Annotated in this window: 46 protein-coding genes and 1 pseudogene (2 of these 47 cut by a window edge); 18 read left to right on the forward strand and 29 right to left on the reverse strand. The window is 46.5% G+C overall.

Annotated features, from left to right (window positions below; genetic code table 11):
* Positions 1-740, reverse strand: the 5' portion of a protein-coding gene (locus tag B2P60_RS09570) for a polysaccharide biosynthesis/export family protein (protein ID WP_286741035.1). The gene continues 361 nt to the left of window position 1, outside the view; the window shows 740 of its 1,101 coding nt (coding positions 1-740); the start codon lies at positions 738-740; its stop codon lies off the left edge, out of view.
* A gap of 400 nt (positions 741-1,140) precedes the next feature.
* Here B2P60_RS09570 and rluB point away from each other — a divergent pair, with 400 nt between their 5' ends.
* The gene (gene rluB, locus B2P60_RS09575; protein ID WP_193006577.1) at positions 1,141-2,067 is read left to right on the forward strand and encodes a 23S rRNA pseudouridine(2605) synthase RluB; all 927 of its coding nucleotides are present in this window, start codon (positions 1,141-1,143) and stop codon (positions 2,065-2,067) included.
* A 222-nt stretch (positions 2,068-2,289) separates the two neighbouring features.
* Here rluB and B2P60_RS09580 read toward each other — a convergent pair whose 3' ends face one another.
* The 3 genes from B2P60_RS09580 to B2P60_RS09590 form a co-directional block, all read right to left on the reverse strand.
* Complete coding sequence (locus tag B2P60_RS09580) at positions 2,290-2,847, reverse strand: hypothetical protein (RefSeq protein WP_286741039.1); 558 nt, start codon at positions 2,845-2,847, stop codon at positions 2,290-2,292.
* A gap of 61 nt (positions 2,848-2,908) precedes the next feature.
* On the reverse strand, positions 2,909-3,553 hold the full coding sequence (locus B2P60_RS09585) for a hypothetical protein (RefSeq protein ID WP_286741042.1): 645 nt from the start codon (positions 3,551-3,553) through the stop codon (positions 2,909-2,911).
* A gap of 108 nt (positions 3,554-3,661) precedes the next feature.
* Positions 3,662-4,414, reverse strand: coding sequence for a hypothetical protein (locus B2P60_RS09590; RefSeq protein WP_286741044.1), 753 nt, complete (start codon positions 4,412-4,414; stop codon positions 3,662-3,664).
* Between the two features lie 153 nt (positions 4,415-4,567).
* Here B2P60_RS09590 and B2P60_RS09595 point away from each other — a divergent pair, with 153 nt between their 5' ends.
* Positions 4,568-5,170, forward strand: coding sequence for a LysE/ArgO family amino acid transporter (locus B2P60_RS09595; RefSeq protein WP_286741045.1), 603 nt, complete (start codon positions 4,568-4,570; stop codon positions 5,168-5,170).
* A gap of 112 nt (positions 5,171-5,282) precedes the next feature.
* Here the strand turns inward: B2P60_RS09595 and B2P60_RS09600 are convergent, their stop codons facing one another.
* The 4 genes from B2P60_RS09600 to B2P60_RS09615 all read right to left on the reverse strand — a co-directional run bounded on the left by B2P60_RS09600 (position 5,283) and on the right by B2P60_RS09615 (position 10,036).
* A complete protein-coding gene (locus B2P60_RS09600) occupies positions 5,283-6,665 on the reverse strand; it encodes an NAD(P)-binding domain-containing protein (protein ID WP_286741048.1) in 1,383 nt (460 codons plus the stop codon).
* 317 nt (positions 6,666-6,982) lie between these two features.
* On the reverse strand, positions 6,983-7,624 hold the full coding sequence (locus B2P60_RS09605) for a MarC family protein (RefSeq protein WP_198334982.1): 642 nt from the start codon (positions 7,622-7,624) through the stop codon (positions 6,983-6,985).
* Positions 7,625-7,896: 272 nt separating this feature from the next.
* Positions 7,897-8,757, reverse strand: a complete 861-nt coding sequence (gene nadC, locus B2P60_RS09610; protein ID WP_286741050.1) for a carboxylating nicotinate-nucleotide diphosphorylase — start codon at positions 8,755-8,757, stop codon at positions 7,897-7,899.
* 235 nt (positions 8,758-8,992) lie between these two features.
* Complete coding sequence (locus B2P60_RS09615) at positions 8,993-10,036, reverse strand: NUDIX hydrolase (RefSeq protein WP_286741051.1); 1,044 nt, start codon at positions 10,034-10,036, stop codon at positions 8,993-8,995.
* A gap of 350 nt (positions 10,037-10,386) precedes the next feature.
* Between B2P60_RS09615 and nadA the strand changes: the two genes are divergently transcribed.
* The 3 genes from nadA to B2P60_RS09630 all read left to right on the forward strand — a co-directional run bounded on the left by nadA (position 10,387) and on the right by B2P60_RS09630 (position 14,454).
* Positions 10,387-11,526: a quinolinate synthase NadA gene (gene nadA / locus B2P60_RS09620; RefSeq protein ID WP_286741052.1), complete on the forward strand. Its 1,140-nt coding sequence runs from the start codon at positions 10,387-10,389 to the stop codon at positions 11,524-11,526.
* 1 nt (position 11,527) lies between these two features.
* Positions 11,528-13,444 carry an L-aspartate oxidase gene (gene nadB / locus B2P60_RS09625; protein ID WP_286741053.1) on the forward strand — a complete coding sequence of 639 codons (1,917 nt, stop codon included), beginning with the start codon at positions 11,528-11,530 and terminating at the stop codon, positions 13,442-13,444.
* A 98-nt stretch (positions 13,445-13,542) separates the two neighbouring features.
* Positions 13,543-14,454 (forward strand): lysine exporter LysO family protein, encoded by a 912-nt coding sequence (locus B2P60_RS09630; RefSeq protein ID WP_286741056.1) that lies wholly within the window; start codon positions 13,543-13,545, stop codon positions 14,452-14,454.
* Between the two features lie 4 nt (positions 14,455-14,458).
* Here B2P60_RS09630 and B2P60_RS09635 read toward each other — a convergent pair whose 3' ends face one another.
* Positions 14,459-15,718: an FAD-dependent monooxygenase gene (locus tag B2P60_RS09635; protein ID WP_286741057.1), complete on the reverse strand. Its 1,260-nt coding sequence runs from the start codon at positions 15,716-15,718 to the stop codon at positions 14,459-14,461.
* Positions 15,719-15,939: 221 nt separating this feature from the next.
* A complete protein-coding gene (locus B2P60_RS09640) occupies positions 15,940-17,238 on the reverse strand; it encodes an FAD-dependent monooxygenase (protein WP_286741059.1) in 1,299 nt (432 codons plus the stop codon).
* Positions 17,239-17,861: 623 nt separating this feature from the next.
* Between B2P60_RS09640 and B2P60_RS09645 the strand changes: the two genes are divergently transcribed.
* A complete protein-coding gene (locus tag B2P60_RS09645; RefSeq protein WP_230710651.1) occupies positions 17,862-18,953 on the forward strand; it encodes a PhoH family protein in 1,092 nt (363 codons plus the stop codon).
* A gap of 373 nt (positions 18,954-19,326) precedes the next feature.
* Here the strand turns inward: B2P60_RS09645 and B2P60_RS09650 are convergent, their stop codons facing one another.
* Together B2P60_RS09650 and B2P60_RS09655 are read right to left on the reverse strand one after the other, a co-directional pair.
* Positions 19,327-20,481 carry an RNA-guided endonuclease InsQ/TnpB family protein gene (locus B2P60_RS09650; protein ID WP_286741060.1) on the reverse strand — a complete coding sequence of 385 codons (1,155 nt, stop codon included), beginning with the start codon at positions 20,479-20,481 and terminating at the stop codon, positions 19,327-19,329.
* A gap of 55 nt (positions 20,482-20,536) precedes the next feature.
* Positions 20,537-21,463: pseudogene (locus B2P60_RS09655) on the reverse strand (IS30 family transposase).
* Between the two features lie 201 nt (positions 21,464-21,664).
* On the opposite strand from B2P60_RS09655, the gene ybeY reads away from it, so the two are divergent.
* Positions 21,665-22,303 carry an rRNA maturation RNase YbeY gene (gene ybeY / locus B2P60_RS09670; RefSeq protein WP_286741061.1) on the forward strand — a complete coding sequence of 213 codons (639 nt, stop codon included), beginning with the start codon at positions 21,665-21,667 and terminating at the stop codon, positions 22,301-22,303.
* Between the two features lie 42 nt (positions 22,304-22,345).
* Here the strand turns inward: ybeY and B2P60_RS09675 are convergent, their stop codons facing one another.
* Both B2P60_RS09675 and B2P60_RS09680 read right to left on the reverse strand, forming a co-directional pair.
* Complete coding sequence (locus B2P60_RS09675) at positions 22,346-23,221, reverse strand: mechanosensitive ion channel family protein (protein WP_286741063.1); 876 nt, start codon at positions 23,219-23,221, stop codon at positions 22,346-22,348.
* 84 nt (positions 23,222-23,305) lie between these two features.
* On the reverse strand, positions 23,306-24,193 hold the full coding sequence (locus B2P60_RS09680; RefSeq protein ID WP_193005630.1) for an energy transducer TonB: 888 nt from the start codon (positions 24,191-24,193) through the stop codon (positions 23,306-23,308).
* Between the two features lie 366 nt (positions 24,194-24,559).
* Here B2P60_RS09680 and B2P60_RS09685 point away from each other — a divergent pair, with 366 nt between their 5' ends.
* Positions 24,560-25,369 (forward strand): hypothetical protein, encoded by an 810-nt coding sequence (locus B2P60_RS09685; protein WP_286741064.1) that lies wholly within the window; start codon positions 24,560-24,562, stop codon positions 25,367-25,369.
* Positions 25,370-25,471: 102 nt separating this feature from the next.
* Here the strand turns inward: B2P60_RS09685 and B2P60_RS09690 are convergent, their stop codons facing one another.
* The 14 genes from B2P60_RS09690 to ndhC all read right to left on the reverse strand — a co-directional run bounded on the left by B2P60_RS09690 (position 25,472) and on the right by ndhC (position 42,841).
* Entirely contained in the window at positions 25,472-26,311 is an 840-nt protein-coding gene (locus B2P60_RS09690; protein ID WP_286741065.1) for a ferredoxin--NADP reductase, read from the reverse strand.
* Positions 26,312-26,505: 194 nt separating this feature from the next.
* Positions 26,506-27,984: an NADH-quinone oxidoreductase subunit NuoN gene (gene nuoN / locus B2P60_RS09695; RefSeq protein ID WP_193005627.1), complete on the reverse strand. Its 1,479-nt coding sequence runs from the start codon at positions 27,982-27,984 to the stop codon at positions 26,506-26,508.
* Between the two features lie 3 nt (positions 27,985-27,987).
* The gene (gene nuoM, locus B2P60_RS09700) at positions 27,988-29,613 is read right to left on the reverse strand and encodes an NADH-quinone oxidoreductase subunit M (RefSeq protein WP_193005626.1); all 1,626 of its coding nucleotides are present in this window, start codon (positions 29,611-29,613) and stop codon (positions 27,988-27,990) included.
* 1 nt (position 29,614) lies between these two features.
* Complete coding sequence (nuoL, locus tag B2P60_RS09705) at positions 29,615-31,489, reverse strand: NADH-quinone oxidoreductase subunit L (RefSeq protein WP_198335137.1); 1,875 nt, start codon at positions 31,487-31,489, stop codon at positions 29,615-29,617.
* 4 nt (positions 31,490-31,493) lie between these two features.
* On the reverse strand, positions 31,494-31,802 hold the full coding sequence (gene nuoK, locus B2P60_RS09710; RefSeq protein WP_040641932.1) for an NADH-quinone oxidoreductase subunit NuoK: 309 nt from the start codon (positions 31,800-31,802) through the stop codon (positions 31,494-31,496).
* Between the two features lie 98 nt (positions 31,803-31,900).
* The gene (nuoJ, locus tag B2P60_RS09715) at positions 31,901-32,620 is read right to left on the reverse strand and encodes an NADH-quinone oxidoreductase subunit J (RefSeq protein ID WP_193005624.1); all 720 of its coding nucleotides are present in this window, start codon (positions 32,618-32,620) and stop codon (positions 31,901-31,903) included.
* Positions 32,617-33,165, reverse strand: a complete 549-nt coding sequence (gene nuoI / locus B2P60_RS09720) for an NADH-quinone oxidoreductase subunit NuoI (RefSeq protein ID WP_193005623.1) — start codon at positions 33,163-33,165, stop codon at positions 32,617-32,619. Before nuoI ends, nuoJ begins: the two co-directional genes overlap by 4 nt.
* A gap of 55 nt (positions 33,166-33,220) precedes the next feature.
* The gene (nuoH, locus tag B2P60_RS09725) at positions 33,221-34,213 is read right to left on the reverse strand and encodes an NADH-quinone oxidoreductase subunit NuoH (RefSeq protein WP_286741127.1); all 993 of its coding nucleotides are present in this window, start codon (positions 34,211-34,213) and stop codon (positions 33,221-33,223) included.
* A 52-nt stretch (positions 34,214-34,265) separates the two neighbouring features.
* Positions 34,266-37,361: an NADH-quinone oxidoreductase subunit NuoG gene (gene nuoG, locus B2P60_RS09730; protein WP_286741068.1), complete on the reverse strand. Its 3,096-nt coding sequence runs from the start codon at positions 37,359-37,361 to the stop codon at positions 34,266-34,268.
* 10 nt (positions 37,362-37,371) lie between these two features.
* Entirely contained in the window at positions 37,372-38,796 is a 1,425-nt protein-coding gene (gene nuoF / locus B2P60_RS09735) for an NADH-quinone oxidoreductase subunit NuoF (protein WP_286741070.1), read from the reverse strand.
* Complete coding sequence (nuoE, locus tag B2P60_RS09740) at positions 38,793-39,302, reverse strand: NADH-quinone oxidoreductase subunit NuoE (RefSeq protein ID WP_193005620.1); 510 nt, start codon at positions 39,300-39,302, stop codon at positions 38,793-38,795. Before nuoE ends, nuoF begins: the two co-directional genes overlap by 4 nt.
* A gap of 144 nt (positions 39,303-39,446) precedes the next feature.
* Positions 39,447-41,222, reverse strand: coding sequence for an NADH-quinone oxidoreductase subunit C/D (nuoC, locus tag B2P60_RS09745; protein WP_286741072.1), 1,776 nt, complete (start codon positions 41,220-41,222; stop codon positions 39,447-39,449).
* A 148-nt stretch (positions 41,223-41,370) separates the two neighbouring features.
* A complete protein-coding gene (locus B2P60_RS09750) occupies positions 41,371-42,039 on the reverse strand; it encodes a NuoB/complex I 20 kDa subunit family protein (protein ID WP_193005618.1) in 669 nt (222 codons plus the stop codon).
* Between the two features lie 178 nt (positions 42,040-42,217).
* Positions 42,218-42,841, reverse strand: a complete 624-nt coding sequence (ndhC, locus tag B2P60_RS09755; protein WP_193005617.1) for an NADH-quinone oxidoreductase subunit A — start codon at positions 42,839-42,841, stop codon at positions 42,218-42,220.
* A gap of 812 nt (positions 42,842-43,653) precedes the next feature.
* Between ndhC and B2P60_RS09760 the strand changes: the two genes are divergently transcribed.
* The 6 genes from B2P60_RS09760 to B2P60_RS09785 all read left to right on the forward strand — a co-directional run bounded on the left by B2P60_RS09760 (position 43,654) and on the right by B2P60_RS09785 (position 51,121).
* Positions 43,654-45,687 (forward strand): UvrD-helicase domain-containing protein, encoded by a 2,034-nt coding sequence (locus B2P60_RS09760; RefSeq protein WP_286741076.1) that lies wholly within the window; start codon positions 43,654-43,656, stop codon positions 45,685-45,687.
* A 129-nt stretch (positions 45,688-45,816) separates the two neighbouring features.
* On the forward strand, positions 45,817-47,220 hold the full coding sequence (gene mgtE / locus B2P60_RS09765; protein WP_198335148.1) for a magnesium transporter: 1,404 nt from the start codon (positions 45,817-45,819) through the stop codon (positions 47,218-47,220).
* Between the two features lie 135 nt (positions 47,221-47,355).
* Positions 47,356-47,820: a dUTP diphosphatase gene (gene dut, locus B2P60_RS09770; RefSeq protein WP_230710624.1), complete on the forward strand. Its 465-nt coding sequence runs from the start codon at positions 47,356-47,358 to the stop codon at positions 47,818-47,820.
* A 146-nt stretch (positions 47,821-47,966) separates the two neighbouring features.
* Positions 47,967-49,769: a phosphomannomutase gene (locus tag B2P60_RS09775; RefSeq protein WP_286741081.1), complete on the forward strand. Its 1,803-nt coding sequence runs from the start codon at positions 47,967-47,969 to the stop codon at positions 49,767-49,769.
* A gap of 197 nt (positions 49,770-49,966) precedes the next feature.
* Positions 49,967-50,878 carry an acetylglutamate kinase gene (gene argB, locus B2P60_RS09780; protein WP_193005612.1) on the forward strand — a complete coding sequence of 304 codons (912 nt, stop codon included), beginning with the start codon at positions 49,967-49,969 and terminating at the stop codon, positions 50,876-50,878.
* A 9-nt stretch (positions 50,879-50,887) separates the two neighbouring features.
* Positions 50,888-51,121 carry a hypothetical protein gene (locus B2P60_RS09785; RefSeq protein WP_286741083.1) on the forward strand — a complete coding sequence of 78 codons (234 nt, stop codon included), beginning with the start codon at positions 50,888-50,890 and terminating at the stop codon, positions 51,119-51,121.
* Between the two features lie 42 nt (positions 51,122-51,163).
* On the opposite strand, the gene B2P60_RS09790 is transcribed toward B2P60_RS09785, so the two are convergent.
* On the reverse strand, positions 51,164-51,541 hold the full coding sequence (locus tag B2P60_RS09790; RefSeq protein ID WP_286741086.1) for a Spx/MgsR family RNA polymerase-binding regulatory protein: 378 nt from the start codon (positions 51,539-51,541) through the stop codon (positions 51,164-51,166).
* 207 nt (positions 51,542-51,748) lie between these two features.
* On the opposite strand from B2P60_RS09790, the gene leuS reads away from it, so the two are divergent.
* The 4 genes from leuS to B2P60_RS09810 all read left to right on the forward strand — a co-directional run.
* Positions 51,749-54,490 (forward strand): leucine--tRNA ligase, encoded by a 2,742-nt coding sequence (leuS, locus tag B2P60_RS09795; protein WP_286741090.1) that lies wholly within the window; start codon positions 51,749-51,751, stop codon positions 54,488-54,490.
* Between the two features lie 63 nt (positions 54,491-54,553).
* Positions 54,554-55,270 carry a hypothetical protein gene (locus tag B2P60_RS09800; protein WP_286741093.1) on the forward strand — a complete coding sequence of 239 codons (717 nt, stop codon included), beginning with the start codon at positions 54,554-54,556 and terminating at the stop codon, positions 55,268-55,270.
* Between the two features lie 161 nt (positions 55,271-55,431).
* Positions 55,432-56,508: a DNA polymerase III subunit delta gene (gene holA, locus B2P60_RS09805; RefSeq protein WP_286741096.1), complete on the forward strand. Its 1,077-nt coding sequence runs from the start codon at positions 55,432-55,434 to the stop codon at positions 56,506-56,508.
* 217 nt (positions 56,509-56,725) lie between these two features.
* A protein-coding gene (locus tag B2P60_RS09810) for an efflux RND transporter periplasmic adaptor subunit (protein ID WP_286741097.1) crosses the window boundary here: on the forward strand, positions 56,726-57,671 show its 5' portion. Its footprint extends 386 nt past the window's final position; the window shows 946 of its 1,332 coding nt (coding positions 1-946); the start codon lies at positions 56,726-56,728; its stop codon lies beyond the right edge, outside the window.

Consider the following 57,671-nt stretch of genomic DNA (forward strand, 5'->3'; position numbering starts at 1 on the left):
TGAATAGAATCACCATTTTGCAAATAGATTTGATTAGCAGAAGTACCCATTGCTCGTAGTGACTGTAATCCGATATTGTAACTTGTGCCATTACGGTTCAGCACGACATTATTTGAATCACCCGTAGGTGTGGCACCACCCGCCATAGAAATCGCACCATATAGCGAAACTGGCACATCAGCGATAGGGAATTCACCAGGCTGTTTAACTTCACCATCTATAAAGAACTTATTACCACGATAATTAACAATTTTAACTTGCGGGTCTGAATACTTAAGATAGCGTTGAAGTTGACTCTGCAAGTTCGCAGTAAACTGTGGCACACTCATACCACTTGCCTTAATACGTCCAATAAGTGGAAACTGTACAAAACCTTGTTGATCAACGGGAAAACCTGAAGCATAAGGATTGGAATTACCACTAGATACTACAGGAGCAATGTCAGGATAGCCTGTAAGTACAATACTCAGAATATCCCCTTTAGTAATACGATACTCTTCCCGGCCTGAGGTTTTTATCAAGCGTACTAAGTCACTACTAGGCGCAACAACTTGTTTCGGTGGTAACGTTGCTAGGCTTAAGGGCTGAACATTAAACTGTATGCCATTTGAGGCGACAAATGTTCCACTAGGCGGCAATTCACCAGATTGTAGACCTGAGTTAATACTACTACAGCCAGAAACTAGACTAATTATCAGCAGACACGCTGCACTTAATAACTTTGATGAATTGAAAAACATATAAAGACCTTTATAAATCATAGATATAAGTAGCGCATGCCAATAACTTCAACTAAGTCAATTGTACTAAACAGTTACATTAACCACAAAAAAACAAAGCCATAATAACATAGGCGGTTAAATATTAAATACTAATGGCCTATTTATGGTAAAAATTACGTAAGTGTAACAATCAATTTATATTTACTATTTACTATTTACTGTTTACGCAATATAGAGGTCTGAAGGTAGAGTAGAACATCTTAGTAAAAGAAGTTTGTTTATAGTAAGACTAACCTTAACAAATTTATCTAATACACAGTCTTTATGATAAGCAGAGTCTTGATAAATAGCGTAGAATGGTTACCTTAATTTCCTACATTGAGAAATGTAAAAACCAACCCGATTCAAGGATATCGTAATGAAAGACGAAAAACTCCAAAAAGCACTCGCCCGCATGGGCCTTGGTTCACGCCGCCAAATGGAAGAAGTCATTAAAGCAGGCCGCGTAACGGTTAATAATGGTCCAGCAACCATTGGTGATCGCGTTGAGCAAGGTGATGAAATTCGCGTTGATGGTCGTCAGATTAAATACACCGCTGAAAACGAGAAGCGTCGCCGTGTGATCGCTTACTATAAACCGGAAGGTGAAGTTTGCTCTGCCAAGGATCCAGAAGGCCGTCCAACGGTCTTTGAACGCTTACCAAAACTGACTCATGATCGCTGGGTCATGGTCGGACGTCTAGATATTAACTCAACTGGCCTGTTACTGTTTACCAATGACGGTGAAATGGCGCATCGTTTGATGCATCCATCAAGCGAAGTGACCCGCGAATATGCCGTACGCGTATTGGGTGAAGTCACTCCCGATATCGCTCGTGCGCTGACTGCTGGTGTGATGTTAGAAGACGGCATGGCACAGTTTGAAGACATCAAAGAAGGCGGCGGTGAAGGCGTCAACAAATGGTATCACGTCAAACTAAAAGAAGGGCGTAATCGTGAAGTACGCCGTTTATTTGAGTCGCAAGGACTAAAAGTCAGCCGTCTACTACGTACGCGCTATGGGACGATTGCCCTACCAAAAGAGTTACGTACTGGCCGCTTCTTAGAGCTGGATAAAAAAGACATCAATACGTTAACGGACTTAGTGAGCCTACGCCCACGTTACGGTACTGGTCTACACGGCGCAGCGAAAGAAAAGCAAGAACGTATCAAAAACAAACCGCTTAAAGCGCGTCGCACTGACAATCGTAGCGATAGCCGTAGTAACAGTGCAAAACCTAAAAGTAGTGCGAGCCCTGCCAGCCGCGGCACACGCAATACGCGTGATCGCAACGACAAGCGTTGATTGATACTTTCCTTAAGCCTCTTATAGATTTAAGGTAAGCCATAAAAAAGCTGCCATTGATCAATAGTCATTGGCAGCTTTTTTGTACTGAATTATTGAGGTAGGGCAAACGTAACAACATTAAAACTAGGTTGGGTAACCAATAAAGTAAATGGAGATCGGCCCTCATCTAAAAGGAGTTATTTTGACATCACCCATCACAATTTTTGGTCTTGGCATGTTTTAGTCATCGTGGCTATCAATGTAATGATCCATGACTCGTAACGCTTGTAATTGCTGCGTCTCTATTTGCTCTAATAGCCCGTCCAGACGCTGCTCAATATTATCTAAGAACTTCTGTAATAACGCACTGGCTTCCGCTTTTTTTTCATTACTCACATGTTGAGCGCTTGTATAGATATTCGCTAATTGGTGATAACTGGCCAGCATTTCAGGCAACCGAGTGTGCAACATCTTATGCAATACAAACTGTTGCTCAGTGACGACAGATTTTTTATTCTGCGCCTCTATCCCTTTTTGATACGTTTGATAGTTATGGGTTTTTTCATCAATACGTTGTAGTTGACGCAGTTGCTGCTCGGGCAAATCGTTCAGGTGCTTTTTATTCAAATGTAGCTGTTGCCAGCTGACAGCAGATAACGACAAGGGCGCATTGTAATCTTGATACGTGAGTACACCTGGGGTGATACCAACCGCTTTATGCAACGCTTGCCACCCCTTTCTACCCAAATAAACAGTGGTAACCATCGTCACGACGCCAATACCTATCAATATACTCATATACGCTCACTATGACTTGTTCAAACGTGTGCCCTATCGTTTAATACATATCATCTATCGTTCACAGTTTAATATTCTCAGTGGCGGAATTTTTATCACTAGCGTCTTCTGACCCCTCACTTATTTCTCTACTATGACTCAGTGATGGAACATCTACATCGGTTTCTGAATTATCAAAACGCTTTTGTAAGTACCTGTTAGTCACCAGTAGTTTTTGCCCGTCTTGATGGTAAGAAGCGCTCAGCAAGTCATCGAACTGAGCATTAATCGTCCCAAGCACCTCTAGTAACGCTTCTTTGCCCGTAACATCAGAGTGCTTAATTTTGGTCGTATCAGCACGAGCGCCCTCTAGGTCATGCAAGCGGCGATAATCCGCTACTGCCTGAGGTATGTGTGTATCCATTAAGTTTTGGATCATGATATAAGTCTCATTAACAGTGTCCTTATCATCAATTTCTCCATCATTATTGGTATCCCCATAAATGACCCGCAGTTTTTCGCCTTTTTGGTTGATTTGGGCAAGGGCTTCTTTGACCTCTGCGGGTAAGCTTTTTTCAGGAATGTAGCCCAACTGCGGCATTGCTTCATATTCAAGCATCTTAGGCGCAGTGACTTTTTTAATGCCACGATACCCGAGGTACAATCCCGCTGCTGGTAGCACCCCGTATAAGATAAACATCACGAACATCGCAGTGAGCTGGGTCATCAGATTGTCCTCTTATTATTATCAACATCTCTTCAATACCTTTGTATTAAAGGAAGCGTTTTTGATAAACCATTTTTAATCGCTTGTATTTAGTTAAGTGTAGAGACATTAGCTTTGCGTACGGCTTTTGACATAACGGTGCGTCGAGGCCAAACGGTTCATGACCGTTTGATGCAACTCATCTAGTAGCTCATCAAGCTCGTAATCAATCTCTAAAAACAAATCGGTCAGCATGTCGCCTGCGGTCATTTTTCCCTGCACCATGTTATTTTTGGTGCGGTGCGGACTAAAACGTTGCAGTTGCTCATAATGATATAGGGCTTCAGGTATACTCTCGCCTACAAGCTTATCGATCACAAATTGGCGCTCATTGTGCTGCTGTTGTTGCTGCTCATTCAGCTCATGACTCCACTCACGGTAGCGCTTTAACTTACCATTAATGCGGTCAAGTATCGCAACAGCCTCAATCGGCATGGCGTTTAGGGTGGCGGCATCAACCACATCAACAAGCTCAGTCATAATCGGACAGCGTCCATGTTTGAGATACCATAAGGTATCGGGGTCAAAAGGAGGTCTATTGCTCGGGCGCCTGTCGGCAAGATTGGCCAAATAGCGATCCGTCAAAGGCGTAGGTGAGCGAATATCATTTACTTGCGCTAAAGCATCACAAATACGGTCTGCACGCTCAGGCGGCGTAAGCGCAGAATGACCACTATTTGCTTGATGGCTATTATCATTGACGTCATCAACATCGGCATCATGGCTGACACTCACTGCCTGAGCCTTTTTAGCGGCTAACGTTGGCAGGTCATCTTGAGCTTGCCCAAATGACTGTAGTATTCTTGTCAGACTGACCACCATAACCTACCTTACTCTCGTCCAATGTATTCACGCTCTCACTTCATGCTTGTATTGCACACATTCGTTCAATAGCGTATCTTAACAGCTTTTTACGACTGTGCCAGTAAGCAAAATGTCAACTCCTCTACCCTTCAAAACGCCAACCACCTAATTATGAATGCGTCCGATTATCTGTCTGGATTCTTACTTGGGCTGTCGCTTATCATCGCGATTGGCTCACAAAACGCTTTTGTGCTCAAACAAGGGCTCAAGCGCGAGCACATATTTTTTGTGTGCTTGTTTTGCGCCGTGAGTGACGCATTTTTGATCACAGCTGGCGTCGGCGGTTTTGGCGTAGTAACGGCACGCTATCCGCAAGTTGTGGACATCGCAAAGTTCGCTGGTGTTGTGTTTTTGCTAGGCTACGGATTGCAAAGTCTGTACGCAAGTGTAAGCGTGTCACACGCGCTCACTGTCGAAGGTCAAGTTGTCACCAGCTTAAAAAAAGCCCTACTACTGTGCTTTGGCTTTACGTGGTTAAACCCTCATGTCTACTTAGATACATTGGTACTCGTCGGCATGGTTTCAACAGGCGCAATCAGTAAACTGACTTTTGCAGTTGGCGCGATTAGCGCCTCGTTTTTTTTCTTTTTTGCTTTGGGATACGGTGCGCGTCTGCTCAGGCCACTGTTTGCCAAGCCAAAAGCGTGGAATATACTCAACGCGTTAGTAGGTGTACTGATGCTATATTTGGCTTGGCATTTGTACCAGAGTTGATAGCATCAGCCATCCTAAAAACTGCTAGCTAACCAATAACACTGCTTAGAAAAATAAAAAAACCAAACACCGTTAAGTGTTTGGTTTTTCGTGACTGCTAACTGGCGACTATTTATGAGGCTTTTTTGCGCTTTTTTGGTTGTACAAATGCCAAGTTTAAAAAGTGCTCAAGCGAATCATCCAGCACATCGAGCCAAGGCTCTGGTAGCTCAGGCGCTAGCGTACCTGTAAGCGTAGAACGATAGGCCTTTTCTCTAAAGGTCATGATGTTTTCAGTTTTATCTTTTTGCCACTGCTTTAAAATATCGCCTTGCTTTTCTACCGCAAACTCTGGGTAATCGGTTGCATCGGTCAAGTCACGAATATAAGCGGCTTGAAAGTCAATCGAATCACCAACGGTGACACACTTAGCATAAGTCGCCAGCCATTTTTGCTCGTCAGCTTCGCGGGTCGCTAAACCAGGTAGCTCAATATCACCCATCATGACATCACGCGCAAACCACGCTTGCGCATCAAACATATTAAAGGTGAAGTACTGATCCTGCATTCCCAAATAAATCAGTTTTGGATTTGGCTGCCAAAAAACACCTTTATACAGGTTGGCTGGATACAAACAGTTGTGTGTTTGCAAACGTAGCTCATCAGGCATGAATGGGAAGTGGAATAAGTAGCCAGTACACATAATGATAGCATCAAAGCTTTGGCTTGTACCGTCGGCAAAATGCGCCACATCGCCTTCAAAATGCGTTACCAGCGGCACTTCTTTGATGCCTTCTGGCCACTCATAGCCAAGAGGCTGCGAGCGATAGCTGATGGTCACCGACTTGGTGCCATACTTGTAGCATTGGGTGCCAATATCTTCAGCAGAATAACTACTACCGACGAGTAGGATATCTTCGTCTTTAAACTCTAAAGCATCACGGAAGTCGTGCGCGTGGAGAATACGGCCTGGGAAAGCTTCTAAGCCTTCAAAATATGGCATGTTTGGCGTTGAAAAATGACCCGTCGCTACCACGACATAATCAAATTCTTCCACTTCTTGCTCATTGGTTTTATGATTCATCACCGTGACGGTGAACTTTTGCGTCTCATCATCGAAAGCGACCCAGCGTACGGGGCACTCAAAACGAATGTACTTTTGAATATCTTGTTTATCGATACGACCCATGATGTAGTCTTTTAAGACTTCACGCGGAGGATACGAAGGAATAGGATCACCAAAATGCTCATCAAAAGAGTAATCAGCAAACTCTAAGCACTCTTTAGGACCATTTGACCACAAATAACGATACATACTACCGTGAACGGGTTCACCGTTTCTATCTAAACCCGTCCGCCAGCTGTAGTTCCACATACCACCGATAGCGTTTTGTTTTTCGTAGCAAACTATCTCAGGTAAGTTTTTTGCGCCAGCCAAACGAGCCGCTTCAAAAGCGCGTAATTGTGCTAAACCACTTGGACCTGCCCCTAAAATAGCAATTCTTTTGTTACTCAAAACCAACTCCTGTAATATGAATGTCACTATACTATAACATAGTTTCACAAATCACATTTTTGGGCGAGAGGATTGATAACTAATGAGAGTTAACTCAGTCATAACTACCTTCTAAAGAGGGGGTGCGAGTTTTGTAACCGCATGGCATGTAGGAAAGAAGCATTATCTTGTTTGATAATATTTGAGGGGTGTTTTGAATATTTATGGTGTTTAACAATCGATGATAGACTGTATCTGCTTATACAGCCTAAAGAATTATGAAAATTAGAATTGAGAATATCACAGTAAGTTGTGAATAAAATAAATCAAAAAAACCCTTACACCAAATCCGGAAATAGGGTGCGCAAGCCATTCACGATAATTTCAATAGAGACGGCCGCAAGTAGCATACCCATGATTCGGCTCATAATATTCAGCCCAGTATCACCCAGTAAACGACTGATACGACCTGCTGCCATCAATGCCAAATAACAAAAAAAGCTGATAAATAACCCAGCAATCAATATGGCCGATACCTGCAAAATACCAGAGACTTGTGAAGAGTAAATAATAACCGTTGAGATACCACCTGGGCCAATCATCATCGGAATAGCAAGTGGAACCACTGCCGCTGCCATCGTTGGTGGCGAGTCTTGTACGTGATCAACATCAAAATTTTCTTGATCAGGCTTAACAGGATTACCCTCGCCATTCATCATGTTAAGAGCAATCAAAAACACCAAGATACCACCCGCTAACTGAAACGAGCCGATGGAAATACCGAGGGTTTTTAGCAGCGTCTCACCGGCCACGGTAAAAAAGCTAATGGTAATAAAAATTGTCAAACAAGCAACGCGCGCAACTTTGCGGCGGTTATTCATTGAATAACCACGGGTCAAATCCAAAAATAGCGTTAAGGCGCTAAATGGATTAATCAACACCATAAAGGCTAAGATTATTTTGATAATTTCAGTGTTCACTGAGCGCTCGCTTGTCTATTAATACCACTTATGCAAAAAGATAAGGTCATCGTGCGAGTGCAACGATGACCCAACAGGCGGTTAAAAATGGCATTGTAGCATAGGCAGATAAGCTAATAAAATCATTAACTTTGCCGAATTGCACCTATATACATTCTTACCAATAACTCAGCGCCAATAGAAGTTTCTGACAAGTGGTTCACTCACAAAATTAATAGTAAATTTCGTAGTAGAAATCCTACCCATTAGAGCGTAATTCAACGCTTCACATCCTACGCGCTAAAATCCAAACCAATATCTAACGCCGTGCTACTGTGGGTCAAATATCCCATCGCAATAAAATCAACGCCTGTCTGTGCAACCGCTTGTACCGTTGCAGGAGTGATACCACCTGATGCTTCCGTCTTAGCGCGACCTTGACACATTGCGACCGCCTTCGACAACACCTCGGGTGTCATATTATCCAGTAATACCAAGCTCACGCCAGCGTCTAGCGCCTGCTCTAGTTGTTCTAACGTATCAACTTCCACTTCAACGGGAATTAAGTGACCAGCAAAGTCTTGCGCTTGCTGAATGGCGGTTTTTATATCACCGGCGATGGCGATATGATTGTCTTTGATTAAAATCGCATCATCCAAACCCAAGCGATGATTGCGACCGCCGCCGCAGCGTACCGCGTATTTTTGTACGATACGTAGGCCTGGAATGGTTTTCCGCGTACAGGTAATTTGTGCTGGAAATGCGGCGATGCTGTCGACGATCTGTCTCGTATCTGTCGCAATGCCACTAAGATGCGTCATAAAGTTGAGTGCCGTACGCTCTGCTGTCAATAAATGGCGGGCATTACCGCGAACGGTGGCCAGTACGGCACCCGCTGCAACGTTTTGACCATCGTGGACTTGCGCCATAAATTCAATTTGTGCATCAACCAAAGCAAAAGATAAACGCGCTAAATCCATACCACATATAACACCTGCTTGCCGCGCCTTAATCTGCAACTGCGCTTGCATGTCAGCGGGAATGGTCGCTTGTGAGGTAACATCGCCGCGTCTGCCTAAATCTTCAGTTAATGCAGCTTCAACCAACGGTCTAAGCAATACCTCATCCAGTGCTGGCTCTTTTTTAACTGTCATCTTTTACCCTTATATCAGCCCATTATTTACATAAATTTTATTTAATTAAACTCAAAATGAGCATAAATATAGCGTAAAGTGATGAGCCTCGCAAGTGCCGTCCACTACTTTATGAGGCCAATACATATTTATCAGCCCTAAGATACAGTTAGGTCTCTATAAAAGAGAGACAACTAGAGCGGTATGAATTTTTCTTGCTTGTTTATTTAGAGTTGTCTATAACCGTATCGTCGGACTATTTGCGCTTAGGCAGTTTGCTGTCCATTAGTAAGCTTTGCAGTTCAATATCATGACGAAAGCGGTAAAGCTTGGCAGGACGACCACGCTGAGCGCTACTACTCTGTCCTGTTTCCGTCACGAGGTTTTGTGATTCGAGCAGGCGGCGGAAATTCTGCTTGTGCAAACGTACGCCCGACAAGGCTTCCACGCTTTGCTGTAACTGCGATAAGGTAAACACATCTGGCATCAAACCAAAGATGAGCGGACGGTACTCAATTTTAGCGCGTAGCCGTGAGATAGCCGTAGCAATCACGCGGCGATGATCATAATACATGGGTACGCCCATCAGCTGTGACCAATCCGTAGGTGAAACACCAGTTTGATAATTGGGTGGATAAGTCGGTGCTTCAGGTATGAGTCCTGCCTCATAAAGCATCTCATAGCGCAGTAACACATGCTCGGCCACCCACTCCCCACTGCCATACGCTGTATCGCTCATTACCTCATTGTCAGTATTTATATTTTGGGGGTCTCTATTCACCAAAGATGACTCACTTACCCCCCAGCATAGGCCGATACGCTGTCGCCGTCGCTGCTGGACGACTTCCTCTTCTGCCGTATTTGCCCAAGCCAACAACGCAGGCACAATAAAACCCATGATGATATCTGGTATACCATCTAAGTGATTCTCCCAAGGGAAGTAGTCGTACCAATCTCGCCATAACGCTTGGCTTTGTAGTTGCTGCGTCTGCGTCTCTTGCACCAACCCTAAATAGCTGACATAGACCAGTGCGTGACCATCGATATTGCGCCTATTGGTATCGACAAAGGTATATAGCTGCTCTAAATAACCCAGTGGCTGCTGCGTTTGCTCCTCAACCCATTGCCGCACGCCAGCTTGCAGCGAGCGATGCAACGGCATAAGTGGGCCGTTGGGCAGTAATTTGCCTTGATCGACCGTTAAAACCCGAGCCTTGTGTTCTGTAATGGCAACCAATACCGCGACCACTTCTGTCGTGCCACTACCTTGCTGATGTGCGTGTGAATAAGACAACGTCATGACTTTAGGAATTATCCTTTAACTTTAAAAATGTAAGAAGAAAACAATGCCACTAAAAATAATACAGCTAAAAACAATGAAATAAATAGTTAGCACCTGACTTAGTATAGCGTGAATCGTTAATTATCATAGCTTGCCCTTGTAAATATAAGCGGCTGGATACGATAAAAGGAAAACAATGACGAAGGGCGATTTTGTATAAATCAGTAACCACTGTCAGAGAGGCGATAAAAAAACACTTGTTTTTATGCTCAAAATGAGCATAATTAAAACAGTTTACTCTGAGCTATGTTTAATTGATTCATTTTAGCGGCATGTAGTTTGTCGTTATTGCCCCAAAGGTTGCCCTTATGAAAACTTATCCGTATGACGCGCCCGTCATGAGCACGGACAGTCGCATTGCCACTCAAATGAATATCGACTACGCTAAAGCCAAGATACCAACCGATTTGCCACGTACCGAGCGCCTGGCGGTTGAAGAAAACATCAAACAGTTATTAAAGGATAATAACGCCGTACTGGTCGCTCATTATTATGTCGATCCTTTTATTCAAGATTTGGCGTTAGCAACGGGCGGCTGCGTTGGTGATTCGCTTGAGATGGCACGCTTTGGTCAAGCGCATAGCGCGCAGACGTTAGTGGTCGCTGGTGTGCGCTTTATGGGAGAGTCGGCCAAGATATTAAGTATGGAGAAAACCGTGCTGATGCCAGATTTGGAGGCGGAGTGTTCGCTTGATTTGGGCTGCCCTGCTGACGAGTTTTCCGCATTCTGTGACGCTCATCCAGAGCGCACGGTCGTTGTCTATGCCAATACCAGCGCTGCTGTCAAAGCACGGGCTGATTGGGTAGTAACCTCATCCGTTGGTATCGATATCATTCGTCACTTACATGCGCAAGGCGAGCCTATTATTTGGGGACCTGACCGGCATTTAGGGAAATATATCGCTCGTGAAACTGGCGCAGATATGCTGCTTTGGCAAGGCTCATGCTTGGTGCATAACGAGTTTAAAGCCACTGAGCTGATGCAATTAAAAAATGAGCATCCAAACGCAAAAGTGCTGGTACACCCTGAGTCGCCTGATAGTGTCGTTGAGCTTGCAGATGTGGTTGGCTCGACCAGTAAGCTATTGCAAGCAACTTATGAGATGGACGCCGATACCTTTATCGTCGCCACCGACTTGGGCATCTTACACGAGATGCAAAAGCGCTCCCCAACCAAACGCTTTTTGGCCGCGCCGACGGCTGGTGAGAGCGCCAGTTGCAAAAGCTGTGCGTTTTGTCCTTGGATGGCGATGAATGGCTTACAAGGTATTGAGAAGTGTCTGACCACTCATAGCGGCGAAGTATCGATGACACCTGAGCTAGCCGCAGCAGCCAAAAAACCATTACAACGCATGCTCGATTTTGCCGAGTCACAAAAACAGCGAGTGGCCGCTAGTGGGGACATCGTTAAAGACCGCGAGCTGTTTGCCAATGTGGGAGCCGCCTAAGATGAGCGAGGCGTTTACAGTTGATACAACGAACGATTACGATAGCAGACAAACAGACGTCCTCATCATCGGGGCTGGGCTTGCCGGTTTAAGCACCGCCTTATCTTTGCCACAGTCGTTAAAAGTCACGGTATTAAGCAAAGCCGCACTGGATGTCTGCTCAAGCCACTATGCGCAAGGCGGTATCGCCGCAAGCTTAGACAAAAATGACTCTGTCACTGACCATATTGCGGATACGCTAGTCGCTGGTGCTGGGTTGTGTGAGGCTGATCACACAACCAGCATTTTAAGCGCTGGACAACAAGCGATTCAATGGCTGTGCGATCAAGGCGTGCCTTTTACGCAGATTCCTCAGCAGGATAATTCACACAAGTCTTTAAATGGATTGCACATTAGTGACTTACATTTAACCAAAGAAGGGGGTCATGGATGCCGCCGAGTGGCACATGCCGATGATGCCACTGGTCAGCATATTATGGATACATTATTCGTCAAAGCATACGCGGCGGACAATATCACCATCCTGCCCTATCATGAAGCGCTGGACTTACTCACATCGCCATTTAATGTGAGTGGCTCTCTAGATGACGATGCTAAGTATTGCCAAGGCGCGCTCGTTTTTGATCATATCAATCAGCGTCAGCGTATCTTTTATAGTCGCGCCGTCGTACTGGCCAGTGGCGGCTTAGGGCAATTGTTTAAACGCGCCAGCGCCCCCAATGTCTGTGTCGGAGATGGGGTAATGATGGCGTGGCGAGCAGGCTGCCGCTTAGCAAATCTCGAGTTTATCCAGTTTCATCCGACAGGCTTAGCGCTTGCCGACAGCAGCTTTTTGATATCTGAAGCACTGCGAGGTGAAGGCGGCCGTCTGTATTGTCCGCAGACAGGGGCGCGCTTTATGCTAGATATCGACGCTCGAGCCGAACTGGCCCCGCGAGATATCGTCGCCCGTGCCATCGCTGAGCAAATTCACACAAACGGTCTTGGTTATGTCCATCTTGACGTCAGTCACTTGCCCGCGACATTTTTACAAGCGCATTTCCCGCAGATTGACCAAACGTTGCTAGCGCTTGGTATTGATATGACGACAGAGCCGATTCCGGTTGCACCCACCGCGCACTATAGCTGCGGCGGCGTGGTCACATCTGCCCATGGTTTTACCGATGTGGCAGGGCTATATGCCGCTGGTGAAGTTGCTTACACTGGACTGCATGGCGCCAATCGCTTGGCAAGCAACTCTTTACTAGAGTGCGTGGTCGTTGGCCGTAACATCGCCGCTGATTTGCCGCGTTATTTAAGAGAATTTACAGCGTCAAATACCGCTCTATATGAGGACAAGGCAGCCAAAAAAACTTTTTCGATTTGGATGCCGCCAATCCTTAAAAACACACAACCTGTTATTTTGCCAACTTCTACCTCATTGATATTTGACTCGTCTGTTTATAACGCGGCTGATGACAGTAGCCATTCTGACACTGATGTGACCAAAATAACCACCGCATTAAAGCAACTGATGACCACTAACATGGGAATTACGCGTCATGCTGAGTCATTAGAACAAGCGCTGATACAAATACAAAAATGGCAGCAGTGGCCTAAAAACCCTACGTTCAGTCAGTTCCATGCCTGTGACCCAAATAGTGCTACTGCCGCTGATAGACTTGCCCACTTACAATTAGCAAGACAGTTGCAATTAGCAACCTTGATTATTCAGTCTGCTTATCAGCGCATTGAGAGTCGCGGCGGCCATTATAGACAAGATTATCCTGATATGGCTTGTCAGCCTAAAGTAAGTGTCATTACTCCTTTATCGATCAGTCGGCCTTGCAGGCCTTATGAAAATCACACACTTGAGGCGGTCAATCAAGACAAGACTCAACCAACTAAGCGACTACAAACAGCCATGAGCGCCTTATAAACTTGCAAAAACAAGGGGATTTTCATCTACTCACACCAGTATCTACGGCCTAATATGATACAATCGTCGGCTTGTTAAAAACTGATGAGCCTGCCGATATGCAAAGCCTAATTACTCTTGTTTTGGTATTAATGCCCATGTTTATTGGCTTTGCCATCCCGTCTAATCCCACCATGACGAAGGTTGCGGATAAAGGCTTGTCTTATTTGGTGTTTATCATCTTAGGACTGATCGGTATTGAGCTATCGCACGTTGAAGGGCTTGGCAATCAGCTGGGCGAAATCACGCTCTATGTCACCGTACTATCAATATTGACCGTAGGCACGGGGTTGTTTGCACTCATGCTCTTTGATCGTTTGCGTCCATGGCATGCCAAAAAACCCAGCGTAAAATCAAAAGAGCACCGCGTCAGTATCCGCGGTAGCCTCGCGCAAGTAGTATGCGTGGCGATTGGTATGGTAATCGGCTACTTCTTACCTGAAAATTACATGCCCCCTGAAAACACCATGACCGTTATGCTGATGATATTAATTTTGCTGGTCGGTATTGGATTAAAAGGCTCAGGCATTACCCTAAAAGAAGTGCTACTGAACAAGCGCGGTGTCGAGATGAGTGTCATCTTTACGCTGTCGGTATTGGTGGGCGGGCTTATTTTTGCGCTGTTGTTTACGGAGGTATCGTGGACCAAGGGCTTGGCGCTGGCTTCGGGATTTGGTTGGTACTCACTATCCGCGATTGTTATGACCGATGCTTATGGAGCCGTTTGGGGCAGTGTGGCGTTATTTAATGACTTAGTACGTGAGTTTTTTGCATTACTGTTTATTCCTGTCTTTATGCGCAAATATCCATCAGCGGCGGTCGGGCTTGGCGGCGCGACCAGTTTAGACTTTACTTTGCCTATTATTCAGCAATCAGGCGGTCTAAAAGTCGTGCCATTAGCGATTAGTTTTGGTTTCCTAATTAATATTGTCTCACCCGTACTCATGGTACTATTTTCGGCGTTGGGGTAACCCTCTAAACCCCACTCGCCTGCTTAGCAAACAAGCGCATCAGTGGCTTTATTTTGCCAACGCGATACATCCCTTCACTGCGTATTTGCTGCACGGGACGCGTTTGAGCAAGCGACCCTGCAAACAGCCAGTTAAGCGCCGAAAAGCTGTGCATCATCAGGCTATTATGCGGACGGCGTAAACGCTCATAAGCACGCAGCGTTTGATTACTGCCCCAAAGCTTCCCGCCACTACGAGCAAAGTCATGCGCTAGTTGCTCACTTAACGCCTTCACATCAAGCATGCCCAGATTTAACCCTTGACCCGCCAGCGGATGGACGCCATGGGCCGCGTCACCGATTAATACCAAATTATCCGCGACATAGCTTTTCGCTTGTTGCGCTGTCAAAGGAAAACTGGCGATGGATTCAATTTTCTGAATAGCACCCAGCTCATAATGACTAGCAGCAGCCAGTTTGTCCGTGATAAAACGATCCTCTTCCTCTATCAATGCCAATGCCTGATTGCGCGGCAGTGTCCATACTATCGATTGCCAATATTGTGGATTGGCCTTATCGGCATCTGTAATATCGGCTAACGGTAATAACGCTAGCGTGCCCGTCGGTAGCATGGCTTGGCGGGCGGTCGCTTGATGCGGTTTTTGGGTTTGGATCGCACAGCAAATCGCGGTTTGATGATAATCTAAGGTATCGAGTCCAATCCCAGCTTGCTGACGCACAAAGGATCCACGGCCATCAGCGCCCACCACTAGCGCCGCTTCAATTGCTGCACCATCGTCTAAAGTCACGCGGTAGCCTTGCTGCGCGCCCAACCAATCCATATTGACAACTTTTTGCCCAGCGATAATGGTTAGGTAGTCACTGATATCCTCGCTGTATAAACGTTGCCATAGTGCGTGTTCAATGACCGCTGGCTCCACCATACTACCGAGCAGTTTTGCGTCAAGGTTTTGATCATTACTATCACCAAACAACAACTCACCCATGCCATTGAGCTGCCATACCTGCATTTGCGAGTAGTCCGCTTTGCGCTTGGAGGCGGCAATTTTTTGCCACGCGCCGACCTCTGTTAGTAAGTGAATACTGGCTAAGCTTAGCGCATAAACACGGGCGTCACGTTTGCTCAATACCGCTTGCCAAGCCGATTCATCACGCGCAGGACGTGCGTCAATCAACGTCACTGGCATTTTTGCTTGCGCCAGCTTTAAAGCCAGTGTGGCACCAACAATACCGCTGCCAATAATGAGTGTATGGTTATTTTTCATGGAACATCCTTTGTAGAGCGATAATCTGCTCATCATATTTATGACTGCTAACTTGAGGCATCCGCGTATTTTTTGTAACTACAGTCCATTCTATTTAAAAACAATACAGTTTGAATGGGAGGAGTTTTTCGCAGCCTCTGTCACGCTTGCAAGCAGCAAGAAAAGTGTATCCCATTAGCACGCTGCTATTAACGTATCGATTTTATTTGCAACTGACGATATTACGATTTCAAACCCATCGCATAATTCGCTACCAGTGGCTTGATGTTTGGCAGTTTATCAAAGGCAACCAAAGCCATGTTTCGTGCCAGCTTCACTGCTGGGTTCGGATGAGTAAAGCCATGAACCACGGCATCACAGAAGCGAATGACCCGTTTTTGATCGGTTTGACGCGCCTGCTCATAGCGTTTTAATAACTGCCTATCGCCAATATCTTCACCTCTGAGCACTTGCGCACTCAGCATTTGCGCCAATACGTGGGCATCGCGCATACAAAGGTTAAAACCTTGCCCTGCCACAGGATGCAAGGTATGAGCGGCATTGCCCATGATGACACAGCGCCCCCCCACTTGTTTGTCTGCCAGTACGCGAGTCAGTGGATAAGCGCCGCGGCGACCCGCAGCCACAAACTTACCAGCACGTTGCCCAAAGCCCTGCTGTAGGGTCGCCAAGAAGTGCGCATCGTCCTCTAAATACTGCGTCTCCTCACCTTTAGGACAGATCCACACGACCGAACGTCTGTATCCTTTTTGGTATTCATCATTGCCATCGCCCTCTGGATCCGTCAATGGCAGCACGGCAAGCGGACCGGCTGGGCTAAAACGCTCGATTGCCACGTGCTCATGTGGTTTATCCGTCTCGACCACGCCAACGATCGCCGTTTGCTCATAATCATAAGTCGTCGTACCAATATCTAACAGCTGACGCACCGTAGAGTCGCGCCCATCACATGCAACCAAGACACTGACTTGCAGTTGCTGCTCATGCTCTTCTTCGCCGTAATAGCTAAAGCTGAGCGTCACTCCATCTGTTTGCTGCGTAACTGCCGTCACATTGGCATGATCGATCAAAGTAATCAGTGGCGACTGCTGAGCCGCTAACAACAGCTTGCGTCCGAGCCAAGCGTTTTCCATCACCTGTCCAAATGATTCTACTTTTTCTTTGGCCTTACTCAGTTGCGCGCGGCCAAAGCTACCTTGCTCACTAATCTGTACCGCATCGATGCGGCAAGCATGGCTTTGTAGCTCATCCCACAGTCCAATCTCTTGGTAAATCTGTACGGTACGCCGCGATAGCGCGGTATTGCGACTGTCCAAGTAATGACTGCGAGTACTGTCATCGGTTGGACTGATGGTTGGATAGCTGTTTTTTTCCAGTAAAGTGCTGGCAATCCCATGATGTGCTAGCAGTAGGGCAAAGGACAAGCCAACATGACCACCACCCGCGATAAGCACCTGTTGCTCAGTGATTGCCTGTCCGTTTGTCGCATTCAATAAATTTGAATCAGTATTTTGCGTCATTATTATTCCTATTATAATCGGTTGGGCACGCTCTTTATAAGCAATGAATCATTGGTGGAACTTATTTTTATCCTCTGATTTTAGCATTTTACTTATACTTTAAATTCAATAATAAAACGCTGTTTTATGCCCAATAGATTACCACAAATTGCCTAGCATGCCCTGCTCTTAACGATAGACACAGCACTTATTTGATCTTATAGTAAGCCATGATCGCACTGGTAAAGCCAAGCAACTCAATATCGTTAATGTATTGGCAGGAGCCGCGCTCTATCGCTGATCGTCACATCTAAACAGTCAATGACACGTGATGGCACGCGCATTCACTTACTCTATAAAAGTGACGATATCGGTTGCAATTGCCATACAAAAACAGCGCCATCTATCTAATATATGGCTTGAATTTTAGAAACCATCTACCATAATAAAGGCTAGATGCTTGCTTATCCCCCTCCACAAAATCAATAAGAATGTTACCGTTATTTTTATCTTTATTATTTAAAACCCATATCACATAACTGACTATTTTATCTCTTCAGCCCGTCACGCAATCAGAACTGAGCAAACAAAACTGATCAATAGTCACGGGCATACAACACAAGGATAATCGCTTGACTGATTCCATGAGCCGCCGTATAAAGTTTGAATCATTAACCCCAGCACAGCTCAAAACCGTGCTTGGTGAATATAACAATCACATGAAATATATCCAAGAACGCCTCGATATCAAAATCATTCAACGCCAAGGCGACTTCTGCCTTAGTGGCGATGTAACGAGTGTTGAGCGCGGTGAACGTATTATTTATAAGATGGTAGACGAAGCACAAAACACCAAAGACATCAGCGCAGAAGAGTTGCATCTGATCATCCAATCGAGCATCTCGCGCGATGAAGATAGGGACGCCGATGAGCAAAACTCTGATGGTGCAGAAGAGGAAGACGACTTAGAGGCCGCCAGTGAGTTTACCCCCGTTAGCTTACGCACTCGCAAAGGACGCATCGTCCCTCGCGGTGGCAACCAACAACGCTATGTAAAAAACGTCCTCAGCTCTGATGTGTCATTTGGTATTGGTCCTGCTGGTACGGGTAAGACGTATCTGGCAGTCGCTTGTGCGGTCGACATGCTTGAGCGTAATGAGATTGAGCGGATTTTATTGGTGCGTCCAGCGGTAGAAGCTGGGGAAAAACTGGGCTTCTTACCGGGTGACTTGACGCAAAAAATTGATCCTTATTTACGTCCGTTATACGACGCACTGTATGAGATGCTCGGCTTTGAAAAAGTTGGTAAAATGATTGAACGTCAGATTATCGAAGTCGCGCCGCTGGCCTACATGCGTGGTCGTACGTTAAACAACTCATTTGTCATTCTAGATGAAGCGCAAAACACCACACCAGAACAGATGAAAATGTTTTTGACCCGTTTGGGTTTTGGCTCACGTGCGGTCATCACAGGTGACATCACGCAGGTCGATTTGCCCCGTGGTCATAAGTCAGGTTTGGCACAGGCAATGGATATCCTAAGCGGTATCGAAGAGATTCATATCACCAAGTTTGACTCAAAAGATGTGGTACGTCACCAGTTGGTACAAAAAATCGTCGAAGCTTATGATGTGTTCGATGATGAGCAAATGGCGCTACAAGAGAAGCGTAAATTTGAACGCCTCAAAGAACAAGAGCGCAAACAAGCCATCACGGATGCTGCCGCTAAATTATAAACTCACTGGCGCAGTGCTCTAATTGTAGAAACCTAAAACCGGATTACCAGTGAGTAGTCCGGTTTTCTCTTGTTAAGCGTTGGTTGGCGGTAGTGAGATTTGCTACTGGCAGCCTACCTGCAACTTGGTTATAGTGGCCTTGGTAAAATACCCAAAATATTTGCGGCATTCGTGCTATTCAAGCACAGCATTCCATCAGACAAAACCGTTCCAAAAATCTTACTCAAACCTAATCAATATTAACTATTGGATAGGTTTGACGTTTTCTTTCTGCTTCATTGTCACGCGCTACTTCTCGTTTGAGACTTAGACTGACCACGACTCCACAGACTTTTTTAATTGGCGATGGAACTCACCGTCCAATAAAACGCGGTTATGCGGCTGTTAAGATGACAGTCGCGTTATTTAAAATATTGATGCTGGCGTTGAGGTCGCGGTCATGTTTTGTCTGACAGCTAGGACAGATCCAGTCGCGCATCTTCAACGTCAGCTCATCTTTACCAAGGATATGATTGCAGTTTGTACAGGTCTTGGAGCTGGGATAGAAGCGCCCAACTGACTTTACCGTCTTGCCTTGCTCATTGGCTTTGTAGATAAGCTGTCGCTTAAATTCAAAGAAACCCAAATCACTGATCGCCCGTGACAATCTGCGGTTCTTGACCATACCTTTGACGTTTAAATCCTCAATTGCCATCACATCGAACGCTTTAACCAAATCAGAGGTTATTTTATGCAAAGAATCTTGCCTAATGCATCTGATCTTGTAGTGCAAACGAGAGAGCTTGGTTTTCGCTTTTTCTCTGTTTTTACTACCTTTCTTCTTGCGACTGAGCGCTTTGTTTAGCGTTCTTAGTTTTTTAAGGTTTGCTTTTAGTGGCTTTGGTGCTTTGATTTTAGTGCCGTCTGATAAAACCAATAAATCAGTAATACCAAGGTCTATACCTACGATTTTTCCAGTTCTAACCACTTTTTTAATCGTATCGTCAATCTCAACGGCCACACTGACAAACCACTTACCGCCCCGCTTGGAGATGGTGGCTGACATAATCTTACCGTCAAAACGTAGCGGCTCTTTCATACGAACCCAACCTAGATTTGGGATACGAATGGACTTAGCTTTAATGGCAAACTGATCGTTGGATAAGCCAAACCTATCGTCACGACCTTTTTTACGCGCTGTTGGATATTTGGCAAGCCCTTTAAAGAAGTTCTTGTAAGCATCACCCAGCTGCATGATAGCCAGTTGCGGAGCGCACTTGGTCACTTCTAACATATAAGGGAAAAATTCACGCTTAATGGCATTCAATTCGCGTCTGAGCTTTGCCTGTGAAGGCTTATTTAGCTTTTTGGTATCCATCTCAATACCAGTCGCCAAACACGCATCACGATACGCCTTATCAAGCGCATACTGCCGTTGCCACTCATACAAAGCCCAGTTATAGGCTTTCCGCGCCACGCCGCAAGCACGAGCAAAGTGATTTGCTTGTACGTTGTTGGGTTTGAGTTCAATGATGTGGCCACGGATCATAATGCTTGTTTAACTTCTTTTTATTAATGCCTAGATTAACACACCAAGTGCAACGCTAAATAATATTATAGAATACTTGATTAGGTGTTCTAAACCCTAAACGTTTTCTCGGTCTGTTGTTTAGCTTGTTCTCAATAGCTCGTATCTCATCATCACAGACTTGTCTAAAATCACATCCTTTAGGCAAGTACTCCCTGATGAGTCCATTGGTATTCTCATTAGTTCCTCGTTGCCATGACGCATAAGCATCAGCAAAGAAGAACCCACTATAGATTTTTTGCTTAACACCCTTGTGATCTGCAAACTCTTTGCCATTGTCAGACGTAATGGTCTTAACCTGTAGCCTGATAGGCGTTAAGAGATCTATCATCGCCCCTGATACCTGCTGAGCACTCTTTTTAGTCACACGCTTCATCTTAAGCAGCCCAGTTCTGCGCTCAACGAGTGTCACCACCGCTTGTTTGTGATGTTGACCAATAATAGTATCCGCCTCCCAGTCACCGATACGTGCCTTCTCTTCTACTATCTGGGAACGCTCATGGATCGAGACTCTATCATTGATACGACCCCGAGTCTCAGTAGTTAGTCGCTTGCGATAAGGTTTGGCTTTGCGTCTAAGACACTGCCATAACCTGCCGCCTTGTTTCTTGTCACTCCAGATATAGCGATAGATGCTCATATGGCTAATACCACCATGAAACCCTGCTATTTGTTCAGGACTTCAGCCGTCTTTAAGCTTGTCTACAACCCAGTCCCAAACGTCAACGATGATCGTTATAGCGTTGCTTGCCCGACGACCTTTAGCCTTGTTATCGGCATAATTGGCTCGGTAACCGCGCAGGCTTTTATTACGCCTAAGCTCTCTTGATATGGTGCTGGGACTTCTACCTAATGCATCAGCTATAAATTTAATGCTATGTCTTGCCCCCTTTAGGGCATAAATCTGATATCGTTCACCTAGGCTTAGATGTGTATAGTTCATGGTTGCAATCTCACTTTGGTCGGTGGATATAAACTTTGATGCTAACGCATCTAGGTCTTTTTTTCACCTCGCATTTGATATTGCACTTCATGTGTTAATCTAGGATGTGGAAATTACTTATTTTGATTATAAATGACTAAGATTGGTTATATTTTAGATAACTGTTTCGTAACCCCACAAAACAATAAAAAGGATAATGGCATGAGTCAGTCTAACGATGAGCATCATGACACACATAACGACCCACACAACGAGACAGATGCTGCAATTATCAGCAACAACGCAAGCTTAGCGGCACTCGACATCAGTGCTGCTAATAGTATTGACGATGAGATCCTTGATACCTTTTACCATCGTGAGCACTTACTGCCCGTCATGAGAGCAACTTTAGAGTACGTCAATGCGCGCGTCAATAACGGACTGATACTCCCCTATTTTGAGGATATCGACCCTGAACTGTGGCAAGCAAAATCTAAAGCGCTAGATTTGTACGTTACTGATGGTACTGAAGGACGTGCATTAAATCTAGAAGCGCGCGGTAAGGATTATGCGACCAACATCTTATCTTACCCAAGTGATCTTCCCATTGCCGTCATTGAGCTGATGCCCACGTTACCACTCGGTGAGCTTATTGTCTGTCATGAAGTGATGGTGCGTGAAGCCAAAGAGCAAAACAAAACCGTGGCGCAGCACATTAGCCATCTGTTAATACATGGCATGCTGCACCTACTGGGTTTTGATCACGAGCTTGGACAGGCCGAACAAGATGAGATGGAAAGCTTTGAGATTGATATTTTGGCAAGTCTGAACTTACCCAATCCCTATATTCCAAATACTTAAGCCAAGCGCAGCCAGTCCTTTTAATAATTTTATCTAAAGCAACTAGTCTTTGGTCAAAGGCAGTTTTTGGGCTTGACCCATTTGGTTAATCATATGATCCAAGCCTTTGACATGGACGCTGCGCTGCGGGAATGGGATCTCAATCTTCTCGTCATCCAACGCGTACTTAAACTGCTCTAGTAACTCACACTGCATCGTCCACCAATCAGCGTTGGTTGTCCAAACGTTTAAGGTAAGGTCCACTGAATTATCGCCCAGATTGGTCACTCGCACGATCGGCTCAGGGTCGGTAAAGGCCAGCGGATTATTTTTTGCCAAACTCAGCATCACTTCTTTGGCGGTTTTGATACTGGCGTCATAACCAATACCAACCGTAATATCGACGCGGCGATTAGGTAGCGCTGTATAATTGACCACAGCTGAGGTCGTAATATCGCTGTTAGGGATGATGATGTCGTGATTGTTTATCGTCGTCAGATGCGTGTTCACCAAAGTGATCTCTGTCACCGTACCAGTATAGCTGCTGATCTGCACGTAATCACCGCGTACAAATGGGCGAAAGGTCACAATCATAATGCCAGCAGCAAAGTTAGACAGCTGATCTTTTAGTGACAAACCAATAGCAACCGCAGCACCGCCCAATATCGCAACGACAGAGGTGGTCTGTACGCCAACTTTGCTCAACGCGGCCAAGGTGACCACAACCAATAACACACCATATAAAAGACGACCTAAAAAGCTAGCAACGGTATCATCTAAGCGGCCACGTAACATCACCTTATGGGCCACAGCAACCGCCTTTTTAGCCAGCCAAAGCCCAACGACGAATATTAATATGGCCAACACCAATTTGGTTGTTAAAACGACCGCACTGGCAGTTAGGGTGGCGATGTCTACGGTAAAACCTAAAAATTCCATACTGACTCTTTATTCTATAAGTGTATTGAGAGATTCATATTAATAACTTTTGGTGTCTATCGTTTCAGCCATTGGCATCAGACATTAATACGTCACGTCGACTTTATCGCTATAACGGTAAGTACGTATCAGGCGCAACTCGACAATGTCTTTCATGTCTTTAGTAAACTGGCCAAAAGGGGCCGCTTGCCGTACTGACTGCTTAGCAGCTTCATCTAATATCGTCGAGTTTGAGCTTTCTAGCAAGCGAATGGCTTTAATGTTACCATTATTACTAATAATGACCATCAGGCGTACTTCGCCCGTGATGCCTTGGGCCCGAGCTTGTACCGGATAGTGCAGGTTGCCAACGCGCTCAACATGCTCACGAAAAGTATTGATATAATCAGCTGCATCGCCGCGCGTCGTTGAATTGCTATCCATCGTCACCACTTTTGATTTGGTGGCATAGACCTGCTGACGTTGCGAGAGTTGGGCTTCGAGCGTTGCGATCTGTTTACGTAGGCGCTCTTCTTGGGCCATGACATCATCTTGTGCTTGTTTGCTGTCATTGTCAGACTCTACCGCCGCTTGTCGCCAGCTTAAGGTGGTTCGCAGATAGCTTTCTTGGTAGCGCTGCTGGCGAACTTGACGCTGTAAATTAATGACATCTTGTGTCTCGCTCATTTGCTCAGCCGCCAGTGGACTGATCTGATCGGTCTCTTGCCTTAACGTCTCATGTATCGTACCGCCGCCTACTTGTGAGGCATTGGCAATAAAATGTGCATCTTCATTTGGCTTCATGTTATCTGTGAGCACTTTTGCGACATCTTGCATCATTGCAGCGGGGTCTTTGCCCGTAGAAAAACTGATACCAAAGATAATGAGGGCATGGACGGCAACGGCAATAAAAACAGCAACAGGCAAGCTTACGTCACGCTTAGGCGCTTGTGCAGAAAAATGATAGCTTTGCGAGTCTTTGATATAGGCCACAATAGGTCTCAGACATTAAGTATAGATCGAGCGAACACCAAGTCCGATCGTAGTAGAGCTGGCAGTGTATGCGAGTGCTATCATAACATGACTTAGAATTGTGCTGCTAGCGTAACCGTAAATGGGGCACGTCCACCCACTCACACCGTATTGATAATAGTTTAAACACCGTTTTTTAGGTAGTGCGTTAACAAATACGTTTTTTTAGCTTGCATCCGTTAAAATATACGTGCAATGTTATTGATAAGTTGTAATCAAATACAGGGGCAGATTTATATCTTAGCGCTGCTAGTGACTTGCATAGACGCCATTTTATAGTTTTTAATAGGTGATCTGTACCGCATCTCGTCAATGATGCCCCCTATAATGATAAGGATAATAAGTTTGAGTGGCTTTGATAACATGAGTGATAACGTGAATAATTCAGACAGTTTTGATGAGTTCTTTGAGGATATTGGCGACCGTTTTGATGAGTCTTTCAGCGGTGGCTGGGATCGCCTCACCCAGTCGATCAAGCAGCTATACAATAAAACGACCGATAAGCTTGAAGATGAAATCCCCCTCCCTGTCGCTCAAAAATACGTCAATGATGCCCTGCAAAAGTTTGTGACCGACAACGTCAAAGCCATCTTAGAGTTGCGCGTTGAGATACACGATCACTGGTTTCGCTTATACTGCACGGTTAATGCGGGTGGTATTTATGCTGAGGTAGCCAGTAACTTTAGTTTGGTCCATGTGCAGCTTGACCGTAACGTTCAGCGCTTTGTGTTTGGCCAGCAGACTTATACCGATGTGCTAAACCTACGCTGTGAGTCTTTTCTTAAACGCCAAGGTATTAAGCTATTTATCTGGTTTTATCACAGCATCCTAAAAAAAGACCCTTTAGGGTTCATTCTGTCTTACATCAATATTGCCCGTGCAAAAGATGAAGTCATTTATCTTGATATTAATCGCTGGCTTAAGAAAAACAAAAAAATCATCAGTACCTTACACAAGGTGCAGGTGAACTACGGCGAGCTTGAAGAAGAACAATTGGTTTTAAAAACCCAAATCAATTATCGGGATTTATTGGCGGCAAGCAGCAACGAAGACATTATTAGCGATGATGATGAGCCTGAGCTGATGCAAGGCCCTCTCAACCCGATAGATGACGCTACCGAACCCAGCCAAGTGTAAAGCAGGTAGACTGTCACTTTTAAAAAAAGCGCTGACGCTAAAGACAGGAGTCTCTGGGCGTCAGCGCTTTTTTATGCCAGTAGGCTTATATTCACCATGCGGTTACCAGTAGTTTTCTACCGCAATATTTCCTTCACCGCGACGATTCATGACCAAGCCGAGCGTCTTTAACGCCTCTTTGGTGTCTTCCACCATATCTGGATTACCGCATAGCATGACGTGGGTGCTATCAACGTCTAAAGCAATACCTACCCGCTCTTGCAGAGTGCCATCCAATAATAGCTTTGGCAGACGTTCTGACAACGCGCCTTTCACAGGCTCACGGGTCACGATTGGAATAAAAATCAGCTTTGCTGGATTGTCAGCCAGCGAGCCAAAGTCTTCTTGTAATCTCTCAATCTTCTTAATATACGCTAGCTCTGCGGTCGAGCGTGCACTATAAGCGAGTACGATATGCTCGTAATCTTCCCATGTTTTCAAGTCTTGTAACATAGATAAAAATGGCGCTAGGCCCGTCCCTGTCGCCAGCAACCACAAGTCTTTTGGCAGTGGTTTTTGATAACGTGCTAGCGTCAAAAACCCAAACGGCAGAGTATTAAGCAGCAGCTCATCCCCTACTTGCAGGTGTTGTAATTGCGAGGTAAAGGCGCCATCAGGAATAACGATAGAGAAAAACTCTAGCACCTCATCAAAGGGTGACGATACAATCGAATAAGCTCGAAAGATGTCTTCATTCAAGGCTGCCTCAAACATCCCATCAGTGGCTTCCGAGACGTCTTGCCGCTGCTTATAATACTGTAGCTGACTAGGATTGACACCCAAACGGACAAATTGCCCTGCCGTAAATTTAAAGCTATCTGGACGGCTGACCGTAAAGCTAAACAGATTGGGCGTCCAGGTGGTTTTACTGAGCACTGTTACCTTTTGAATATTATCACTCATAGTAGTCATTCACTCACACATTATTAATAATTATTGTCTAAATTTTTTAAACGTTACAAACAAAAAGATGCGCCAAGCTTATCACAAAGCTGGCGCATCTTGGTTTTCTAACCGTAACAATGGCTAAGTAGCAGCATCAGCACACAGCCACTTACACCATGTCTTTGACAGCAACATCATCAAATAGGATACCCCTACCAAATACGAGCCAGACTTGCCAGCTCAATCATACTGTTTGGCAAGATACCGAAGAAGACAATAATCGCTGTGACCGCAATCACCATGATCCCGCCAGTACGGATGCCCCATTGCCCAGCCACATCAAACTCAATAAATTGCTTAGGACGTTTGAATAGCGTGAGCATGACACGCAAGTAGTAGAACAAACCGATCGCACTACCCAAGATAATCATCGCCGCTAAGAACCAATTGGTGCCTTGTACAGCGGCCAATATTGCAAACAGCTTGGTGATAAAGCCTGCCGTCAGTGGAATACCTGCCAATGACAACATCATAATAGTCATGACAGCGGTCAGCACCGGACGACGCCAAAACAGCCCTTGATAATGAGTCAGCTCATCCGCTTCTCCAGATAAGCGATAAGGACTCGACATCAATGTCACCACGCCAAAGGCACCGATAGAGGTGAAGGCATAAACTGCCATATACATACTCGAGATACTATCCGCGGCCGTCCCGATGCTCACGATCACGATCAGCACGTAACCCATATGGGCGATCGAAGAGTAACCGAGTAGACGTTTGAGACTGGTTTGCCGTATGGCTAATAAATTACCCACCAAAATAGATAAGGTCGCCATCACCATAAGCAGCATCTGTACCGATGGCAATGCCAATAAAGCCGTGTCAATTAAGAAGCGAACAGCCAGCGCCATCATCGCAACCTTGGAAACCGAGGCTAAAAATGTGGCGATCGGTGCAGGTGCCCCTTCATAAACATCAGGCGTCCACATGTGAAAGGGCGCAGCCGACAATTTAAAGGCAATACCAAACATCATCATCGCCGCGCCAAGTATCAAGAGTGGCGACTCAAATAGATTGCTAAGCATCATACTAATAGGCTTGAAGCCCAACGATCCGACTTCTGCATAAATAAAGGCCATGCCCATCAGCAACGTTGCCGATGCGGTCGCAGACAGTACTAAGTACTTTAGACCTGACTCAAGCGAGCGGTTACGCATATAAGTATAGGATAGCAGGCCATATAGTGGCACTGAAAGCATCTCTAAACTCATAAAGAACGATGCCATGTGCTGAGCGCTTACCATAAGCAGCGCGCCAATCGTCGATAGTAACATGAGCAGATACAGCTCATCTTTGTTGTCTTTGAGGTTTGCCAAATACGCATAAGATAACGTACAGCAGGCCAAGGCGCAGACAAAAATAACCACCATGTTAAACTGAGCAAAATTATCAATCACAAATAACTGCTCAGCACTTGGTAAGACCGTTCCGCTCTCGATGATACCAGCCATTTGTCCAATTAAGATAAATAGACCAATATTTAAACCGACGACCGTCACCGTGCCAGTGACCATATGTGAGCGTTTAATGGCGATGGCAATCATGACCACCAACACTGTAATAACGACGGCTATAATCGGTGCATAAGGCAACAATCCCATCAAATCATTCATCGTAATATTATACATGACTTAACGTGCCTCCATTGCATCAAGCAGTTGCGACGCATCTACCTGTGTCACTTGACTGTATATATATGCGTTATTAATCCACTGCATCGCATGACTTGAGGTATCAAGGAACGGCTGTGGGTACAGTCCGAGCCACACCAAACCAGCGGCAAGCATCAGTAGTAATGACAGCTCACGCTTGCCCAAATCTTTTAGTTTACGTACCGGTAATCCATGAGACTTGGTTTCTTGTACGGCCAACGCTTCGATATTGTTTTTACCAAATAGCGCGCGATGAATCAGAATAAGCGAGTATAACCCTGCCAGCACCAAGCTAAAGGTAGCCAAGACGACAAACACTGGATACTGCGTAAATGAGCCAAATAAAATCATAAACTCGCCAATGAAGTTACCCGTGCCCGGTATCCCAAGTAAGGCGGCGCAGAAGAACATCAATATTGGCGCATAGTAGCGGAACTGTCCCCACATGCCGCCCATCAAAGTCAAATCGCGTGTGTGCAAACGCTCATACAACTGACCTGCCATGATAAATAGTGCCGCCGAGCTTAAGCCATGTGCGAGCATCTGAATCATCAGACCTTGTAAGCTAAGCAGTGTGCCGGCATAAATCGCCAATACCACAAAGCCCATGTGGGAGATACTGGTGTACGCCAGCAGACGCTTCATATCCGTTTGCATAAAGGCGAGCCACGCCCCGTAAAATATACCGATCGTACCTAAGGTGATCGCAATCGGTGCAAACTCTTGTGACGCCACTGGAAACAAGGGCAAGACAAACCGAATCAAACCATAAGCGGCGGTCTTAATGAGCACACCCGCCAAATCTACTGAACCTGCGGTTGGGGCTTGCGCGTGCGCATCTGGCAACCAACCATGAAAAGGAATAATTGGTAACTTGACCGCAAAGCCAATAAAGAAGCACAGCATGATTGGATATTCCCAGCCGCCAAGTGACGTACCGAGCAAATCATTATAGTTAAAGCTCACCACGCCCGTTTGTGCGTAGCTGATAATGACCAATACCAATATACCAATGAGCATGATTAACCCAGAGGCTTGGGTATAAATAAAGAACTTGGTTGCGGCATATTCTTTGGTTTTACCAACGACATCATGACCCCAAATCGCGATCAAGAAGTAGATAGGGACCAGCATCATCTCCCAAAAGAAGAAGAATAAAAACAGGTCAATGGCTAAGAAAACACCGATGACGCCGCCCAAACTCCACAGCAAATTGAGATGAAAAAAGCCAACACGGCGCTGAATCTCATTCCACGAACAAGCCACCGCAGCAATACCGAGCAGGCCGGTCAACGCTACCATTAATAGCGACAAACCATCTAATGCCAAATGAAAGCTGATACCAAAGCTCGGTATCCACGGCACACTAAATTCAGCCACCCAAGGCACAGCAGAGTCCGGTGCAATCACCTGCTTACTCATACCGCTAAAATCACCGTATTGCCAGAGTACCAATGACAAGGCAAAGGTCAACGTCATACCAATCAAGGCAATCCAGCGCGGCAGACGTTTATTGAACCGCTCTACCAACCAGCATAGCAACCCTGCAATAAAAGGGATCGCAATCAATGCTGGTAGCATCCACGTTTGTTGTAACTCAATCATCTTATACCACCGTCATCATTACCAGCACTAGCAATACCGCCATACCCAAGCCAAAGCTTGCAGCATAGCCTCGAAGTGACCCTGTTTGCGTCGCAGACAATACCTTATTACCTGCTGAAGCCAGCTTAGGTAACACATACCACGTTTTATCGATAGGGTCGGCTTTAAATAAGCGGCCGATGAACAAAAAGGGTTTTACAAAAATCACATCGTATAACGCATCGAAGCCGAGGCCATGATAGCACCAGTGATATAGCGCCCCGCCAATACGCGAGCGCTTAAAGCTCGTCAGCAGTCGGCCCTTATTGACCACATATAGTAGTGCCGCCAGTATCAAACCTGCCGCCATCGCACCCATCGCAATATATTCTGCTGTATGTTTGCCATGCGCTTGACCCGCCACTTCTAATAAATGCCCAACACTCTCTGGCAACACCCCTTGTAAGGGCGGTGTGATCCATGCGCCAACCGCGGTAGATAACACGAGCAGTACGGTAAGAGGCAGCCAATACGACACCCCTGATAATTTGTGTGCATGGGTTTTTTCTTCGCCAAAGAAAATAATCCAAATCATACGGAAGGTATAAATCGCGGTTAAGAACGCACCGAATACTCCCATGTAAAACAGGACCATATGACCGGTGGCATAAGTCTCCCAAAGAATCGCTTCTTTCGAGTAAAAGCCAACAGTGACCCAAGGTATCGCAGCCAGTGCACCGCCACCCACGATGTAGCACCAAAATACCAATGGTATTTTCTTACGCAGTCCGCCCATCTTAAAGATATCTTGCTCATGATGTACCGCAAGAATGACCGCACCTGATGATAAGAATAACAAGGCTTTAAAGAAAGCATGCGTCATTAAGTGAAAGATAGCCCCTTGCCATGCGCCAACGCCAAGCGCCAAGAACATATAGCCGATCTGGCTCATGGTCGAATACGCAAGAATACGTTTGATGTCTGTTTGCGCAAGTGCACAGAAACCAGCAACCACCAGTGTCAACGCCCCTACGCCGCCAACCCAGTACAACAAGATACCTGGGGTCAATTCAAACAAGGGGTGCAGACGGGCAATTAAATAAACCCCAGCGGTGACCATCGTCGCGGCGTGAATCAGAGCCGAGACTGGTGTCGGACCAGCCATCGCATCAGCCAGCCATGTATGCAGTGGCAACTGCGCTGATTTACCCATCGCCCCGCCAACGAGCATCATGGTAGTAAGCATCATCGTTGGATTATTAATATCGAATACTTCTGGCGCGCGCGTAATAATCTCTTGGATATTCAGCGTACCGAACTCGCGGAACAATAAAAACAAACCAAAGGCTAAGAACACATCACCCACACGCGTGACGGTAAAAGCTTTCATCGCGGCAAGGCCATTGGCTCTATCATGATAATAGTAACCAATCAAAAGGTAAGAGCAGATACCCACGCCTTCCCAGCCGAGATAAAGCAAGAACAAGTTATCTGCTAATACCAGCAATAGCATGCTGGCAACGAACAAGTTCATGTAGCTGAAGAAACGGGCAAAGCCAGTGTCCCCTTTCATGTACCAAGCGGCAAACAGATGAATTAAAAAGCCAATACCCGTAATGACCCCAGTCATGGTCAGTGCCAAGCCATCAAAGCTCAAGCCGAAATGGGGCGCAAAGTCACCCACTTGGAACCACGTCCACAGCGGAATCTCTACGACCGTGCCGGCTGGATTGGTGGTCAAAAAGCTATAGCTAACCACCAGCGTACATAGAGCTGATAACAGCATGCTACCGACACCGACAGCCGCTGCCACCTGTTCCGTTAATTTGTCGCGCATAAAGGCTAAAATCAAAAAGCCAATGAGCGGGAATATAAAGGTTAATGGTAATAAACTCATGACATCATCCTTTCATCTCATTGGCGCTATCGACATCAAGATGCCCACGCTTATGATAAAACCGCAATAATATGGCCAAACCAATGGCCGCTTCTGCTGCTGCCAACGTCAAAATAAAGATAAACATAATCTGTCCATCTGGATCAACCCAGCGACTCCCTGCCACCACAAAGGCCAGTGCTGCCGCGTTCATCATGATCTCAAGACTCATTAGCATAAATAGGAAATTACGTCGTACCATGACCCCGCACAGACCAATGGCAAATAAGATCCCTGCCAAAATTAATCCATGACTCATAGGGATCATACCCAATACATTGTGTACCTCAGCCACAGGCTGTACTAAGCCTACCACCTCGTGGGCAAACGGCACGTTTGACACGTCTTGTGCCACGCTCGCTGCTAGTACCATCAGTCGGACTCCTTGCGCGTGACTTTATTCACACCCACATTCATACTTACATAGTCATGCGGGTCAACATCTTTATATTCGTAAGGTTCAGCCATTGTTACTGCCTCACTCTTTGTATGGGTGCTATCGTTACCATATGGCTTGGTATTACCCGTATGGGTCTGAAAGCCTTGAGGGTCATTACCGACGACCTCATCATCGCTCGACTCTTTGCCCAAATGATACGCTGCAACCAAGGCCGCCAATAACAACAACGCCGCCACTTCGATGAGCATCACGTACTTAGTAAACAGCACTGTCCCAACGACTTTGGCTGAAACCGTCGTACCGCCAATCATAGCGGCTTCGTCATGATTAAGACCAATCATTGCGTAAAGCACGACGGCAATAATCAGGGTCAATCCTGTCGGTATCGCCCAAGTACCCGCATCAAGCCAACGCTCTTCACGCTCATCATTGGTCATCCCTAAATTGAGCATCATGATGACAAAGACAAACAGCACCATAATAGCGCCAGCATAAACAACGATCTCAAGTGCCCCTGCAAATGGCGCACCCAACACAAAAAATATGCCAGCAATCGCCAGTAACGACACAATCATCGATAAAATCGCATGCACTGGATTGGATTGGGTCACCACGCGTAGACTGGCAAAGATTGCCACCGCCGCAAGCGAATAAAACCCTGCCAATTCAGGATGGTTTAAAATATTCATCATGGCAGCAAGCTCCTCAGATCAATCGGTGCAGCTTCATTTTGTGCCGCCCCTTTTGGTTTTTCCGCTACCGCCATACCCGTCACACGATAATAGTTATAATCGGGATATTTGCCTGGTCCTGAAATAAGCAAATGCTCTTTTTCATAGACCAAATCTTGGCGCTTATATTCACCCAGCTCAAAGTCAGGCGTCATTTGTATCGCTGTGGTTGGGCACGCCTCTTCACACAATCCGCAAAAAATACAGCGCGAAAAGTTGATCCGGAAAAACTCTGGATACCAGCGTCCGTCTTCACGCTCAGCTTTTTGTAACGAGATACAGCCAACCGGACAGGCCACCGCACACAAGTTACAAGCGACACAGCGCTCGTCTCCATCAGGATCACGCGTTAGGACAATACGTCCACGAAAACGCGGCGGTACAGGTACCGGCTCTTCAGGATAAAGGATGGTATCACGCGGTCTGAGCGCATGACTATTGACCATCCACATGCTGCGGACAATGGTAAATATACCAATGACGGTCTTTTTTATGGTAGTAAACATGGGATTATTATCCTTATCAGCTTTACCCTAGTTCATCAGTGATGGCTAGTAATGACTATAACGTTGGGGAAAAGATCAAAATGACCGCAGCAGTAATCAACAGATTGATCAAGGTTACGGGCAGACATACTTTCCAGCCAAAGTTCATCACCTGATCATAACGCGGACGCATGAGTGAACCTCGAGCCAAAACAAACATGGTCATAAAGAACAGCGTTTTAATCATGAACCAAAAAGCTGGTGGAATAAATGGAATATCTAAATTGAACGGCGCAAGCCAACCGCCGAAGAACAAGCAAGTCATCAAGGCAGAAATCAAGACAACGTTGACATACTCACCAATGAAGAACATACCGAATTTCATACCAGAGTATTCAACATGATACCCTTCCGCGAGCTCCTGCTCTGCTTCTGGTTGGTCAAATGGATGCCTGTGAGTCACGGCCACACCAGCCACCACAAAGGTCAAAAAGCCGAAAAACTGCGGAATGATATACCAGCCATCAATTTGCGACTCTACAATAGCGCGCAAGTTAAAGGAGCCTGTTAACGCGACCACGCCCATCAATGATAAACCCAAAAAGACTTCATAACTGATGGTCTGTGCCGCAGAGCGCAAACCACCCAGTAACGAGAACTTATTGGCAGACGCCCAGCCCCCAAACATCACCGCGTAAACAGCGATACCGGCCATGGCAAAGAAGAACAAGATACCAATGTCCCAATCTGCCACGCCCAGCATGGGCGAGATAGGAATAATGGCAAAGGAGGCCAAGGCGGTAAACATCGCGACCGCTGGGGCCAAGGTAAACATAAACTTATCGGTAAATTTTGGTGTCCAATCTTCTTTAAAGAAGATTTTTAACATGTCAGCAATCAGCTGCAGTGAACCAAAAGGGCCGACACGGTTGGGACCATAACGGTCCTGCCACAAGGCTAGCATGCGACGCTCATAGATGATCATCATAGCAGCAACCAGCACCACCACTAAAAAGATGACCAACGATTGGCCCACCAAAAACAGAATAGACCAAGCGTCAAAGCTCATACTACCGGCCAAAAAGCTTGGCACATCAGGGATAATACGGGTAACTTGCATATTACACCTCCTGTGTGGTGGTCGGCGCTGTATCCATTTGCGCAGCGTTATTATTGTTCATCATATCGTTAGCCATGCTACCCATCATCGTCACTGGTGCCTCAACTTTGCGTACCGACGCTGGCATTGACGGATGAATGATACTCACCTGCCCGACTGGATAACCGATACAACCTTCTGCTAAGTAACCCACCAGCTGTACTGGCAAGGTGATTTGTTGCTTATCGATTTCAATCGCCAAGTAATCACCGGCCGCAATATTCCAGTCTTTAGCATCATCCACACCAATACGCCATGCGGCAACAGGCAGTTGCTCAGCGACGATTGGGCTACGAGATGCCATCATAGAGCTGGCATAGATGTTATGGATAGGCACCAATTTGGCTTGTCCTTGCTGCATATCCGTCGTGTTCGCAGACGTGACGTCAGGCGCGACGTACTGACGAGTGGCTAGGCGCGCTAGCTGATCGAATAAGCGCACTCCAGGATCGCCATTTTTTAAGTGGCCACCAACCTTGTCTTGATATTTATTCCACGCTTGCGGTGAGTTCCACCCTGCCGCATTGGCAAAAGGAATCATCGAACTTGGTGTTTGTTTGCCGCTATAACCTTCCATTGAGAAAGTTAAACCGGTGTCCAAATCTTTTGGCTGCATCGGCTCATGGACTGATATTGGCGCACGCATGGCGGTACGACCTGAATACCGACGCGGCTGACGGGCAATTTTAAGACCCGTAATACGGTAATCGGCATCTGGTGCCGCGCCTTTGATACCCGCAAGTTTAGGATGCGTTGCAATCAAGGCATTGATCACATCATCAAGCTGCGTCCAATCGACATCACGGCCTTCAACGCTGCTATGGACCGCATGTAGCCAGCGCCAGCCTTCTTTGATGCTGCTCATTGGATGGTAGTAATTGTTGTCATACACTTGGAAAAAGCGCTGCGCCCGTCCTTCAGCCGATATCAAGGTGCCATCCGCTTCTGCAAAGCTTGCGGCTGGCAATACAATATCGACGTCTTTGTGCCAATCGAGCAGCTGATGATCTAAGGCTATGACGGTTTTATCAGCCAATAGCTGCGTTAATTTACTGGCATCAATTGCGTCTGTCAGTTGGTTTTCAGCGACCACTACCACATCAAAATCGGTCGCTAGCAGCTCTTCAACTGACTGACCGCCAAGCAAGCAAACGCCCATGCTGTTGGAATCAGGAACGGTCAAATAAATACCCGCTTGAGCGTGGTAACGCTTGTTAACTTCTCTTAGCTCAGCAGTTTCAGCAGGCTCACGCTCAATATCATCTTGCGCTTCTTTATTGGTGCCCGTAGCAGGCTTGGCGGGTTTTGCTGATAGCTCTTTGTCTTCTTCAGGTTGCTCAGTTTGTGCCTGTTTTTCTACTGCACGGAGCTGCTTATCACGAACCATAGCATTATGCGCTTCAACTTGTTGCTGCTCAGTTGCTTTGATTGCCGCGCGTTTTTGCGTTAAGACCTGAGTAATTTGTGCCGCTGCTTCTATCAATGCCGTAGAAGATAAGCTGCTACCGGATATGACCAATGGTTTATCCGCTTGGATCAAATCATAAGCGATTTGCTGCGCCAATGCTTGCATGCCGTCATTATCAGGACTGGCATCAGTGTTTTGTTCAGCTGTTTGTGGATCTGTTATGTCTGCTAAATCATCAGCGAAATTAGCAATCTCATCAGCCACTTTAAAGCCAAGTTTGGTGATATCTTCAGGCGTTGCGACCACGCTCACTTTACTGATGTCTTCTAGCTTGGTTTGCGTCACATCGATGACATAAACTGGGCTTAGTGCATCTTGCGCGATACGTTTGACCGGTTCTGCAAGCCAAGGCTGCGTCTTCAACGCGGCGGCCATTTTTAGGCCTTCATTTTTCGCAGCTTGACGTACTGACAACGCGACACGTGATGACGTTTGGGTAATGTCTTCGCCCAGTACCAGCACCGCATCATGACTTTCAATATCCGTCATGCTTGGGTTATAGATGCCCTCAGTACTAAGCACTTCGATACATTTATTGACCAGAGATTGCTGCTGATGGTTCAGGCCTGTCGAGAAGTTATTAAAGCCGACGAGGTTTTTTAGCGCAAAGTTAGTCTCAAGGCTGGCACGTGGCGAGCCAATACCAATGACTTTTTTGTCCTTGATACGTTTGATGGTTTCATCGAGTGCGTAGTCAATATTGATTTTGACATGCTTATCATTGATACGCTCAAGCGCTTGGGTTGGGCGATCGGCACGATTGACATAGCCGTAACCAAAACGACCACGGTCACACAAGAAGTAACGGTTTACGTCACCGTTGTAGCGGTTTTCGATGCGGCGTAATTCACCATAACGCTCGCCCGGTGAAGTGTTACAACCCGCCGAGCAGCCGTGACAGATGCTAGGCGCATACTGCATGTCCCATTTACGGTTGTAGCGCTCAGAATGCGTCTTATCAGTGAACACACCCGTTGGGCAAACTTCGGTTAAGTTGCCTGAGAACTCGCTTTCAAACTGTCCGTCTTGATCACGACCAAAATAAACACGATTGTTTGAGCCATAAACACCCAAATCTTCGCCGCCAGCGTAGTCTTTATAAAAGCGTACACAGCGATAGCACGCGATACAACGATTCATCTCGTGGGCGATAAAGGGGCCAAGCTCTTGGTTGTGATGGGTACGTTTGGTAAAGCGATAGCGACGACGACTATGGCCTGACATATAAGTCATGTCTTGCAAATGACAATGCCCGCCCTCTTCACAAGTTGGACAATCATGCGGATGGTTGGTCATGAGTAGCTCAACCATCGACTTACGAAACGCTTTGGCTTCATCGTCAGTGACTGAGATGTACGTGTCATTCTCAGGTGCGACCATACATGACATGACAAGACGACCGCGACCCGCTTCCATATCTTCTTTACTTTGGAATTGCTTGACCGCGCACTGACGACACGAGCCTACTGAGCCTAGGGCGGGATGATAACAAAAATACGGCACATCAATGCCGAGTGATAAGCAGGCTTGTAGTAAGTTGTCGCTGCTATCTACTTCGACAGTGGTTCCATCAATATGTATGACTGCCATGCCGCTCTCCTTATTTCACTACTGGCTGTTGGTTGGCTGCAGCATCAATGACGTCTACACCAACCGCCTGCGCGATTTTTTGATCAAACTCAGGACGGAAATATTTAATCGCACTCATGAGTGGCTCCATCGCACCCGGCGCATGCGCACAGAATGTTTTACCAATCCATAAGTCACGCGTGAGGCCCTCTAGTTTTTCGACATCGCCCACTTGCCCTTCGCCATCATTGATAGCGGTGAGCAGTTTAACGCCCCACGGCAACCCATCACGGCACGGTGTACACCAGCCGCATGATTCGCGCTGAAAGAAAATCTCAAGATTACGCAGCAGTGGCACCATGTCTTGTGATTCATCAACCACCATGATCAGCCCTGTACCCATACGACTACCCGCTTCTTGAATTGAATCAAAATCAACGACTACATCTAAATGATCAGCGGTTAAAAAGTCGGTTGAGGCGCCGCCTGGCAACCATGCTTTTAGTTTTTTGCCGTCTTTCATACCGCCCGCCAAGTCTTCAATAATCTCACGAGCGGTGTAACCAAAAGGCAGCTCCCATAGGCCTGGGTCGTTCACCCGTCCTGAACAGCCAAACAGCTTAGTACCAGGGGTGTCACTTTTACCTTTAATCTTAGATAGCGACTGATACCACTCTACGCCATGATTTAAAATCGCTGGCATATTACTTAAGGTCTCAACGTTATTGACAACTGTTGGACGGCCCCATGCGCCAGAGATTTGTGGAAACGGCGGTTTGGTACGTGGGTTGGCACGGCGACCTTCTAAGCAGTTAATAAGTGCCGTCTCTTCACCGCAAATATAACGTCCAGCGCCCGTGTGCACATGCAAATTAAAACTAAAATCTGAGCCTAAAATGTTATCGCCCATTAGATTATTGGCCAAACACTCTTCGATGGCAGTAACCAAACGCTCAGCGGCTAGAATGTATTCACCGCGGATAAAGATATAGCCATCCGTCGCTCCGATAGCGTGAGCGGTGATCAGCATCCCTTCGATCAGCTGAAACGGCAGACGCTCCATGAGCAAACGGTCTTTAAACGTACCTGGCTCCATCTCATCCGCGTTACAAATGAGATAGCGCGGCAAACCGTCCGGCGGCGACATAAATGACCACTTCAATCCAGCGTTAAAACCTGCGCCACCGCGACCTCTGACATTGGCAGCTTTAATCATATTGCCCACCTCTTTAGGTGACTTACTTAACGCTTGCTTTAAGCCAGTAAAGCCTTTTAAAGACTCGTAGGTTGCCAGATCAAGCACGGCATCATGATGCGCCAAACGCCAAGTCAAAGGCTTGGTTTCACTAGTGGCTGTCGCTTTATCACCATAAATCGGAACACGCTGTGCATTCAATTGGCTTGGCGCTTGGCCTTGGCCGCGACGAGCAATTTGCTCTGAAATCGTTAAACTCATGCGTATAGCTCCAATAATTGCGCAACCTCAGATGGCTGGACAGGGCCATAAGTGTCTTCATCAATCAACACCGCGGGCCCCTTGTCGCAGTTTCCTAAGCAGCAAATCGGCAACAACGTAAAGCGGCCATCTGCGGTTGTCTGGCCATACTCAATACCGAGCTGCGATCTGATCTCAGCGGAGAGCGCTTCATAACCCGTTAAGTAGCAAGCCACCGAATCACAAATCAGAATGACATGGCGACCGACAGGCTGACGATAAATGCGATTAAAGAAAGTGGCGACGCCATCCATATCTGACATCGGAATGTCTAAGATGTTGGCGATGGCATTGACTTGTGCATCATCAACCCAACCGTTGCGCTTTTGCACGATTTTTAGGGCATCGAGCGAGGCTGCACGTGCCTGTGGGTAATGATGCATAAACTCATGAATGGCAGTGATTTCCTCAGCGGTGAGGATGCTTGCCACATCTACTTTTGGCATTTTGTCGGAAACAATTTTCATAATCTTTTATCTTTCCTCACTCATCCTGCTCTATCACAAGGCAACGTCAGTCCTACTGCAACTGTGATCGTATTGACGTGTGAGAGCATTTTGGTGTGCCATTTGGCAATAATATATTGATTAGTATCTCTTTTTTCACAAACGCTAACGGTCACAATCCGCCATCACAATATCAATCGACGCCAAATACATAATAGCATCGGATACAAGCGAGCCATTGATGACTGACGGCATTTGCTGCAAATGGGCAAACGTCGGCGTACGAATACGCGTGCGATAGCTCATCGTGGCTTTGTCTGACGTAATGTAATAGCTGTTCAAACCTTTGGTCGCCTCGACGATCGTCGTACACTCGCCCGCTGGCATCACAGGTCCCCACGATACTGAGATAAAGTGGTTAATCAGTGTCTCAATATCGTTTAGCGTACGGTCTTTTGGCGGTGGTACGGCCAGAGGATGATCAGCCTTGTAAGGTCCTTGTGGCATGTTGTCCATACACTGACGAATAATACGTAACGACTGACGCATCTCTTCGACTTTCACCATACAGCGATCATAAGCATCACCGTTATACCCAACTGGCACTTCAAAATCGTAATTTTCATAGCCCATATATGGACGTGCTTTACGCAGATCAAAGTCCACGCCGGTGGCCCGTAAACCTGCCCCAGTGACGCCCCAAGCCAGCGCTTGCTTGGCATTGTACTGTGCGACCCCTTGGGTACGACCTTTAAGCACACTGTTTTGCAGTGCCGCTTTGACGTACTCGTCCAAGCGTTTTGGCATCCAATCTAAGAACTCACGAACCAGACGCTGCCAGCCGCGCGGCAGATCAGCCGCCGTACCGCCGATACGGAACCAAGCCGGATGCATACGATAACCGGTCACCGCTTCGATGACGTCATACGCTTTTTGGCGATCGGTAAACATATAGAACACCGGGGTCATGCCGCCTGCGTCCTGAATGAAAGTACCGACAAACAGTAAGTTATTGGTAATACGGAAAAACTCGCTCATCATCACGCGGATGGTTTCAGCGCGCGGTGGAACCGTAATACCAGCCAGCTTTTCGACCGACATGATGTACGGCAGCTCATTCATCACACCGCCGAGATAATCGATACGGTCGGTATAAGGAATGTATGAATGCCACGTTTGACGCTCAGCCATCTTTTCTGCGCCGCGATGGTGATAACCAATGTCAGGGATACAATCGACCACTTCTTCGCCATCCAGCTGCAACACCAAGCGGAACGCACCATGAGCCGAGGGATGGTTAGGACCAATGTTCAAAAACATAAAGTCTTCATCACGCCCTGAGCGCTTCATGCCCCACTCTTCTGGGACAAAACGCAGGTTCTCTTGCTCGTATTGCTGCTTGGCTGTGTTCAAGAAGTACGGCGTAAACTCCGTCGCACGCGCGTGATACTCTTTACGCAGTGGATGCCCTTCCCAGTACTTGGGTAATAAGATACGGGTCAAATGGGGGTGACCACTAAAGACCACACCGAACATATCCCACACTTCGCGCTCGTACCAATTGGCATTTGGCCAAATCTGGGTGGCGCTTGGCACATTGAGATCATCTTCACTCAGCGCCACTTTAATGCGTACATCGCTATTACGCTCAAGCGACATCAGATGATAAAACACCGTAAAATCACTGTCAGGCAAGCCGCCACGATGCTGGCGCAGTCGCTCGTCGATGGCAGACAAGTCAAATAGCATGACATAAGGCTTGGGCAATTTACGCAAGAATAAGAGAATGTCTAGTAAATCAGCACGCGCCACCCAAACTGTTGGAATCTCATCCACAGTGTGCTGTATCACAAACTTGCCAGCATACTTATCTTCCAACTCTTTGATAACAGCTGGAACAGGCTTAATCTTAGGATCTATATTTTCGACTACCGTGACCATGAATGATGTATTCCTTCATTAATCATAACTGAGCTATGTTAAACATAAGCGAACTATGATGAGCGTATGCACACTTAACCCGTTTAGGGATTTTTAATTATCGAGCCAAACTACTCGCTTAAACCATCACTGGCTAAACACCGGCTGACTAAATACTGTCTGGGCTACGCAAGTTTTTCACAGCGATACGATCCGCTTGCTTACGGTCACGCTCAGGCGTCATTTGCGGCTGATACACACCCTGCTCATTGACATGAATGCCAAGCGGGCGACGCTCTTTGGTGATGGACTCTTGTAGCAGCATTAGCCCTTGAATCAAGGCTTCTGGGCGCGGCGGACAGCCTGGCACATAAACATCTACGGGGATAATTTTATCGACGCCTTGTACCACAGAATAAATGTCGTACATACCGCCAGAGTTAGCACAGGCCCCCATAGAGATGACCCATTTTGGCTCAAGCATTTGCTCGTATAGACGCTGAATGACGGGCGCCATTTTAATAAAGCAAGTACCAGCGACGATCATGACATCTGCCTGACGGGGCGAGGCACGAATAACCTCTGCCCCAAAGCGAGACAAATCGTGGACCGCTGTTAAGGTCGTGGCATATTCGACATAACAGCAAGACGTACCAAAGTTAAATGGCCAGAGCGAGTGCTTGCGCCCCCAATTTGCTGTCGAATGGACGAGGTCTTCGAGACGACCCATAAAGACATTTTTATTGACTTCGTCTTCGATAGGATCGTTGACCGTTTGACTGGTCTGTGCAGGATAGGTATCTGCATCAGGGTTGGCTTTTGTTAATGTGTATTTCATAACATACAACCTTTATATTAGGCGTCGCGTGGCAAACACCTTGCCATCACGACCGCCTTAACTTCTATTATGAATAAATGATCATTAATATACATTCAACAGACAAACATGACGGCGTCATCCTGTCTCTGCTAACAGTCTTTATCCGCTATAAGAAGCCTGACAAGACCGTTAGCCACTAACGCCCAACGTTATCACGCGGAGCAGACGACACAAAATCCACGGAAGTGACATGACCGGTGGTATTAATATGATCGATGTTTTGTAGATGGCGGCGATTGGTCTCAATATTGTTTGAGACATTAATTTGTCCGGAGGACTGCGCTGGGATTTTGCCCGTCGGATCAACCATCAGCTCATCAACCCCATCAAAACCTGTGATGTCGGCCAAATTAAAGCCAGCAGGTGCGGCATACAGACGTGCTTTTTTACGACGCTTGTCAGCTGGGGCCCAGTTCATCGCACCTAAGCTTAGCTCATAGATCAAACCAATGATTAAGATGGTAATAAAGACGGCGGCAGCAGCAAAGCCAAGCCAGCCCGCTTCACGCACTGACACCGCATAAGCGTAAAGATATAGCGCTTCTAGATCAAAGATAACAAAGAAAATCGCCACCAAGTAGAATTTGGCAGACAAACGAATACGGGCGTTGCCAGATCCGACAACACCCGCTTCAAATACTTCTTCTTTTTGTGAACCTTGAGAGCGACCGCCAAGCAAACGCGGAACGACCAGCATAAAGACAACTAGCCCAATGGCGGCTAAGATAAAAGCAATGGCTGACCAATTAAAAGCAGACATGATAATACGTGCTCCTCACCCAATCGAGTGTTAAGCCCAGCGCAAATATTGACCTACTTTAAGGCCATCTAGCGATAGGCATAACGCAGACAAAAATACAAAGCGACTGTCATTGAGCCACTGTATTTAAGTTACTATTTTAGGGTCTGTGCTGGTAACAACCAATTATCAAGCTTATTGACGACGATGTCAGACGTGACCAACTGTAGATATTCCGGTATGCGCGGATAAAAGGCTGGTCGCCTAACGCATCTCCTAACAACGTAAGATCAACGTATTAAATCAATATCATATCCGAGGTTTACTTAATTGATTTAATAGCTCATTACACGTGGTCAATCATGACGTGACAACTGGCATAAATTATTTACGTACTATACGCATATCAGCGCCCAAAAGCTAGTTTTTAACTGTATTGAACGGTCACTTTATCTGCAAAAAAAATGTGTTTTTTTTACCATAAGTTATGATATAGACGTTACCTTATATTAACCCCAAATCCGCACTTTTAGCCCCTAGCGGTTGCAGTAGCGGTTTTCCTTATTTTCTAAGACCTCAAACGGCGGCTTTAACGCACGGATTCAGCACCCAACTCCTCCCCAAAGTCACGGTTTTTGCTTTATAATAGCCAACCTAAATTCAATGGCTTACTATCATTATATTGTCGTTGAGTCACAAATCCTCTTACCCTTATGATGTGATTTTTTATTAAAAACGTCACGATATCCATTTTAATGATACACGCCGCCTGCATTTAGCTATGATGTTATCAGCGCACCCCACTTTTTTGCTTTTGTCTTACAGGTCACGTTATGAGTCAACTTAATCCCAAACAAACCGAGGCCATGCTTTACGTATCCGGGCCATTGCTTGTGCTAGCAGGTGCAGGTTCCGGTAAGACCTCAGTGATTACGCGCAAGATTGCCTATCTTATCGAAGAGTGCGAGATGCCAGCGGAGCGCATCACTGCCGTGACCTTTACCAACAAAGCGGCACGCGAGATGAAAGCCCGTGTCAGCAAACTGTTGCCAAGCGAAAAAATGCGTGGACTGACCGTGTCCACCTTTCACCAATTTGGCCTACAGTTTTTACGCTACGAGCTGATTCATACCCCGCTTAAAGGTAACTTTTCTATCATGGACAGCGACGACAGCAAGCGTTTGCTCATGGAGCTGATGATGCGCGATAATTTGAGCGGCGCTGAGAGTCGTGAGCTGGTGGGTAAAGCGATCAAGATGATTTCGGATTGGAAAAACGATTTGATTGAGCCTGATCAGGCAATGGAAACGTTAGACGATCCTGAAGACATGATTTTTGCCACCCTTTATGCCCTATACGAGCGTAATTTGCGTGCGTATAACGCAGTTGATTTTGATGACTTGATTGTATTGCCAACGAAAATACTGCGTGAAAATGCGCAGTTGCGTGACAAATGGCAAAACCGTATCCGCTATCTGCTCGTCGATGAGTATCAAGATACCAACACCGCTCAGTATGAAATGATTAAGTATTTGGTCGGGCCGCAGGGGCGTTTTACGGTCGTGGGTGACGACGACCAATCTATCTATGCGTGGCGCGGCGCCAAGCCTGAAAACATGGCGCTACTCAAAGAAGATTTTCCAAAGCTCAAAATCGTCATGCTTGAGCAAAATTACCGCTCAACCACGCGTATTTTGACCTCGGCCAACGCGGTCATTCTCAACAATGAGCATTTGTTTGAGAAAAAACTGTGGTCAGATAAAGGCCAAGGCGAAAAAATCCGCATTATTAACTGTCGTAACGACGATGATGAGTCCGAGCGTGTGGCCAAAGAAATCGTCACTCATAAACTGCGTTTTGGTAACGAATGGGAGCAATACGCCGTCCTTTATCGCAGTAACTTTCAGGCACGTATGTTAGAGGCGCAATTGCGTCAGCTACAAGTGCCTTATAAGTTATCCGGCGGTCAGTCGTTTTTTGCGCGTAGTGAAATCAAAGACATCATGGGCTATCTGCGTCTGATTTTGAATCCTGAAGACGACAGTGCATTTTTGCGGATTATTAACACGCCAAAGCGCGGCATGGGTCCTGCTACGCTTGAGAAATTAGGCTTGTTTGCTCAAGAGCACAGCATCTCGCTACTGGCGTCGTGCACCCATGCTGGCTTGACGCATGTTTTGCCATCCAAGGCTTACGGCACGATAAAAGAGTTTGGTGAGTTTATTGAACACTATACGCGTGAGCTCGATCAACACCCCGACCCTGTGCCTATTGTGCGTCAGATGATCGATGAGACGGGTTATATTGACTTTGTCCGTAGTGATGCCAAAACGCCGCAACAAGAAAAAAACCGCATCGATAATATCGATATGCTCTATACCAGCATTCAGTCGTTGATCAATCGCGCAGAAGAAGACGAAGATCGGACGATTGATACTATTATTCGTAAGTTGGTATTACTTGATATGCTCGAGCAACAACAAGAAGAAGAGAATACCAATAAAGTCAATCTGATGACCTTGCATGCGGCAAAAGGCCTAGAGTTTGATTACGTTTATATCATGGGGCTTGAGGAGGAGATGCTACCGCATCGCAACTCTATCTTGAGCGAAACGGTCGAAGAAGAGCGGCGTTTGATGTATGTGGGTATTACCCGTGCGCGCCGTGAGCTAACCTTGACGCTCGCCACCCAGCGCCGTGCGGGTGGTCAAATGCGCGTTACCTCAGAGTCACGTTTCTTAGAGGAGCTGCCAGAAGATCATATTGACTGGCCAGCTAAAGCGAAAAAGAAAAAAGCCACCAAAGACCCTGAAAAAGTCGCTGATGAGTATTTGGCCAATATTCGAGCATTATTGGGTAAACGCTAGCGTTCGGCTCAGTGCTTGATCGCAAAGTCAAAAGTCAATTGGCGGCTTATGGCTTAGTCAAACATTTTAGGCTTTGCCCTTATTACCTCTGTTAAAAACTTTGTACCTTTTAAAAACTCTGGAACCTTTATGCCTAGCTCTACGCCCGATCAGGAACGACCATCAGTGCTACCGGGAGACTATAATCCGGCGGAATATAGCGCCGAATATAAGCTCCTGTACTTACAGGGGCTGGTTGCTGATAAGGCTTATGAGGCGATTACTGAATTTTTAGAACGGCAGTCAGAGTATGAAATTGCCAACCTGCTAGAGTCTTTTCCTACCCAAAATCGTCTGTTGATTTGGGCGCAAGTGCCTGAAAACATAAAGGGTGAGGTGCTCGCTGAGCTAGAGTTTGATACCCGTCAGCCACTGATGGAAAACATCTCCTCCAAGGAAATCTCCTTATTTACCCAAGACCTTGATGCTCAAGACATCTCTGAGATTTTGGATACCGTGACCGAGAGCGTACGTTCCTCAGTCATGGCCACTTTGGATGAAGATATTCGCGTTCAGGTGAATAAGCTCGACACCTATGCCGACTGGGAGGTTGGTAGTTATATGGATCCTGACCTGATTCAGGTAAGCGACAGTGTGAGTCTGGCTGAAGTACAAAACTGGCTCCGAGAAAATGATGAATTACTCGATGATGAGAGCCAAGAGCTGTTGGTGGTCGATCAAAGCCAGCAGTTACTCGGACTACTGAGTCTGGTTGACTTAATTAAACACGACCAAAGCACCTTAGTCTCAGAGCTGATTGATACGGCCGTCACTATTAATGATCGCTTAGACATTCAAGATGCCGCCGCGATTTTCCGGTCAGAAGACATTCGCTTTGCGCCCGTTATTAATAGCTATGGCGAGTTGGTGGGTCAATTAAATGGTGAGGACATCATGGAGATTATCCAAGATGATGTCGACAGCACCATGAAAAACCTAGCTGGTGTCAGTCAAGATGAAGAGCTGTTTGCGCCTATTTTGACCAGCGCAAAAAGTCGGAGTGTTTGGTTGGGCATTAATTTGTGTACTGCCCTTTTAGCCGCTGCGGTGATTGGGCAGTTTGAAGCCGTATTAGCGCAAGTGGTGGCGCTGGCGATACTCATGCCCGTGGTCGCGAGCATGGGCGGTATTGCAGGGTCGCAGACGCTCACTGTTGTGATCCGCGGTATGGCCATGGGTCAAATCGGGGGCTCCAACCGCTTGTGGCTACTCAATAAAGAGCTGTGGGTTGGCGCGATAAACGGTATCATATGGGCGATAATCATGGCGTTTATCGCCCAATTGTGGTTTCATGACATTAAAATCAGTGCGGTCATCGGTTTTGCCATTGCCATTAATATGACGGCAGCGAACGTCTCGGGTATTAGTATTCCTTTGTTGCTAAAACGTATGAATATTGACCCTGCGTTATCCGCCTCGGTTATCCTAACCACCGTGACGGATATTGTCGGCTTTATGTCTTTCTTGGGCTTAGCAAGTGTGCTGATACTGTAGTCTAAAGACCGTAATCTAAAAACAGTAGTCTAAAAACAGAGGCTTGCTTTTGCCTTAAAAACATACTATCCATTTGTATTAAAAAGTTAAATTTGTTCTATTTATAAAACCATTAAATCGTTAAGTGAGTGCGTTATGCAAGCTGTACAAGTGAAAGTCTTAAACCCTAAAATCACCGAAGATAAAGCGTTTTCTCTTCCTACTCGCGCCACTGATGGTAGTGCAGGTATTGACTTGCGGGCTTGTATCGATGAGCCTTTGACGATTAAAGCGGGTGCCACACACTTAATCGGCACCGGCCTCGCCGTTTATATCCAAGACCCTAATTATGCGGGTATGATTTTGCCGCGCTCAGGTCTCGGTCATAAGCACGGTATCGTCTTGGGTAACTTGGTTGGGCTGATTGATGCGGACTATCAAGGTGAGCTCATGGTCAGTATTTGGAATCGCAGCAACGAAGACTTTATCCTCAATCCAAGCGATCGCATGGCTCAGTATATCGTGGTGCCGGTCGCTCGTCCTGAGTTTGAGGTCGTCTCAGAATTTAGTGATGAAAGCGTTCGCGGTGCTGGCGGCTTTGGCCATTCAGGACGTCAGTAGTCGCTGCTAAGTAGTAGCGGTGATTAGATAGACATCGCCATTGACAATTATTAAAGTTAACACTCAAGTTGTATGAGTAGCGGTATCAATAACCACGACAACATTGTTCACGATAATATTAATCATGATAGTAAGGAGAATAAGCAATGCCGTCTTTTGCTGCGCAGCAATGCTTATTTCGTGCTTATGATATTCGTGGGTCACGCCAGCATTTTACTGCTCGTTTTGTAACAGCATTGGGCCTTGCCTTTGCCCAGCTTTATCATCAGCAAAACTGCGGTTCAAAAGACGTCTCTGCCAACAGCCGCTCACTGACGCCAACTGTTGGCTCTAAAACTGTTCACTCTAAAACTATTAACTCTAAAAGAACCATCATCGTGATCGGCTATGATGTGCGCTGCGGTAGTGACGTTATCGCTCATAGGTTGGCTGATATATTGACTCAGCATGGCTTACACGTGGTCCAACTAAACCTAGTGACCACCCCAATGATGGTTTTTTGGGCAGAGCAATATCAGGGTCATGGCATTATCGTGACGGCCAGTCATTCTGCCAAAGACATTTTAGGAATCAAGTGGTTAATAGACCATCGCTCCCCAAGCGGCACCGATATCCAGATGCTGTATCAGCAATTAGTAGATAGCGCTGCCCATCATCCAAGCGATAAGCAAAAAGTGAAGCTAGAACACCGTACGCCTTGCATAGACACTGCTGTGCCTGTGACCGGCCATCAGACTGTCTTACCTCACGAGCAAGTCGCAACAGCTTATATTGATGCCATTGCCCAAGTGTTTGAGCAAATCTATCCAATCCATAAACAGCACCCTAAGGATACTTACTACTCATCTGCCAAACTTGACTTAGTGGTAGTGATTGATTGTATGCATGGGGCGACCAGCAATGTCGCTCAGCGTTTGTTTGAGCGTTTTTGCCGTCAAGTTATTATGCTCAACGACACACCAGACGGCAATTTCCCCGCTGGCAATCCCGATCCTACCGAACCTCACCGTCTTATACCATTACAGCAGAGCGTTGTTGCTCATCAAGCCGATATAGGGATAGCCTTTGACGGAGATGGCGATCGTTTGATGGTGGTGGATAACAACGGTAAAGTGGTCATGCCTGATCACCTGCTTTACTTGTTAGCCCAAGTAGCACTGTCCGCCTGTCCTGACGCTTTAGCTGATTCACAACTTACCTCGCAAATCCTTTTTGATATTAAATGCTCTCATCATTTGCCAAAGCTACTGTCTGAGCTTGGTACAGTGCCCGTGGTCAGTAAGACGGGTAGCAGCTTTATGCGTCAACAGATGCAGCAGTCTCCCAGTCAAATTATTTTTGCTGGGGAATTCTCAGGGCATTTTATATTTAACGACCGCCGCTTTATCGTTTATGATGACGCCATGTATGCCGCATTGCGACTGCTGCACTGGTTATCAGCTGCTGACGAGCACGGGGGTAAAAAAGTACTAGCGGACATTACTCACACGTTACCTGATATGGTGAGTACCGCTGACCACTATCTACCAGTGCCAAAGACGAGACCGACAGATTGTTCAATCATAGAGCAGTTGGCCCGACTTTGTCAGTATCTACGCCAGCTCGTGGAAGCGGCCCAATCAGTGGATTCGAGCCATGACTTTGACTTGCTGAACGCGTGTTCACCCCCGCTTTGCCACTGTTCAGCGCACAGACAACACTTGACGCTCGAGCAAGCGAGACGGTTGCTGCCAGTCGGAACAAAGCTAAGCTGTATCGATGGCGTGCGTTTGGATTTTGCGCATGGTTTTGGGGTGGTGCGTCAATCAAATACCAGCCATCATTTGACCGCACGCTTTGCGGGCAACAGCTTAACAGATCTCAAAGCGGTTCAAGCGACATTTGCCACTTTGTGTCGGCCATTTGATAAAAAACTGGCAGAGCAAATTGTCGCTATTCCTGCAGAGTAGACCGCGCCAAAACGCTTCCAAGAAAAATTGATAGCAGTCGAGCGGTGTCTCTTTTATAGTGACCTAACTCTATAATCCGTTAAAAGTAAAATCGATACGTTCATATCCTCGTGCTACTGGAATATGTTTTGCTTACACTTCGCAAACACTGTGCCCAAACCACCCATCCATTTAACCCTGTCCTTTAGGAGTTTGTAATGACGCTTAACTTAGATGATGCCAAAATTACCGCTGAAGTATTGACCACCGCTCTACCCTACATTCAGCGCTTTGTCGATAAGTTGATTGTGGTCAAATACGGTGGCAATGCCATGACTGACCCTGCGCTTGAGAGCTCGTTTGCCCGCGACATCGTCTTGCTAAAAACCGTAGGTATGCATCCTGTGGTCGTCCATGGCGGCGGACCACAAGTTGATAACTTGTTAAAAGAGCTGGGCCGTCAGTCAGACCGTATTGATGGGATGCGCGTCACCGACAAAAGCACCATGGATATCGTCGAGATGGTGTTGGGTGGTAGCGTCAACAAATCTATCGTGAGCTTAATCAATAAGCACGGTGGCCGCGCCATCGGTCTAACGGGCAAAGATGCCAACTTGATTACGGCCAAAAAGTTGATGATGGAAAAAATCGGCGCAGATGGGGTGGCGGTGCCCGTCGACTTAGGGTTCGTGGGTGACGTCGTTAGCGTCAATAAAGACGTGATTAACATGCTAATCTCATCCAACTTTATCCCAGTGATCGCCCCGCTTGGTGTTGATAGTGAAGGCAACACTTATAATATCAATGCTGATCTAGTCGCTGGTAAAGTGGCTGAATTTTTACAAGCAGAAAAGCTCATGCTACTGACCAATATCAAAGGGGTGTTAGGGCGTGACGGCGAGGTGGTGACTGGACTCACGCCAAAGAAAGTCGACAGCTTAATTGAAGACGGCACGATATCAGGCGGTATGATTCCCAAAATCCAGTGTGCGCTTGATGCGGTACGTAGCGGTGTCAAAAGTGCCGTTATTGTCGATGGCCGCGTGCCTCATGCCACCTTGCTGGAGATTTTCACCAATGAAGGGGTTGGCACGCTCATCAGTCGCGACTTGGATGCAGCCTTGCTTTAGGAGCAAACAATGGCGCTGTGGCTATGGTGTCTAATCTTTATCCTAGAAAGCCTGTATTGCTGGTGGATTATTGGTTATGGCGGCGCAAAATGGGTCGAGGGTTGGAAGTCATTTTTTCTCATTGAGTGGTTTGCCCTAGATTGGAGCGCAGAACAAATCCGTCTGTACGTACTCATTGTTTGGCTTGCCAGCGTCATTTGGTTTGTTGTAGGCGTGATAAAGCCCGAGCTAAGAGGCTACTAGCTCGGGCTTTGTCATGCTTATCATGATGTTCTTTTATAAAAGTTATAAAAAAGTGGTAGCAAACTTGGCTTCATCAAAGCCGCACAACAATATTGGCTGACCTTGGTTTTTGTCTTCGATTTGTCCTTCTACAATCGGACGTTTAATCATACTGGTGTTTGCGACTAATAAGTCTATTGCGTTGTACACACTGGCATCAGCTGCTTGCTTTTGGCTGTCCTCTAACTTGCGCCATGTCGTGCCGCGCTTATTGAGTACTTTATCAATACCCAACTCATCCACCCAGCGTTGTAGCGTGTCTTTGTCGATGCCTTGTTTTTTATAATCGTGAAAATCATAAGGGATGCCTAACTCGTCTAGCTTGGTAACCGCTTTTTTCATCGTGCTACAAGATTTAATACCGTAAATGGTGATGGTCATATAAGTTCCTCGTCAATGATCATTGTCTGTCTTATTATACCCAAGGCTGGATAAATAGAGACAGTCTATCATTTCTAAGGCCTTTTTCTGCCATAAACCTCATAAGCAACCACATCATATCGTCGCAATTTTTGCCAATTTGCGCTATGCTATGGCATTGTCAAATTCCACCTATTTTTATCTGTATTAACCAATTCCGAGCCGACTATGAGCAACGCCGTGACAGCAGACCAATCTAATACTAACAATGCTAATGACATTACCAATAATACTTCTAACGACCACTCTGATGTGAATGCCCAGTACCAACCGCAGCTGATTGAAGCGGCGCAGCAAACCAAATGGGCAACAGACAAGCGCTTTGAAGTGGGTAATGAGCCAAGCGACAAACCAAGTCGTTATATGCTGTCTATGTTCCCTTATCCAAGCGGCAAGCTGCATATGGGCCATGTGCGTAACTACACCATCTCTGATGTGTTGAGCCGTTATTACCGCCTAAAAGGCTATGAAGTCATGCAGCCAATGGGCTGGGACGGCTTTGGCTTGCCAGCAGAAAACGCTGCGATTGCCAACCAAACGCCGCCTGCCGCGTGGACGTTTGCCAATATCGACAACATGCGCGCACAGCTCAAATTGCTGGGTCTATCAATCGATTGGTCACGCGAGTTTGCTACTTGTAGTCCTGAGTATTATCAGTGGGAACAGTGGCTCTTTTTACAACTGTACAAAAAGGGCCTAGTCTATAAAAAACTTGCCACGGTTAACTGGGATCCGGTGGACAATACGGTTTTAGCCAATGAGCAAGTCATCGACGGTAAAGGCTGGCGTAGTGGTGCTGCCGTCGAAAAACGCGACATCCCTATGTATTACTTTAACATCACCGATTATGCCGATGAGCTATTGGATGATTTGGACCAACTAGAAGGCCATTGGCCATCAGAGGTGCTGACCATGCAGCGCAACTGGATTGGCCGTAGTGCTGGTATGGAAGTCCACTTCCCTTATGAGCTTGCGGGTGAAAAAAATACCCTAGATGTGTTTACCACTCGTCCTGACACCTTGATGGGCGTGACGTATGTTGCGGTCGCGGCAGAGCATCCACTTGCGCAATACGCCTCTGAAAAAGATGATGTGATTGCGCAGTTCTGTACCCTTTGCAAAAAAGGCTCAGTGGCGGAAGCTGATCTGGCCAAAGCCGAAAAAATCGGTATGGACACAGGTCTCACCGTGACGCACCCACTGACTGGCGAAGAAGTGCCTGTTTGGGTTGCCAACTATGTACTCATGAGCTATGGCTCAGGCGCGGTCATGGCAGTACCTGCTCATGATGAGCGCGATTATGAATTTGCGACCAAATACAACCTCCCTATTAAACAAGTGATCGATATTCCGAACGGTTATTTTGATGAGGTAGCAGCAGACGCCAAGGCAAATGATACTCAGGCCAATCTTGCTTACACCGAACGGAATACCCTGGTCAACTCAGGTGATTTTGACGGATTGGACTTTGAGCAAGCGTTTGAGGCAATGCTGGCCAAACTTGAGCCACAAGAGTTGGCAAAGAAAAAAATCCAGTACCGTCTGCGCGACTGGGGTGTATCGCGCCAGCGTTATTGGGGTTGCCCTATCCCAATGATCAACTGTGAGCATTGCGGCACGGTACCTGTGGAAGAGCAAGATTTGCCGGTTGTCTTACCGACTGACGTTGTCCCTGATGGCCGTGGTAATCCACTCAAAAATATCCCAGAGTTTGTCAACACCACTTGCCCTAAATGCGGCAATCCCGCTGAGCGTGAAACCGATACCTTTGACACCTTTGTTGAGTCGAGCTGGTATTACGCACGCTTTGCCAGCCCAGACGATGCACAAAACATGGTCAACAAGTCTGCTGCCAATAAGTGGTTGCCTGTCGATCAATATGTGGGCGGTGTGGAGCACGCTGTAATGCACCTATTATATGCACGCTTCTTCCACAAGCTCATGCGTGATGAGAACTTAGTCACTGGTGATGAGCCATTTGCCAATCTCATGACTCAAGGCATGGTACTCGCTGGTACTTTTTACCGCGTCAATGCGGATGGCAGTACCACGTATTATTTTGCAGAAGACATCGATATTGATTACAACGAGCGCGGCCAACCGATCAAAGCCATACTAAAGCTAGATGGTAAGCCTGTAACGATTGGTAAAATCGAAAAAATGTCTAAGTCAAAAAACAATGGCGTTGATCCGCAAATAACCATCGATAAGTATGGCGCGGACACGGTGCGTTTATACACTTTGTTTACGGCCCCTGCTGACCAAACGCTAGAATGGTCAGATGATGCCCTAAAAGGCCCTTATAACTTTGTGAAAAAAGTGTGGCGCATTGCAAGCGATCACATGCAAGCGCTTACTGCTGCAAATTTAAGCGTAGAGTCGCTAAACAATGACGCCTTAAGTACAGACGGTTTAAGCAAAGAAGCCAAAAACTTACGTCGTAAGACGCATCAGACCATTGCCAAGATTGATAATGATTTGGGTGATCGTTTGGCATTGAACACGCCAGTCTCTAGCCTCATGGAGCTTGCCAATGAGCTATCCGGCTTTAAAGCCAATAATGAGCAAGACCTGCAAGTACAACACGAAGCCTTGGTCGATTTGCTGATTATGCTATCGGTATACGCCCCGCACGTCGGTGAGCATTTACTTGAGCAGCTAGGGCTTGATACATTAACATTGAACTACCCAGCTGTCGATGAGAGTGCGCTTGTACAGGACACGATCACGATGGTGGTACAGGTCAATGGTAAAATGCGTGGTAAGATGGATGTGGCACCAAACAGTGATCCAGAACAGTTAAAAGCGCAAGCGCGGACAATGGAAGGAGTGGCAAAATTCCTGACAGGCGAGATCAAAAAAGAAATCGTTGTTCCTAACAAATTGGTTAATATCGTGGTTGCAGGCTAAGTGTCTTAGGCGAAGACTTTTAGGCTTAGGACTCTAAGCCTTCTATAAATGAGGATAGCGATTATGTCGTATAAGCGTCGAGCTGGGCAGTCACGTCAAACCAGATTAAGCAAACTCAGCCATTTTGCTCACCAATCAGGTGGATCAAAACTAGCGACAGCGCTACTGGCGGCCCTACCCATGTTTGCGGTGCTGGGGGCAACGGCTGGTCTGAGTGGTTGCGGCTTTCAGCTGCGGGGCTATGATGCTCCGATGCTGCTTAACGTCGCCAAAACAGCGGTGATTATCGAAGACAATCGCACCTCCTTTCCGCTTAAACTGCCCTTAACACAGCGCCTAGAAACTTTAGGTGTCGATGTCATTGAAAATATGACGACAGCCAATGTTGCTAGTAACAATCAACAAGCGGGCGCTGAACCGATTGCTGCCATCAAGGTCAGCAACGTGCGTTTTAAACGTTATGAGCTGGTCGGGGTGTTGACAGAAATCCGCTTGGTCTTATCAGCGGATGTCAGCTATCAAACGATAGAAAACGGCAAACCGGTTACGCTGACCAACGCTATCCAAGTCGAGCGTAGTTATCAGTACAATGAAGCGTCGGTTAGTACCGATGATCAGCAAGGCGATCAGATTCGCGATTGGCTGTATGACAGTTTGGCTCGCCGTATCACGGATCAATATGTCGCTATCTCTCTACCTAAAGTCCCACCTGCCACACATAACGCTGTGCAGATGAGTAAAGAGACGGCTCCTACGGTCGTAGTGATGCCAAAGCCCTAGTATTTGATCAATACTATTATTAAATGATGCCATTTTCAAAAATTTGAGCAGCCAAAAAGCGCATGTCAGCCCTACTTTTAGTAGGCTAAACGAGTTTGACAGCGCTCATCATATTTTTGAGATTGGTATGACACGCTCACCAATCTGTGTACCCCCACTCTATGCAAGATACTTTTATAAAGGCCTATCCAAAGCTGCTGCAACCCTCCGTTGCGGTCGCTGGTTTGTGGCTAGCGCATGGTGATGAGCCATTACTGAGTCAGTGGCTTATCGATGCCATGCGGCCACATTGGCGGGCGCAGAATTACGCGATCAAGCGTATAGAGCTGATATCGGTTAAGAGCTGGCAAGAGGTACTGTCAGAGCTGGGGAGTCAGTCTTTATTTGACGATGCCAGTGCCTTAATTGTGACGGGTAATCACAAACCTGATAAAGCGGTCATTGCCGAGCTTACGCGCTTTGCGCAAGACGCCCAAACAGGAGCGCACAGTCATAGTTTATTATGGCTCACACCCAAACAAGATAAGCGCAGTCAGAGCAGCAAGTGGTTTGCTCCTTTTGCTCAATATGGTCATGTCATTGACTGCAACCTGTACAACGAGCAGCAGCGCCAGCAACTGTTACAGATACAAGCGCAGCAGTTTGGTTTAAAGCTGTCTCAAGATGCTTGGCAGTTGCTGATGTCACATACCGAGCACCATTTACTTAGTGCTTATCAGACACTATGGCGGCTGTCTTATTTGTTTGCCCCGCAGCTAGTCGGCAACCGTGATGACTCGAGACAGGAGACGAGTCCGCTTACACCGCCTACGACAAACGTGGCGCTGGACATTAAAGACTTACAAGCCGCGCTGGTCAGTGATGCTCAATTTAGTGTGTTCGATTTGTCGGATGCCATGCTGGCAGGTAACAGCGCCCAAGTTGCCAAAATTGTGTTTCAACTAAAAGCCACCGATGAACCCACCACCTTGGTTTTGTGGGCAATCAGCAAAGACATGCGTCAAATTATGCAGTTAATGGACGGTCAAGACCCCCAAGCACTCGGGATTTGGCGCAGCAAACAAGGTTTGTACCAACAAGCGTGCCGCAGGCAATCAAAAGCGCAAACTGCTGAATGGCCGGCCTTGCTGTATCGCTGTGACCAAGCAATCAAAGGTCTTATTCGCCAGCCCGCGTGGGAGTTATTATTACAGGCAGCGCTTGAATTAGCGGGTAAACGTTTATTTAATAAACGATAAGTGCAGCCCTCTTTCCCATTCGCACGATGATATCAATGTATCGATTTTATTTTCAACTGACTGTATTTTCTCTGCCTGTGAGTTAGCATCAACCCCATTTCTATATTTTTACCGCCCCGACGTTGCCTTAACCTTTCTTAAACTAATTACCATTCCCTTTTGTCTATGAAGCCTCTACTATAGCTACACTTGATTTAATTGTGATTGGATAGTTGTCATGCGCAAAATGAGCAAAAAACCTGCTGTTAAATGGGGAGTCGTCGCCTTAATTGTCGTAGCACTAGGGGCACTAGCCTATACTTTCTTAAAACCCAAAGAAACCACCCCCAACTACTTAACGGCAACGGCTGAGATTGGCGATATCGAAAATAATGTGATGGCGTCTGGCAAAGTCAAAGCGCTAAACACGGTCGATGTCGGTGCTCAGGTCTCAGGGGAAGTGAAACGCCTCTATGTTGAAGTTGGTGATGAGGTACAGCAAGGCGATCTGATTGCCCAAATCGATCAAGTCACACAAAAAAATAACTTAAGCAATGAACGCGCCAGCCTTGAGCAAAGCCAAGCGGCGATACAAAGCGCTCAAGCAGAATCGTTAAGCCGCCAAGCCAGCTTAAAGAGCGCCTATGCCGACCTTGCCAGTCGTCGGTCCGAGCTGAAACAAGCACAGGCAGATTTTGCTCGTTTGCAAGACCTAGTCGCTATCGATGCTATCTCTCAGCAAGAGTATGACACGCAAGCGACTAGCGTTGAAACCGCAAAAGCCGCCGTTGCCAATGCCCGTGCTGCTATCGATACCGCTAAGGCCGCCATTGCTACTACCGAGGCCAATATCAAAAGTCAGCAAGCCGCTTTACGCAAATCGCAAACCAACGTGAGCACTGCTGAAGAAGACCTCAGTTACACCACGATCCGTGCCCCAATATCAGGTACGGTGGTATCGATTACCACCGAGCAAGGCACCACCGTCAACGCCAATCAAACGGCCCCCACTATCGTGACGTTAGCAGACTTATCCACTGTCCGTATCAACGCTCAAATTTCTGAAGCAGACGTCATCAATGTCAGCGCTGGTATGCCAGTCTATTTCAACATCATTGGTAATCCTGATCAAAAATTTGACGCTGTACTCAAAGCAATTGAGCCGGCCCCTGAACAGATTAGCG

It is taken from the genome of Psychrobacter sp. UBA3068 (genome assembly GCF_002366815.1).
GTDB classification, from domain to species: domain Bacteria; phylum Pseudomonadota; class Gammaproteobacteria; order Pseudomonadales; family Moraxellaceae; genus Psychrobacter; species Psychrobacter namhaensis.

What these genes read in the sequence shown, in the direction of transcription:
- B2P60_RS09685 (WP_286741064.1), top strand. Translation starts at nt 24,560, where the DNA reads ATGATAAGGATAATAAGTTTGAGTGGCTTTGATAACATGAGTGATAAC.
- holA (WP_286741096.1), top strand. Translation starts at nt 55,432, where the DNA reads ATGCAAGATACTTTTATAAAGGCCTATCCAAAGCTGCTGCAACCCTCC.
- rluB (WP_193006577.1), top strand. Translation starts at nt 1,141, where the DNA reads ATGAAAGACGAAAAACTCCAAAAAGCACTCGCCCGCATGGGCCTTGGT.
- nuoF (WP_286741070.1), bottom strand. Translation starts at nt 38,796, where the DNA reads ATGAGTTTAACGATTTCAGAGCAAATTGCTCGTCGCGGCCAAGGCCAA.
- nadA (WP_286741052.1), top strand. Translation starts at nt 10,387, where the DNA reads ATGAAAACTTATCCGTATGACGCGCCCGTCATGAGCACGGACAGTCGC.
- nuoC (WP_286741072.1), bottom strand. Translation starts at nt 41,222, where the DNA reads ATGGTCACGGTAGTCGAAAATATAGATCCTAAGATTAAGCCTGTTCCA.
- nuoJ (WP_193005624.1), bottom strand. Translation starts at nt 32,620, where the DNA reads ATGATGAATATTTTAAACCATCCTGAATTGGCAGGGTTTTATTCGCTT.
- dut (WP_230710624.1), top strand. Translation starts at nt 47,356, where the DNA reads ATGCAAGCTGTACAAGTGAAAGTCTTAAACCCTAAAATCACCGAAGAT.
- ndhC (WP_193005617.1), bottom strand. Translation starts at nt 42,841, where the DNA reads ATGTCTGCTTTTAATTGGTCAGCCATTGCTTTTATCTTAGCCGCCATT.
- nuoN (WP_193005627.1), bottom strand. Translation starts at nt 27,984, where the DNA reads ATGTATAATATTACGATGAATGATTTGATGGGATTGTTGCCTTATGCA.
- B2P60_RS09675 (WP_286741063.1), bottom strand. Translation starts at nt 23,221, where the DNA reads ATGGAATTTTTAGGTTTTACCGTAGACATCGCCACCCTAACTGCCAGT.
- B2P60_RS09580 (WP_286741039.1), bottom strand. Translation starts at nt 2,847, where the DNA reads ATGAGTATATTGATAGGTATTGGCGTCGTGACGATGGTTACCACTGTT.
- nadC (WP_286741050.1), bottom strand. Translation starts at nt 8,757, where the DNA reads ATGACAGTTAAAAAAGAGCCAGCACTGGATGAGGTATTGCTTAGACCG.
- nuoM (WP_193005626.1), bottom strand. Translation starts at nt 29,613, where the DNA reads ATGATTGAGTTACAACAAACGTGGATGCTACCAGCATTGATTGCGATC.
- argB (WP_193005612.1), top strand. Translation starts at nt 49,967, where the DNA reads ATGACGCTTAACTTAGATGATGCCAAAATTACCGCTGAAGTATTGACC.
- B2P60_RS09775 (WP_286741081.1), top strand. Translation starts at nt 47,967, where the DNA reads ATGCCGTCTTTTGCTGCGCAGCAATGCTTATTTCGTGCTTATGATATT.
- nuoH (WP_286741127.1), bottom strand. Translation starts at nt 34,213, where the DNA reads ATGAGCTTTGACGCTTGGTCTATTCTGTTTTTGGTGGGCCAATCGTTG.
- B2P60_RS09640 (WP_286741059.1), bottom strand. Translation starts at nt 17,238, where the DNA reads ATGACGCAAAATACTGATTCAAATTTATTGAATGCGACAAACGGACAG.
- mgtE (WP_198335148.1), top strand. Translation starts at nt 45,817, where the DNA reads ATGCCTAGCTCTACGCCCGATCAGGAACGACCATCAGTGCTACCGGGA.
- B2P60_RS09585 (WP_286741042.1), bottom strand. Translation starts at nt 3,553, where the DNA reads ATGACCCAGCTCACTGCGATGTTCGTGATGTTTATCTTATACGGGGTG.
- B2P60_RS09650 (WP_286741060.1), bottom strand. Translation starts at nt 20,481, where the DNA reads ATGATCCGTGGCCACATCATTGAACTCAAACCCAACAACGTACAAGCA.
- B2P60_RS09615 (WP_286741051.1), bottom strand. Translation starts at nt 10,036, where the DNA reads ATGACGTTGTCTTATTCACACGCACATCAGCAAGGTAGTGGCACGACA.
- B2P60_RS09790 (WP_286741086.1), bottom strand. Translation starts at nt 51,541, where the DNA reads ATGACCATCACCATTTACGGTATTAAATCTTGTAGCACGATGAAAAAA.
- B2P60_RS09590 (WP_286741044.1), bottom strand. Translation starts at nt 4,414, where the DNA reads ATGGTGGTCAGTCTGACAAGAATACTACAGTCATTTGGGCAAGCTCAA.
- B2P60_RS09635 (WP_286741057.1), bottom strand. Translation starts at nt 15,718, where the DNA reads ATGAAAAATAACCATACACTCATTATTGGCAGCGGTATTGTTGGTGCC.
- B2P60_RS09800 (WP_286741093.1), top strand. Translation starts at nt 54,554, where the DNA reads ATGTCGTATAAGCGTCGAGCTGGGCAGTCACGTCAAACCAGATTAAGC.
- B2P60_RS09785 (WP_286741083.1), top strand. Translation starts at nt 50,888, where the DNA reads ATGGCGCTGTGGCTATGGTGTCTAATCTTTATCCTAGAAAGCCTGTAT.
- B2P60_RS09630 (WP_286741056.1), top strand. Translation starts at nt 13,543, where the DNA reads ATGCAAAGCCTAATTACTCTTGTTTTGGTATTAATGCCCATGTTTATT.
- nuoG (WP_286741068.1), bottom strand. Translation starts at nt 37,361, where the DNA reads ATGGCAGTCATACATATTGATGGAACCACTGTCGAAGTAGATAGCAGC.
- ybeY (WP_286741061.1), top strand. Translation starts at nt 21,665, where the DNA reads ATGAGTCAGTCTAACGATGAGCATCATGACACACATAACGACCCACAC.
- B2P60_RS09750 (WP_193005618.1), bottom strand. Translation starts at nt 42,039, where the DNA reads ATGAAATACACATTAACAAAAGCCAACCCTGATGCAGATACCTATCCT.
- B2P60_RS09645 (WP_230710651.1), top strand. Translation starts at nt 17,862, where the DNA reads ATGAGCCGCCGTATAAAGTTTGAATCATTAACCCCAGCACAGCTCAAA.
- nuoI (WP_193005623.1), bottom strand. Translation starts at nt 33,165, where the DNA reads ATGTTTACTACCATAAAAAAGACCGTCATTGGTATATTTACCATTGTC.
- nuoL (WP_198335137.1), bottom strand. Translation starts at nt 31,489, where the DNA reads ATGAGTTTATTACCATTAACCTTTATATTCCCGCTCATTGGCTTTTTG.
- nuoE (WP_193005620.1), bottom strand. Translation starts at nt 39,302, where the DNA reads ATGAAAATTGTTTCCGACAAAATGCCAAAAGTAGATGTGGCAAGCATC.
- leuS (WP_286741090.1), top strand. Translation starts at nt 51,749, where the DNA reads ATGAGCAACGCCGTGACAGCAGACCAATCTAATACTAACAATGCTAAT.
- nadB (WP_286741053.1), top strand. Translation starts at nt 11,528, where the DNA reads ATGAGCGAGGCGTTTACAGTTGATACAACGAACGATTACGATAGCAGA.
- B2P60_RS09595 (WP_286741045.1), top strand. Translation starts at nt 4,568, where the DNA reads ATGAATGCGTCCGATTATCTGTCTGGATTCTTACTTGGGCTGTCGCTT.
- B2P60_RS09760 (WP_286741076.1), top strand. Translation starts at nt 43,654, where the DNA reads ATGAGTCAACTTAATCCCAAACAAACCGAGGCCATGCTTTACGTATCC.
- B2P60_RS09690 (WP_286741065.1), bottom strand. Translation starts at nt 26,311, where the DNA reads ATGAGTGATAATATTCAAAAGGTAACAGTGCTCAGTAAAACCACCTGG.